General features: G+C 68.8%; 58 protein-coding genes and 1 tRNA gene (1 of these 59 only partly in view). 17 read left to right on the top strand and 42 right to left on the bottom strand.

Annotated features, from left to right (window positions below; translation table 11 throughout):
- A partial coding sequence (locus tag ABN028_RS29865) for a DNA polymerase (RefSeq protein ID WP_349698910.1) occupies positions 1–1,059 on the top strand: 1,059 nt, incomplete at its 5' end.
- A 63-nt stretch (positions 1,060–1,122) separates the two neighbouring features.
- Positions 1,123–1,383, top strand: coding sequence for a DUF6458 family protein (locus tag ABN028_RS29870; protein WP_349325973.1), 261 nt, complete (start codon positions 1,123–1,125; stop codon positions 1,381–1,383).
- A 96-nt stretch (positions 1,384–1,479) separates the two neighbouring features.
- Here ABN028_RS29870 and ABN028_RS29875 read toward each other — a convergent pair whose 3' ends face one another.
- Together ABN028_RS29875 and ABN028_RS29880 are read right to left on the bottom strand one after the other, a co-directional pair.
- On the bottom strand, positions 1,480–2,307 hold the full coding sequence (locus tag ABN028_RS29875) for a SigB/SigF/SigG family RNA polymerase sigma factor (protein ID WP_349698911.1): 828 nt from the start codon (positions 2,305–2,307) through the stop codon (positions 1,480–1,482).
- Positions 2,308–2,437: 130 nt separating this feature from the next.
- Positions 2,438–2,905, bottom strand: coding sequence for a Dps family protein (locus ABN028_RS29880; protein WP_349698912.1), 468 nt, complete (start codon positions 2,903–2,905; stop codon positions 2,438–2,440).
- Between the two features lie 241 nt (positions 2,906–3,146).
- On the opposite strand from ABN028_RS29880, the gene ABN028_RS29885 reads away from it, so the two are divergent.
- Positions 3,147–3,971 (top strand): MBL fold metallo-hydrolase, encoded by an 825-nt coding sequence (locus ABN028_RS29885; RefSeq protein ID WP_349698913.1) that lies wholly within the window; start codon positions 3,147–3,149, stop codon positions 3,969–3,971.
- Between the two features lie 8 nt (positions 3,972–3,979).
- On the opposite strand, the gene ABN028_RS29890 is transcribed toward ABN028_RS29885, so the two are convergent.
- Positions 3,980–4,786 carry an AAA family ATPase gene (locus tag ABN028_RS29890; protein WP_349698914.1) on the bottom strand — a complete coding sequence of 269 codons (807 nt, stop codon included), beginning with the start codon at positions 4,784–4,786 and terminating at the stop codon, positions 3,980–3,982.
- Between the two features lie 264 nt (positions 4,787–5,050).
- Between ABN028_RS29890 and ABN028_RS29895 the strand changes: the two genes are divergently transcribed.
- The 3 genes from ABN028_RS29895 (at position 5,051) to ABN028_RS29905 (ending at position 6,889) form a co-directional block, all read left to right on the top strand.
- On the top strand, positions 5,051–6,067 hold the full coding sequence (locus tag ABN028_RS29895; RefSeq protein ID WP_349698915.1) for an IS481 family transposase: 1,017 nt from the start codon (positions 5,051–5,053) through the stop codon (positions 6,065–6,067).
- 95 nt (positions 6,068–6,162) lie between these two features.
- Complete coding sequence (locus ABN028_RS29900; RefSeq protein WP_349698916.1) at positions 6,163–6,777, top strand: DinB family protein; 615 nt, start codon at positions 6,163–6,165, stop codon at positions 6,775–6,777.
- Entirely contained in the window at positions 6,755–6,889 is a 135-nt protein-coding gene (locus ABN028_RS29905) for a hypothetical protein (RefSeq protein WP_349698917.1), read from the top strand. The genes ABN028_RS29900 and ABN028_RS29905 overlap by 23 nt, the downstream gene beginning before the upstream one ends.
- Positions 6,890–7,228: 339 nt before the next feature.
- Here ABN028_RS29905 and ABN028_RS29910 read toward each other — a convergent pair whose 3' ends face one another.
- From ABN028_RS29910 to ABN028_RS29920, 3 genes are all read right to left on the bottom strand, one after another.
- Positions 7,229–7,654: a hypothetical protein gene (locus tag ABN028_RS29910; protein ID WP_349698918.1), complete on the bottom strand. Its 426-nt coding sequence runs from the start codon at positions 7,652–7,654 to the stop codon at positions 7,229–7,231.
- An 86-nt stretch (positions 7,655–7,740) separates the two neighbouring features.
- Positions 7,741–8,079, bottom strand: coding sequence for a hypothetical protein (locus ABN028_RS29915; protein WP_349698919.1), 339 nt, complete (start codon positions 8,077–8,079; stop codon positions 7,741–7,743).
- Complete coding sequence (locus ABN028_RS29920; RefSeq protein WP_349698920.1) at positions 8,058–8,303, bottom strand: hypothetical protein; 246 nt, start codon at positions 8,301–8,303, stop codon at positions 8,058–8,060. The genes ABN028_RS29915 and ABN028_RS29920 overlap by 22 nt, the downstream gene beginning before the upstream one ends.
- Positions 8,304–8,464: 161 nt before the next feature.
- Here ABN028_RS29920 and ABN028_RS29925 point away from each other — a divergent pair, with 161 nt between their 5' ends.
- From ABN028_RS29925 to ABN028_RS29935, 3 genes are all read left to right on the top strand, one after another.
- Positions 8,465–8,851, top strand: coding sequence for a DUF4279 domain-containing protein (locus ABN028_RS29925; RefSeq protein WP_349698921.1), 387 nt, complete (start codon positions 8,465–8,467; stop codon positions 8,849–8,851).
- 128 nt (positions 8,852–8,979) lie between these two features.
- Positions 8,980–9,297, top strand: coding sequence for a hypothetical protein (locus tag ABN028_RS29930; protein ID WP_349698922.1), 318 nt, complete (start codon positions 8,980–8,982; stop codon positions 9,295–9,297).
- Positions 9,294–9,686 carry an SMI1/KNR4 family protein gene (locus tag ABN028_RS29935; RefSeq protein ID WP_349698923.1) on the top strand — a complete coding sequence of 131 codons (393 nt, stop codon included), beginning with the start codon at positions 9,294–9,296 and terminating at the stop codon, positions 9,684–9,686. Before ABN028_RS29930 ends, ABN028_RS29935 begins: the two co-directional genes overlap by 4 nt.
- 36 nt (positions 9,687–9,722) lie before the next feature.
- Here ABN028_RS29935 and ABN028_RS29940 read toward each other — a convergent pair whose 3' ends face one another.
- Together ABN028_RS29940 and ABN028_RS29945 are read right to left on the bottom strand one after the other, a co-directional pair.
- Complete coding sequence (locus ABN028_RS29940; RefSeq protein WP_349698924.1) at positions 9,723–10,079, bottom strand: hypothetical protein; 357 nt, start codon at positions 10,077–10,079, stop codon at positions 9,723–9,725.
- Between the two features lie 128 nt (positions 10,080–10,207).
- On the bottom strand, positions 10,208–10,747 hold the full coding sequence (locus tag ABN028_RS29945) for a hypothetical protein (protein ID WP_349698925.1): 540 nt from the start codon (positions 10,745–10,747) through the stop codon (positions 10,208–10,210).
- 270 nt (positions 10,748–11,017) lie between these two features.
- Between ABN028_RS29945 and ABN028_RS29950 the strand changes: the two genes are divergently transcribed.
- Positions 11,018–11,311, top strand: a complete 294-nt coding sequence (locus ABN028_RS29950; RefSeq protein WP_349698926.1) for an NUDIX hydrolase — start codon at positions 11,018–11,020, stop codon at positions 11,309–11,311.
- 59 nt (positions 11,312–11,370) lie between these two features.
- Here ABN028_RS29950 and ABN028_RS29955 read toward each other — a convergent pair whose 3' ends face one another.
- The 11 genes from ABN028_RS29955 to ABN028_RS30005 all read right to left on the bottom strand — a co-directional run bounded on the left by ABN028_RS29955 (position 11,371) and on the right by ABN028_RS30005 (position 24,504).
- A complete protein-coding gene (locus ABN028_RS29955; protein ID WP_349698927.1) occupies positions 11,371–11,886 on the bottom strand; it encodes a YxiG-like protein in 516 nt (171 codons plus the stop codon).
- A gap of 613 nt (positions 11,887–12,499) precedes the next feature.
- Positions 12,500–12,573 (bottom strand) — tRNA-Pro (locus ABN028_RS29960).
- 78 nt (positions 12,574–12,651) lie between these two features.
- A complete protein-coding gene (gene der / locus ABN028_RS29965) occupies positions 12,652–13,980 on the bottom strand; it encodes a ribosome biogenesis GTPase Der (RefSeq protein WP_349691788.1) in 1,329 nt (442 codons plus the stop codon).
- A gap of 113 nt (positions 13,981–14,093) precedes the next feature.
- The gene (locus tag ABN028_RS29970) at positions 14,094–14,906 is read right to left on the bottom strand and encodes a lysophospholipid acyltransferase family protein (protein ID WP_349332105.1); all 813 of its coding nucleotides are present in this window, start codon (positions 14,904–14,906) and stop codon (positions 14,094–14,096) included.
- The gene (gene cmk / locus ABN028_RS29975) at positions 14,891–15,586 is read right to left on the bottom strand and encodes a (d)CMP kinase (protein WP_349332104.1); all 696 of its coding nucleotides are present in this window, start codon (positions 15,584–15,586) and stop codon (positions 14,891–14,893) included. The genes ABN028_RS29970 and cmk overlap by 16 nt, the downstream gene beginning before the upstream one ends.
- A 42-nt stretch (positions 15,587–15,628) precedes the next feature.
- On the bottom strand, positions 15,629–16,792 hold the full coding sequence (locus ABN028_RS29980) for a prephenate dehydrogenase (RefSeq protein WP_349698928.1): 1,164 nt from the start codon (positions 16,790–16,792) through the stop codon (positions 15,629–15,631).
- Positions 16,789–17,199 carry a chorismate mutase gene (gene aroH / locus ABN028_RS29985; protein WP_349332102.1) on the bottom strand — a complete coding sequence of 137 codons (411 nt, stop codon included), beginning with the start codon at positions 17,197–17,199 and terminating at the stop codon, positions 16,789–16,791. The genes ABN028_RS29980 and aroH overlap by 4 nt, the downstream gene beginning before the upstream one ends.
- Positions 17,200–17,356: 157 nt before the next feature.
- Complete coding sequence (locus ABN028_RS29990; RefSeq protein ID WP_349332101.1) at positions 17,357–18,361, bottom strand: acyltransferase domain-containing protein; 1,005 nt, start codon at positions 18,359–18,361, stop codon at positions 17,357–17,359.
- A 282-nt stretch (positions 18,362–18,643) separates the two neighbouring features.
- Positions 18,644–20,740, bottom strand: a complete 2,097-nt coding sequence (locus ABN028_RS29995) for a discoidin domain-containing protein (protein ID WP_349698929.1) — start codon at positions 20,738–20,740, stop codon at positions 18,644–18,646.
- A gap of 261 nt (positions 20,741–21,001) precedes the next feature.
- A complete protein-coding gene (locus tag ABN028_RS30000; RefSeq protein ID WP_349698930.1) occupies positions 21,002–22,096 on the bottom strand; it encodes an acetate/propionate family kinase in 1,095 nt (364 codons plus the stop codon).
- Between the two features lie 17 nt (positions 22,097–22,113).
- Positions 22,114–24,504, bottom strand: a complete 2,391-nt coding sequence (locus tag ABN028_RS30005; RefSeq protein WP_349332098.1) for a phosphoketolase family protein — start codon at positions 24,502–24,504, stop codon at positions 22,114–22,116.
- Positions 24,505–24,682: 178 nt separating this feature from the next.
- Here ABN028_RS30005 and ABN028_RS30010 point away from each other — a divergent pair, with 178 nt between their 5' ends.
- A complete protein-coding gene (locus ABN028_RS30010; RefSeq protein ID WP_349332097.1) occupies positions 24,683–25,567 on the top strand; it encodes a glycoside hydrolase family 16 protein in 885 nt (294 codons plus the stop codon).
- A 151-nt stretch (positions 25,568–25,718) separates the two neighbouring features.
- On the opposite strand, the gene ABN028_RS30015 is transcribed toward ABN028_RS30010, so the two are convergent.
- Positions 25,719–26,636: an SDR family oxidoreductase gene (locus ABN028_RS30015; RefSeq protein WP_349698931.1), complete on the bottom strand. Its 918-nt coding sequence runs from the start codon at positions 26,634–26,636 to the stop codon at positions 25,719–25,721.
- A 49-nt stretch (positions 26,637–26,685) separates the two neighbouring features.
- On the opposite strand from ABN028_RS30015, the gene ABN028_RS30020 reads away from it, so the two are divergent.
- The gene (locus ABN028_RS30020; RefSeq protein ID WP_349332095.1) at positions 26,686–27,249 is read left to right on the top strand and encodes a TetR/AcrR family transcriptional regulator; all 564 of its coding nucleotides are present in this window, start codon (positions 26,686–26,688) and stop codon (positions 27,247–27,249) included.
- A 94-nt stretch (positions 27,250–27,343) separates the two neighbouring features.
- On the opposite strand, the gene ABN028_RS30025 is transcribed toward ABN028_RS30020, so the two are convergent.
- From ABN028_RS30025 to ABN028_RS30035, 3 genes are all read right to left on the bottom strand, one after another.
- Positions 27,344–28,096: a creatininase family protein gene (locus ABN028_RS30025; RefSeq protein WP_349332094.1), complete on the bottom strand. Its 753-nt coding sequence runs from the start codon at positions 28,094–28,096 to the stop codon at positions 27,344–27,346.
- 32 nt (positions 28,097–28,128) lie between these two features.
- Positions 28,129–29,931, bottom strand: a complete 1,803-nt coding sequence (locus tag ABN028_RS30030) for a serine/threonine-protein kinase (protein WP_349698932.1) — start codon at positions 29,929–29,931, stop codon at positions 28,129–28,131.
- Positions 29,932–30,299: 368 nt separating this feature from the next.
- Positions 30,300–31,613: an MFS transporter gene (locus tag ABN028_RS30035; protein WP_349698933.1), complete on the bottom strand. Its 1,314-nt coding sequence runs from the start codon at positions 31,611–31,613 to the stop codon at positions 30,300–30,302.
- Between the two features lie 61 nt (positions 31,614–31,674).
- Here ABN028_RS30035 and ABN028_RS30040 point away from each other — a divergent pair, with 61 nt between their 5' ends.
- On the top strand, positions 31,675–32,205 hold the full coding sequence (locus tag ABN028_RS30040; RefSeq protein ID WP_349332091.1) for a helix-turn-helix domain-containing protein: 531 nt from the start codon (positions 31,675–31,677) through the stop codon (positions 32,203–32,205).
- Between the two features lie 6 nt (positions 32,206–32,211).
- Here ABN028_RS30040 and ABN028_RS30045 read toward each other — a convergent pair whose 3' ends face one another.
- From ABN028_RS30045 to ald, 6 genes are all read right to left on the bottom strand, one after another.
- Positions 32,212–32,979: a pseudouridine synthase gene (locus ABN028_RS30045; protein WP_349332090.1), complete on the bottom strand. Its 768-nt coding sequence runs from the start codon at positions 32,977–32,979 to the stop codon at positions 32,212–32,214.
- Positions 32,972–33,937 carry an SMC-Scp complex subunit ScpB gene (gene scpB, locus ABN028_RS30050; RefSeq protein ID WP_349698934.1) on the bottom strand — a complete coding sequence of 322 codons (966 nt, stop codon included), beginning with the start codon at positions 33,935–33,937 and terminating at the stop codon, positions 32,972–32,974. Before scpB ends, ABN028_RS30045 begins: the two co-directional genes overlap by 8 nt.
- 2 nt (positions 33,938–33,939) lie before the next feature.
- The gene (locus ABN028_RS30055; RefSeq protein ID WP_349698935.1) at positions 33,940–35,043 is read right to left on the bottom strand and encodes a segregation and condensation protein A; all 1,104 of its coding nucleotides are present in this window, start codon (positions 35,041–35,043) and stop codon (positions 33,940–33,942) included.
- A complete protein-coding gene (locus ABN028_RS30060) occupies positions 35,040–35,927 on the bottom strand; it encodes a ParA family protein (RefSeq protein ID WP_502879226.1) in 888 nt (295 codons plus the stop codon). Before ABN028_RS30060 ends, ABN028_RS30055 begins: the two co-directional genes overlap by 4 nt.
- Positions 35,928–36,161: 234 nt before the next feature.
- Complete coding sequence (gene xerD / locus ABN028_RS30065) at positions 36,162–37,103, bottom strand: site-specific tyrosine recombinase XerD (RefSeq protein ID WP_349332086.1); 942 nt, start codon at positions 37,101–37,103, stop codon at positions 36,162–36,164.
- A gap of 74 nt (positions 37,104–37,177) precedes the next feature.
- The gene (ald, locus tag ABN028_RS30070) at positions 37,178–38,293 is read right to left on the bottom strand and encodes an alanine dehydrogenase (RefSeq protein WP_349698937.1); all 1,116 of its coding nucleotides are present in this window, start codon (positions 38,291–38,293) and stop codon (positions 37,178–37,180) included.
- A 270-nt stretch (positions 38,294–38,563) separates the two neighbouring features.
- Here ald and ABN028_RS30075 point away from each other — a divergent pair, with 270 nt between their 5' ends.
- Together ABN028_RS30075 and ABN028_RS30080 are read left to right on the top strand one after the other, a co-directional pair.
- Complete coding sequence (locus ABN028_RS30075; protein ID WP_349332084.1) at positions 38,564–39,619, top strand: aminotransferase class V-fold PLP-dependent enzyme; 1,056 nt, start codon at positions 38,564–38,566, stop codon at positions 39,617–39,619.
- Between the two features lie 185 nt (positions 39,620–39,804).
- Complete coding sequence (locus ABN028_RS30080; protein WP_349332083.1) at positions 39,805–41,334, top strand: helix-turn-helix domain-containing protein; 1,530 nt, start codon at positions 39,805–39,807, stop codon at positions 41,332–41,334.
- A 37-nt stretch (positions 41,335–41,371) separates the two neighbouring features.
- Here ABN028_RS30080 and ABN028_RS30085 read toward each other — a convergent pair whose 3' ends face one another.
- The 4 genes from ABN028_RS30085 to ABN028_RS30100 all read right to left on the bottom strand — a co-directional run bounded on the left by ABN028_RS30085 (position 41,372) and on the right by ABN028_RS30100 (position 46,328).
- On the bottom strand, positions 41,372–41,908 hold the full coding sequence (locus ABN028_RS30085; RefSeq protein WP_349332082.1) for a GNAT family N-acetyltransferase: 537 nt from the start codon (positions 41,906–41,908) through the stop codon (positions 41,372–41,374).
- 73 nt (positions 41,909–41,981) lie between these two features.
- On the bottom strand, positions 41,982–43,358 hold the full coding sequence (locus ABN028_RS30090) for an MFS transporter (protein WP_349698938.1): 1,377 nt from the start codon (positions 43,356–43,358) through the stop codon (positions 41,982–41,984).
- A 59-nt stretch (positions 43,359–43,417) separates the two neighbouring features.
- Positions 43,418–44,164 (bottom strand): 3-hydroxybutyrate dehydrogenase, encoded by a 747-nt coding sequence (locus ABN028_RS30095; RefSeq protein WP_349698939.1) that lies wholly within the window; start codon positions 44,162–44,164, stop codon positions 43,418–43,420.
- Positions 44,165–44,315: 151 nt separating this feature from the next.
- On the bottom strand, positions 44,316–46,328 hold the full coding sequence (locus ABN028_RS30100; protein WP_349698940.1) for a helix-turn-helix domain-containing protein: 2,013 nt from the start codon (positions 46,326–46,328) through the stop codon (positions 44,316–44,318).
- Positions 46,329–46,522: 194 nt separating this feature from the next.
- Here ABN028_RS30100 and ABN028_RS30105 point away from each other — a divergent pair, with 194 nt between their 5' ends.
- On the top strand, positions 46,523–46,840 hold the full coding sequence (locus tag ABN028_RS30105; protein WP_349332078.1) for a DUF2087 domain-containing protein: 318 nt from the start codon (positions 46,523–46,525) through the stop codon (positions 46,838–46,840).
- A gap of 32 nt (positions 46,841–46,872) precedes the next feature.
- Here ABN028_RS30105 and ABN028_RS30110 read toward each other — a convergent pair whose 3' ends face one another.
- From ABN028_RS30110 to ABN028_RS30145, 8 genes are all read right to left on the bottom strand, one after another.
- Positions 46,873–47,559, bottom strand: a complete 687-nt coding sequence (locus tag ABN028_RS30110; protein WP_349698941.1) for an NUDIX domain-containing protein — start codon at positions 47,557–47,559, stop codon at positions 46,873–46,875.
- On the bottom strand, positions 47,556–49,418 hold the full coding sequence (gene pyrG / locus ABN028_RS30115) for a CTP synthase (protein WP_349698942.1): 1,863 nt from the start codon (positions 49,416–49,418) through the stop codon (positions 47,556–47,558). Before pyrG ends, ABN028_RS30110 begins: the two co-directional genes overlap by 4 nt.
- Before the next feature lie 163 nt (positions 49,419–49,581).
- Positions 49,582–50,151, bottom strand: coding sequence for a phospholipase (locus ABN028_RS30120; protein WP_349332075.1), 570 nt, complete (start codon positions 50,149–50,151; stop codon positions 49,582–49,584).
- 178 nt (positions 50,152–50,329) lie between these two features.
- Complete coding sequence (locus tag ABN028_RS30125) at positions 50,330–51,325, bottom strand: copper transporter (protein WP_349332074.1); 996 nt, start codon at positions 51,323–51,325, stop codon at positions 50,330–50,332.
- On the bottom strand, positions 51,322–52,494 hold the full coding sequence (gene steA / locus ABN028_RS30130) for a putative cytokinetic ring protein SteA (RefSeq protein WP_349332073.1): 1,173 nt from the start codon (positions 52,492–52,494) through the stop codon (positions 51,322–51,324). The genes ABN028_RS30125 and steA overlap by 4 nt, the downstream gene beginning before the upstream one ends.
- 216 nt (positions 52,495–52,710) lie before the next feature.
- A complete protein-coding gene (recN, locus tag ABN028_RS30135) occupies positions 52,711–54,504 on the bottom strand; it encodes a DNA repair protein RecN (RefSeq protein ID WP_349698943.1) in 1,794 nt (597 codons plus the stop codon).
- Positions 54,505–54,514: 10 nt separating this feature from the next.
- Positions 54,515–55,528 (bottom strand): NAD kinase, encoded by a 1,014-nt coding sequence (locus ABN028_RS30140; RefSeq protein ID WP_349332071.1) that lies wholly within the window; start codon positions 55,526–55,528, stop codon positions 54,515–54,517.
- 48 nt (positions 55,529–55,576) lie between these two features.
- Positions 55,577–55,744, bottom strand: a complete 168-nt coding sequence (locus tag ABN028_RS30145; protein WP_349332070.1) for a hypothetical protein — start codon at positions 55,742–55,744, stop codon at positions 55,577–55,579.
- A 54-nt stretch (positions 55,745–55,798) separates the two neighbouring features.
- Here ABN028_RS30145 and ABN028_RS30150 point away from each other — a divergent pair, with 54 nt between their 5' ends.
- Entirely contained in the window at positions 55,799–56,062 is a 264-nt protein-coding gene (locus ABN028_RS30150; RefSeq protein ID WP_349698944.1) for a hypothetical protein, read from the top strand.
- A 68-nt stretch (positions 56,063–56,130) separates the two neighbouring features.
- On the opposite strand, the gene ABN028_RS30155 is transcribed toward ABN028_RS30150, so the two are convergent.
- A protein-coding gene (locus ABN028_RS30155; RefSeq protein WP_349332068.1) for an HAD-IIA family hydrolase crosses the window boundary here: on the bottom strand, positions 56,131–56,760 show its 3' portion. Its footprint extends 429 nt past the window's final position; 630 of the gene's 1,059 nt are visible here — the last part of the coding sequence; the start codon falls outside the window, past its right edge — the gene reads right to left on this strand; the stop codon is at positions 56,131–56,133.

Raw genomic sequence — 56,760 nt, forward strand, 5'->3', positions numbered from 1 at the left:
CGCCGGGACGCGGCCGTCCTCGCGCACTTCCCGGCCGGCGTGAGCTGCGACCTGCGCAACCCCGCGCAGGTGCGTGACCTGCTCTCGCGGGTCGGCTTCGCCTATCCCGACACGCGGTCCTGGCGGTTGGAACCGTTCCGGTCGACCCATCGTGGCGTGGCGGCACTGCTCGACTGGCGCAAGGCCGAACGCATCGCCACGACCTACGGCTACGGCTGGCTCGACCGGCACGTCGGGTCCGACGGCCGGCTGCGCGGCGAGTGGGGCGCCGCTGACGCCGCCGCAGGCCGGATGACCGCGTCGGCGGGCCTGCACAACCTTCCGGCGGGGCTGCGGGTCGCGGTCGTGGCCGAGCCGCGCCACACGCTGGTCCGTGCCGACCTCGGCCAGGTCGAGCCACGGGTGCTCGCCGCGGTGTCGGGCGACGCCGGGCTGACGGCCGCGGCGCGCGCCGACGACATGTACGCACCGGTCGCCGCCGCGCTCCACTGTGACCGGCCGACGGCCAAGGTCGCGGTGCTCGCCGCGATGTACGGCCAGACCTCCGGCGCGGCAGGGGAGGCGCTCAAGCGGATGGAACGCGCCTATCCGGACGCGATCGGTTATCTCCGCGCCGCCGAGCAGGCCGGCAACAACCGCCAGGACGTACGCACGTTCGGCGGCCGGCTCATCCGGTTGGGTTGGCCGGAGGCCACCGAGGAACGCGTCGAGGGCGCTGATGCCGCCTTGGTCCATGACGTGGGGCCGGGCCAGGGTAGCCACGCCGTCACCGGGCACGGCCGGTTCGCTCGCAATGCCGTGGTCCAGGGCGCGGCAGCCGAACTGTTCAAGGCGTGGGCTGCCGCCGTCCGGATCGGGCTGCAGGCTTTCGGCGGCCAGATCGTCCTGTGCCTGCATGACGAGTTGCTCGTCCATGTGCCCGCCGAGCACGCTGAGGCGGCGGCCGGGCTGTTGGCCCGGGCACTGGACTCCACCGCCGGTGTGTGGGCGGCCGGCAGCGGTGTGCGGTTCGTCGCCGACATCACCTGCGTATCCCGCTGGTCCGACGCCAAAGGCTGAGCGCAACGTGTGATCGCCCGCCACCCGGGTAGCTGATCATCAAGGAGGTGGCACATCGTGAGCATGGGCGCAAGCATCTTCCTCATTGCGTTCGGCGCCATCCTGGCCTTCGCGGTGGATGCAGAACCAGACTGGCTCCGCATCAACATCGTGGGCTGGGTGTTGATCGTCACCGGCGTCACCATGTTGGTGCTGACGTTCACCATCTGGTCCAAGCGCCGGCGTGGCACGACCGTGACCCAGCATCAGGTGTTCGAGGACGGCAAGCAGACCAGCTCGGAGCGCAAGGTCTACCAGGACACCACCGCTCCACCACCGGAGTGATCCGGGCGCGAGAAGACCTGCGGAAGCGGGGGTGCCCGCGCTGGCAGTGGCACCCCCGCCTCGACCGTGCTCAGCTGACCTTTCCGGTGACGTGTCTCAGCTGGCCTTCCGGCGCTGTCGCGGGGATGGCCACCTGATCGGACCGTGATTCTCGTCGAGCACTGCCGATCGGATGTTGGCGAGGGTCATCGCGAGCAGTCGCGACACGTGCATCTGCGACATGCCCATCTCCTCGGCGATCTGTGCCTGCGTACGGTCGCCGAAGAACCACAGCGTGAGGATCTTCGCCTCCCGCGGCGGCACCTCGGCGAGGACGTCGCGCACGGCTTCCCGTTGCTCTACCCGGTCGAGCGCGGTGTCCTCGGAGCCGAGCAGGTCGCGGAGCGGCAGGCTGTCGCTGTCGGTTCCGTCAGCGGAGGCGGGGACGTCGAGTGAGAGGGCCGAGTAGGCCGACGCGCTCTCCTGCGCCTGGACGATCTGGTCCTCGCCGACGTCGAGGTGTGCGGCGAGTTCGCGGACGGTGGGCGTCCGCTGCAGCTTGCCGGTCAGCCGGTCGTTGGCCTGCAGCACGGCGTGGTAGAGGTCGTGCAAAGGGCGTGGGATGTGCACCGACCAGCAGTAGTCGCGGAAGTGTCGCCGCAGCTCGCCGAGGATCGTGGGGACGGCGTACGCGGTGAACGGCGATCCGCGGTCGGGGTCGAACCGGTTGGCGGCCTGGACGAGTCCCACCATCGCGACCTGGACGAGTTCGTCGACAGGTTCGCCGCGCCCGGAGTAGCGGTTGGCCAGCCTCCTCGCCAGGTAGAGGTGGTCGAGGACGAGCTGCGCCCGCCAATCGTGTGCCGCTGCCTGGCCGGTTTCGGACTGACCGTGTGCTGACGTGATGTCGTGTACGGAGTGGTCAACGTCGACTGGCGTTGTCATGAGCGAGTCCTCCGTTCGCGCGGGCTCTGGGCTTGAACGTGTTACTTCGCTGTCTTTTGCCCTGCCCAAGTCGCGGCTCGCCCAAACATCGACCTCGCCAACCAGGAAATCCTGCCGGCGGACGCGGTGCTCAGTTGATCTGTGCGGCGAACATCCAGCGGTGCTTCTCGAGGGCGCGCAGGAGCTCGATGAGGATGTCCTGGCTTACCTGGTCGATCTCGTCGAGTGGTTCCAGGGCGGCCCGCGCACGGCTGATCGCCGCGTCGATCTGGTCGACGATCGCGCTCACCACCTTGTCGTCGCTCAGGAACCCTTCGTCGAACTCAGGGAGTTCGGTGGTCTGTGACACCGTGGCTGGACGGCCGTCGACCGCGACGTCGAGGGCGACCAGCCGTTCGGCCACGTCGTCGGACAGCCTGCGCACGTCGTCGACGAGGGTGTCGAGCTGTTCGTGCACCTGGGTGAAGTGGCGGCCCTGCACGTGCCAGTGCGCCTGCTTCGCGTTCAGCGACAGGGCGATCAGGTCGACGAGAACGGGCTGGAGAAGTCCGCCCACGTCCCTGCCCGCTACCGGGATGACACGGTTGTCGGCATTCACGAAGAACCTCCTCAGGCTGCGTGGACGCGATGCGTGTGTCCGTGCATCGATGTCCCCTACCCCACCCTGACCGCTGAAACACGAAGACACCGCGTTGATGGCGCCCGACTCCGGTCGCAGGTCGTAGGGCGATGGGAGCAGTGCTGATCCGACCTGCGACCGAGGACCGCGTTCCGGCGTTGCCCTAGCGTCGGCGGTCGGACGTGGCAGGAAACCGGTGCCAGGTAAAGGGAGGGCGTTCGTGACGGTCTGGATCTGCGCCACCTGTGCGGTCGAACACTCCGACACCGTTCAGCCGCCGGCGACGTGTGCGATCTGTGCGGACGAACGTCAGTACGTGCTGCCCGTGGGGCAGCAGTGGACGTCGTTGGACGAACTGGGCGCGGCGGGCCACCGGGTCCGGGTCGAGGCAGTCGAGCCGGACCTGTTCGGTGTCACCGTGCAGCCGCAGGTCGGGATCGGTCAGCAGGCGTTGCTGCTGCGTACTCCTGAGGGCAACCTGCTGTGGGATCCGACCGGTTTCGTGGACGCCGCCGGGGCGGATCGGCTTCGCGAGCTCGGCGGTGTCGCCGCCATCGCGGCCAGTCATCCGCACATGTTCGGTGTCCAGGTCGAATGGAGCCGTGCCCTCGGCGGCGTGCCGGTTCTCGTCGCGGCGGCTGACAGGCAGTGGCTGCAGCGGACCGACCCGGTTGTGGAGTACTGGTCTGGTACGTACGACCTGTTTCCCGGCGTCACGCTGGTGCAGTGTGGTGGGCACTTCGCGGGGAGCGCGGCGGCGCACTGGGCGGGACGTGCCGACGGGCGTGGAGTGCTACTGGCCGGTGACACCATCGCGCCGACGCCGGACCAGCGGTGGGCCTCGTTCATGCGGAGTTATCCGAACAACATCCCGCTGTCGGCCGCCGCCGTGGAACGGGTCGTCGGCGCGGTGGAGCCGTACGACTTCGATCGGCTCTACGGCAACTTCGGCGGCATGGTGGCGCGGGACGCGAAGGCCGCGGTACGCAGGTCGGCCGATCGCTACATCGGTTGGATCAGCGGTGCGTTCGACGCGGACACGTGAGTGGCGGTCTACGGGTCGATGACGTGGCGCAGGTAGCTGTGGGGGTTGCTGAGATAGGCCTTCCAGTGGTCGACGAGCGCGAGCCGGTCCCAGCTGGTGCGGCGGATTCCGTGGTCGCCGACCTCGATGATGTCCGCGTCGGGCGTCGCGGCCAGGACGGGTGAGTGGGTGGCGCAGACGACCTGCGCGCCGGTCTTGCCGAGCTGGTGCATCAGCGCGACCAGGCGTAGGCAGGACGTGAACGACAGGGCGGCCTCGGGCTCGTCCATGACGTAGAAGCCCGGCTGGGCGAACATCGCATCGAAGACGGTCAGGAAGCCCTCGCCGTGGGACATCGCCATCACATCCTCGTCCCAGTAGCCAGGGATACCGAGTCCGGTGACGGTCTCCAGGAGCCCGAACGCGGCCTCCGCCCGCAGAAAGAAGCCCTTCTTCCTGCGCCGCGGACCTGTCATCATCTTCGATCCGGCGGGTGTGAGGTCGAGCTGGAGGACCTCGCCGAGCGGCGTCTTCTCGCGATCGTTGGCGTACTTGCGGCCGGCACGCCCACCCCGTGCGTCCAGCCCGAACGCCTCGGCGAGCGCCTCCGCCAGGGTGGACTTTCCGGACCCGTTCTCACCGACGAGAAACGTGACGGGCTTTTCGAACACGAGCCCGTGCTCGGCGAGTTCCGCGACGCACGGCACCGTGAACGGCCAGCCGTCGGCGGTGGTGCCGGCGGTGTCGGCGCGGTCAGCATGCAGGTGGTCTGGCACGAATGCGCGGCGGACGAGCACGATCATGTCCTTGAAGATCAGCGGGAGAAGATCACGCATATCGACTTGGGCGCTGCCAGCCTACTGGCGCAGTTTTTGGGCTTTGCGTGCCTTCCTGGCTGCAGATGGGCACGCCGGCGTACGTCCATGCCGTCGCACCTCCATGCCGGCGTACCTACACCGGTGTCAGTTCGCGTCGGGCGTTGCGCTGTTGCGGTTCATGAGGTTGGTGACGCGGTGGTGGGGGTTGTGAGGAGCTGAGGCGGGTCTCCGTCGGCAGGATGTGAAGCGCTGACCACACGTCCTGTTCCGAAGGAGACCCGCGTGTCCCACCGTAATGCTCCGTTGACTCCTGCTGGCCGTCTGCGTCTGGTTCAGCGGTGTCAGGCCCGTCCGATCGCTCATGTGGCTGCCGAGGCTGGTGTGTCTCGGCAGTGCCTGTCCAAGTGGGTCGGCCGGTACCGCCGGTGTGGCCAGGTGGGTCTGCTCGACCGGTCGTCAGCGCCACACACCTCGCCCGCACAGCTGGCGCCGGAGGTGGTGGAACTGATCGAGTCCTGGCGCCGCAAGCGCAAGTGGTCCGCCCGCACGATTGCGACCGAGCTGGCTGCGATCGGGCACCGGGTCTCGGCCGCGACGGTGGGGCGCTGGTTCGTCCGGCTGGGCATCAACCGCCGCCGCGACCTCGACCCCGACGGGGAGGTGAACCGCAGACCAGCCACGATCACCGCCCGCTATCCCGGCCACATGATCCACCTGGACGTCAAGAAAGTCGGTCGGATCCCCGACGGCGGTGGCTGGCGCGCCCACGGCCGCGGCAGCACCGCCGACCGGGCCGCCCAACGCGCCAAGAACCGCCGCAACGGCGCCGCCAAAGCCGGCTACGTCTACCTACACTCCGTCATCGACGGCTACTCCCGACTGGCCTACACCGAACACCTGCCCGATGAGACCGCCGCCACCAGCATCGGCTTCTTCCACCGGGCGCGAGCGTTCTTCGCCGCCCACGGCATCACTCGGATCACCCGCGTGGTCACCGACAACGGACCCAACTACCGCGCCGCCGCCTTCGCCCGCACCGTCGCCGCGTTCGCCTCCCGCCACCAACGGATCCGGCCCTACACCCCACGCCACAACGGCAAAGTCGAGCGCTACCAACGGATCCTGGCCGAAGAACTCCTCTACGCCAGAGTCTGGACCAGCGAAACCCAACGCGCCGAAGCCATCCAAGTCTGGAACATCCACTACAACTACCATCGCCCACACACCGCCGTCGGAGACCAACCCCCAGCCTCACAACTCCACCACGGCGTCACCAACCTCCTGATCGGGAACACCTAGCAAGAGCGCCATGGACCTGAGGGGGCACGGTTCGTGATGTCGCTCGGCTCTGGGGGTCTTGTAGCACGCCGCAAGGGCATGCCACGCTCGGCGCCATGACGGACAAGCGCGCCGACCTGTTCCTCACTTGGATGGGACTCATCGACAGTTACACGCTCGACCGAGCGCGGAAGGACCTCATCCAAGACGAGCTCGACTTCGAGCCGCACCCGGGTGCGTGGGGCATCCGCCCGCGGGGCGAGCAACGAACGAAGCACGCCGGCGGCGATGACAGCGGCCAGTGGATCGTCGAGTGTGACTGGGACCTTGCGACCGACGAGTACGAGGGCAGGCCGGTCGTGATGCCAATGACAACCATCAACTGGCTGCTCAACCACTTCGGCGCCGCGCCCGGCCTGTTCGCCGAGCTCGAGATCGTCGGCGGCCGCACCACCCCGACACGCGAGATCTACGACTGCATGTGGGGCCACACGATCATCCCCACCGTCGACGAGGGCCTAGCGCGATTCAACGACGGCTGGGCCGCGCTCAAGGAAGCGCTCAAGAACACGACCGACGAGATGCTCGAGCAGGACTACCCGGGACATCCCTGGCGGCGCGGCGACCACGCCCTCGCGGCGATGCTCAACGAGGTGAGCCACCACGGCACGCAGATCTGCATGGTGCGCGACATCTACGCCAACCGTTATGGCAGGACCCGTCAACGCTGAAGCGGCCGCGGACGTCAAACGGATCTACGGCGAGTACGCGCAGCTCACGCCGGTGAAGCTTGTCGATCCCGCCTCCTTGCTCGCGACCGTGGCGGACGATCCGGCTTCGTAGCTCGTCGCCGCCGGCCGTCAGACGGCACAGGACCGTTACAGCCCCAGGGTGGCACTCCCCAGAACCGAATCGTCTGGCCCTCGACCGGTCCGCCCAACCCCGAGACGGTGCTTCTCGCGACCGCTGTCCTCGTCTTCGTACTCGCCTTCTGGACCGCCGTCATCTCGGGCATCGCCACTGCCGTGAGCTGACACAACGGAACCTCACCACCCCATCGGTGTGCCCGAGAATCGACAAACCAGGGACCGTCAAGGCGGTTCCGTCCGCTCCCATGGACGTACCGACCAGTCCGAGCGACGGGCGTCGGGAACTCGCCTTGCGGCATGAGCAAGCGCGTCGCTAGGGGCATGGCCGCTCGGGGTCGAGGATGCTGACGTGTCCGTCGTCGTCGCGGGTGAACTGGACGCTGCCGCGCCATCGCGGGAGTTTGCGTTGAAGATTCCGCAGGATCTCGATCGTCCTTGCGTCACTGAAACCGGATGTGAACCGCCAATCCAGCCCGGATCCAACAACATCGCTAACGAACACGATCTCGACCGCAAGTAGTGCTCGTCTCCAGTCCTCAGAAGGCAACGCTCCAGTGCTCTCGATCTTCTGCCAAAGCGCCCAAGTCTCGCCTGAGAGTTGTTCGGCATCTGAGAAGCCCATGGCAACTGCGAGAGCGTCAGTTGGAGCGGCTGGTCCGCCCCAGTCGAGCAGCCCGGCGCGTAGGACCGCCTTCTCGTCGTCGATCAAGTCGACGTGAATAGGCTCGCTCGCGGTCACACGCAGATCTTTCCATGCCACCGGGCTGGCGCCCTCACCTCGGCATGGTCGTGCCTCACGCTCAGCGTGCATGAGCGGTCGGGTCGTTACGCAGAGTCTTGGAGTTGGTGGGCGACATCGAGCAGACCATCGAGGGCATCGTCATCGCGGGTTCGGTGCGAGTCGGCCTGGGCTGGTTCAAGCCTTCGCAGGGCTGCGTCGACAATGCCGGAGGCGCCGTATCGGCAAGCAAGATCTCGATCGCGGTAGCCGCGGATGACCTCTGTTGTCGAGTCGTTGGCGTAGGTCAGGACGGCCGCCGTGAGGGCGGGAGCAGTGAGGGTCCCGTAGCAAACCTCGAAAGCCCTGTGGACAGGGGTCGCGAAAGCCACGTGGGCGCGCGCGATGGCGTACCACGTGCCCATCACCTGTATGCGCCACTGCATGCGCACCATCGCACTGATGTCCCCGTACTCAGATCCGCCGCCCGTTCACGGATGTCAGGTATCTGGGGCAGCACCTCGGCACGAGTGGCAGCGCCGACGCCCATCCACTTGAGGTAGAAGGGCAAGATGTACGTGTCGAGCCACCGTCGTCCACCGCGCTCGTCGATGAACCGCTGCTCGGCTTCCAGTTGGGCGCGCATTCGGGCCAACTGCTCGTCATCCACGCCCCCATCTTGGACCACACGTCGGTGCCTCGGCGCTGTTTGCCCACGACCGCTCATCGGCACGACCGCGCACCTCGCGGCAATAGCGTGCGCCCACGCTCCCTGCGGCATGGTCGTGAATCGCGTGCAGCGTGACCTCAAGGCTGGCTACTCTCGCTGTCATGGCGGAACTCGCTCGCGCGTTGGCCGCGCTCCGGATTGCGGGCGAAGCCCTTGTCCCGACAGCGATCACGACGGCTTTGGGATGTGAGCCCTCACGAAGCTGGGCCAAGGGCGACGCGTGGATCTCCCACGGTGTGACGAGAACGCGGCGCTTCGGTCTGTGGAGTCTGGACGCCGAAGAGACGATCCTCGGGCGCCTGACCTCGGACGAGGCGGTGTGGCGCGACCTGGGCGCTCGGTACACCGTCGACCTGTTCTGCGGATGGTTTATGGAGCGCGGAAACGAAGGCGTGACGCTCGGGCCGGAGACGATGTTGGCGCTGGGGAGACGGGGCATCCCCCTCGATGTTGACCTGTACGGGGGAGACGAGTCCGCCGACGGGTGAGGGGTCCACCGCCCACCAGGACATCGGCATGGCCGCGCGGCTCGCTGCAGTGCGGGTTGGGCTGCCTTCCGCGTAGCATCCGTGTTGCGCTCGGCCTCTGACTAGGCCGGCGGAGGGCAGGTGGGTGGTTGGTGAGGTTCGACTACAACGTGCTGAGGGTCGATGTAGACCGCGGCATCGATACCTTGGCTGTCCACAGCGCGTACGTTGCTGGCGGACATGATGGCGTCTATCTCCGCGTTGCGCGGAGCGCCAAGTTGCGCGATCTGGACTTCCTTCGCGACCTTTCAGGTCTGCGCTATGTCGAGGTCTTCGGGCCGGTCGTCGACGATACCGCGGCCTTGCTGATACCTGGCGTCCGCGAAGTGTGCCTTCTGACGCGGTGCAAGAAGCCGCTGCCAGACCTGACCGGCTCGACGACCTCGAGGATTGGCCTCGACTCGTGACCGACTCCGGGCCGAGCGAGGAACGCCTTCGTCGGAGTCCACCTGCAACGACGGACGACGAGCTCGTCAAGTTCGAAAGCGCACTGGGGACGCTCCTGCCTGATGAACTGGTTCGGCTCTACAAGGCGGCCAACGGGTATTACAGCGTCCACGGACAGTGGTGGGTGATCTCGCCACTTGATCAGATGGCTGATGCCGAGAGTTGGCTGAGACCCTTCGACGGCTACCTCGACGACTGGATCGCATTCGGCGACGACGGAACGGGCGACCCGTACTGCTTCCATCGCGTTGACCAATCGATCACCCTGCTGAGCATGATCGATCGAAGCCACGAGCGCGTGGCCATTGGGCTTCCGGACTTCTCGACGATCGTCCTCTCGCGCGTATAGCCATGGACCCGCGAGCGAAGAGCGGCAAGTGAGTGCCTACTGACCGCTCAGTCCATGCTGACCATGATGGCGTCGCCACAGGTTCCAAATCTCTGAGGACACCGCGGCGTACCGCTCGATGGGGCCGGCAGTCTGTGCGTCGAACCACTGAACGAAGGTCTCGTGCGTCAGCGCGTTCACGTCCTCGGGGCCGTGCGTGTTCGGTAGGCCGATCACGATGGTTTCCGCTTCCGCGTCGTACTCATCTGTGTTCGTCTCGAAATTGATCCCGACAGGATCGGCCCGAAAGAGGATCTGCGACACAGAATCGACGAGATCTCGCTGCGTCACTGTCTGCTCGAACCGTGATTGACGTGCCCTTCGAACCTCGGCCTGGATGTGCTCCCACTGCACATCCTCAGGCGCCCGCTTCTTGCGGCGGAACCTTCATGAAGCAATCCTCTCAGGAAGGAGCGGCGAGGAGGTCGGAGCAGCAAACCTCGCATCGGCATGACCGCCCGGATCGCGGCATAGAGTGCTGCTCAGTGCCCGTGAGGCGGCTGCACCAGTGGAAGAGTCGACCGGAGCGGTGCGGCGAGCACCCGCGCAACCGAGTCTGGGATCCGAGGTCCGGGCATCGCCTCAAGTTCGGCCTCGAGGGACCGATCTACTCGACCGGAGCAGTCACAGTCCAGGTACTCCTCAAGCCCGTAGCACTTGTTGGCCAGGCTGGACTCGAAGGTCGGCGGCGCGAGCCGCGCCAGAGGCCTGATCATCGGTCCGGTGACGACAGCAGGGCGGGCTCGAAGATCCGCGGCCATCAGCCCAGCGAGGGAGTGCACGGCACCCTCCGTGTCTGGAGCGGGCACCCCATATCTCTCGTACAGAGCCTCGGTCAGCGGATCGACGGTCCACGCGCTCACTTGCTGGTCGAACCCCGCCAGCTCCGCGACCTCTGGGTCCTCCACGTCTTCGAGAAGAAGTGCTACGGCAAGATCCGGCCAGTCGCCCGAGCCAAGGCAGCCCATGCATTCCGCGGCCCGGGCAATATGCAACGTCTCGTTGAGCGCCACCGGGTCCACGATCGATCAGCGTAGTTGCCGACGAGCGCCACCGCACGAGGAATTCGCCGCACGCACATCGGCATGACCGCGCAGATCAGCATGCCGGCCACCCCTCGGCAAGGCACAGTGTCGGCTACGACCAGTGGCAAAATACGCCTGTGTCGAACTCCGCGGAGGGCTCTCCTAAGGATCGCATCGTCGCGGCGTTGCTGCGCGACGGCAACTGGGTACTGCTATGTCACCGATCTCCCCGGCGTCGTTGGTATCCCGACGTCTGGGACCTGCCCGGTGGCACGTGGAACCTGGGGAACTGCCTGGCGCGGCACTTGCCGAGAGCTTCGAGAGGAACTGGGCATCGACATAGCGGCACCATCGGGTCCGCCCGAGGAAAAAGTTCGTGCCGACACGTTCGACATGCAGATCTGGCTGATCGAAGCGTGGATGGGGTCTCCGGTCAACGTTGCGCCAAACGAACACGATGCCATCGCGTGGTTCACCGAAGATGTGCTTGGAGAACTGTCCCTAGCTCATGACAGTTACCGTGCCATATTCAGCAAGGTTCTTGCACAGCATCGAGCCTGACCACGACTGAACACGCGCTTCTCGGCACATCCGGGCTCACAATTGGCGGCAGATGCGCGCTACGGCAGCGGAATCTTGCCGTCCGGGCCCGACTGCGCGACGACGAATGGGGCGGCTCCTGGCTCGACGACACTGACTCTCAGGTCGGCGAATATCAGCGTTATGTTGTGTCCGTTGGTCTCGATCAACACCTCGCGGAAGGGCAGTCCTAGCAGCGCTGACCAATCGCGAGTCTCATCAGACTCGGGCATCAACTGCATGCCTGGGTAGAGGCACTGCCACTTCACGCCCCATACGTAGCCCTCGGGCTCCCCGGACCGTAGCCATTCGTCGTACTCGGTGAACTCATCGCCAAGCGAGCGGGGCCACACATCTCGCCGAACTGCGGTTGTTACCGACGCTTTCACGCAATGGGTAAATCGATAGCGAAGGTGCGCCGGTCCGATGCCAGTACGGGGGTCGGCTGCCGCGTATACGTAGACGTCGTAGTCACGCATGTAGTCCGCGTAGCCGTGAAAAACGAGGCCTTGGTCGAAGACATCTTCTAGCGCCTCGCGCAGTTCCTTCGCGTCCACCCCGACAGCCTGCACCACGCAGTGGCACACGTCACGTGGATTCGGCCGAGCCGCACGGAACTCGGCAGATCCGTGTGTTGGTCGCTCGTCGGGCGGTCTGTAGGGTCCCGGACCTGTCGCGCATCAGCTGGTGGAGTGCCCCTGACTGCGGAGTGCAGAGGCCGCCGCTGGCCTGGTCGGCGTACTCGGCCAGCACGGAGCTGGAACACGGCGAGAATACGGAGACCGGTCGGTATGGATCGACCGGGCGGGGGGTGGCGTCGGTGGCGTGTCTTTGACCCTGCGGGCGTTCGATTTGCTGGGCCGGCTCAGCGCTGCCTTGGCTGTCCATGAGGCGTTCAATCGTGTCACGTGCGACGTCGATCCGGACAACCCGTCCTGGCCCGGGACAGCGCTGAGAGTCGCCCCGGCGCCGCCCGCAAGGGCGGTAGCCGGGCGGTACGCCACGGCAGCAGCGCCTTGATCCATAAGACAGCCCAGTTCTGCAATGTCCGGCGGTCAAGTAACGCTAGGTTGCAACGGACTTGGATCCTGGGACCAATCAGTTGGTCCCCATGGTCCCAAAACGGCCGACCTGTCGGCGCGGCACCGCGCTGACCTGCGGGAACGCTTGTCGGGCTGGCGGGATTTGAACCCACGACCCCTTGACCCCCAGTCAAGTGCGCTACCAAACTGCGCCACAGCCCGTCGCCCGAAACCTCCCGGTCGGGCGGATGGAACATTACCGCAGAGCCGCTCGAACTGCGCCGCCGGCCGGCGCACCCGCTACTTCCCCTTGCGCTGGCGCTTCTCGCGGATCCGCAGGGTGATCATGATCGGCGAGCCGGCGAACCCGAACTCCTCCCGGAGCCGGCGTTCGATGAACCGCCGGTACGAAGGCTCCAGGTAGCCCGTCGTGAAGAGCAGGAACTTCGGCGGCGACGTCTGCGGCTGGGTGCCGAAGAGGATCCGTGGCTGCTTGCCGCCTCGCAGCGGGTGCGGATTGGCCGCCACCAGCCGACCGAGGAAGGCGTTCAGGGTGCCGGTCGGGACCCTGGTCGACCAGCCTTCGAGCGAGGTCTCCATCGCCCGGACCAGCCGGTCGACGTGCCAGCCTGTGAGCGCGCTGACGTTGACCCGAGGGGCCCAGCGCACCCGCACCTGCCGGTCCAGCTCCTTCTCCAGCCGCAGCCGCCGGTCCTCGTCGACAAGATCCCATTTGTTGAACGCAAGTACCAGGCCGCGACCCGACTCGACGACGGTCGAGATGATCCGCAGGTCCTGTTCCGACAGCGGCTCGGCCGCGTCGAGCAGGACGATCGCGACCTCCGCGCGTTCGATCGCCGCGGTCGTACGCAGGCTGGCATAGAACTCGTGTCCGGCCGCGTCGCGGACCCGGCGCCGGATGCCCGCGGTGTCGATGAACCGCCAGGTCTTGGCGCCGAGTTCGACCAACTCATCGACCGGGTCGACGGTCGTGCCGGCCACCTCGTCGACGACGACGCGCTCCTCGCCGGCGAGGCGGTTGAGCAGGCTGGACTTGCCGACGTTCGGCTTGCCGACGAGAGCGATCCGCCGCGGGCCGCCGACTCCTGGACCGCGGTCGGCTGGCGCCTCGGGCATCGCCTCCAGCACCGCGTCGAGCAGGTCGCCGGTCCCCCGACCGTGGATCGCCGAGACCGGCCGTGGCTCACCGAGTCCGAGTGACCACAGGGCGGCCGCCTCGGTTTCGCCGCGCAGGTCGTCGGCCTTGTTGGCCGTGAGGATCACCGGCTTGCCGGCCCTCCGGAGGATGCGTACGACGGCCTCGTCGACGTCCGTCGCGCCGACAGTGACGTCGACGACGAACAGGACGACATCGGCGGCGGTGACGGCGATCTCGGCCTGGGCGGCCACCCGGGCCATGAAGCCCTTGGCATCGGGGTCCCATCCGCCGGTATCGACCAGGGTGAACCGCCGGCCGCGCCAGTCGGCGTCGTAGGTCACCCGGTCGCGGGTGACACCGGGAACGTCCTCGACGACGGCTGCTCTCCGGCCCAGGATGCGGTTGACGAGCGTGGACTTGCCGACATTGGGACGTCCGACGACCGCGACGACCGGTGCGTCCGCGGCCACCGGGCCGTCGAGGTCGTCTGCGGGCCCCCCTTCGTCGACGAAGGCATAGCCGTCATCACCTTCGTCGGCAAAGGCGTCGGCGAGCTCGGCAGCCTGCCGGGATTCCCTGTCAGTCACGAAACTTCCTCTACGTCGATGCGTCCCGGGGTGGGCGCGGCAGCCTCGCGGGGTCCCGCCTCCTGCTCGGCGCCGGGCGCCGCCTGGCCGCTGACCTCGACCGCCTCGCGAAGGTGGGCGATCAGGGCCTGGCGCAGTCGGGAAGCTTGTTGGCGTACGACCTCGCGACGGCGTGGCCACGGCACCGCCTCGAGGACGACCGGCCGGCCGAAGACCACGTCGATCCGCGTCCTCATCGAGGGTACGGCCCCCGTCGACTTCCCGAGCGCGCGCGTCCCCAGGCAGGCCACCGGGACGACCGGCGCCCCCGTGCACAGGGCGAGATACGCGACGCCGGGTTTGATCACGGTGAAGTCGCCGGGTCCGCGCTTGCCCTCGGGGTAGATGGCGAGGACGTCGCCCCGGTCCAGCACCGCCAACGCGGCCTTGAGGGCACCGGCGTCGGCCGTCCCACGGTCGAGCGGGATCTGGCCGAGGCGCCGCAACGTCCTACCCAGCAGGCCGTGGAACATCTCCTTCTTGACCAACCCATGGACCGGCCGCGCCATCGCCGCCGCGAGGACCGGCCCGTCGAGGATCGCGAGGTGGTTCGACGCCAGGATCACCGGGCCGTCGCCCGGCACGTGGTGCCGGTCATGGACGCGGATCCTCCAGGCCAGCTTCAGCACTCCAGAGGCGGGCCGCCGCGAGAGGCGCATCGGCCACTTCGGCGGGCCCGGCGTGCCTCGCCAGTACGCCGAGGGGGACGAAAACTGTGGCGGGAACGGAGTGGGCGGCGGGTCGGCCGCTCCGCTCATCGGGGACCGCACGCCCCCACCCGTTCGCCGGCGAGGGCCGCGATTCGGTCGATGACCTGCTCGAGGTCGAGCTCAGTCGTGTCGAGAACCACGGCGTCGGACGCACGGCCGGACTGGTCGGAGTCCAACCGGTCGCGGCGGGCGATCTCCCGGCGGGTGAGGCCGACCTCCACCCTGCTGCCGGCCAGGCCTTCGGCCGCGCGGCGATGGGCACGGACATCCTCTCGCGCCGTCAGGTAGACCTTGACATCGGCGTCTGGAGCCACGGTGGTGCCGATGTCGCGGCCCTCGACGACGATGCCGCCGTCACCGATCAGCTCACGTTGCAGGTCGATGAGTCGCGTCCGGACCGCTGGCACGGCGGCGACGGCGCTCACCGCGTTGGTCACCTCGCGCGACCTCACCGGACGGGAGACGTCCACCCCGTCGATCGCGATCCTCGGCGCCTTCGGGTCGGTCGTCACCTCGAGGTGGGGCTCCCCACAGCGCGCGGCGATCTTCTCGGCGTCGTCGAGGGGTGCGCCTGCTCGCAGCATCCACCAGGTGAGGGCGCGGTACATCGCACCGGTGTCGAGATAACGCAGGCCGAGGCGTCGCGCCACCCCTCGTGCGGCACTGGACTTTCCTGAACCCGACGGTCCGTCGATCGCCACCACGATGCCGGCCAGATCTGCCTCGTCGGCTCGCTCCACCTTGTCGTCTCCTCCCACGATCCGCCCGGTCCGCCGCGCAGGCTAACCGTGGACGTCCCATCCGTGCTGCGCCAGGGCCTGCAAGAGTGCGGGTACGGCATCAGGGTGCACCGCGAGCTGGACCAACCCGGCGGGGGTGCCGGGGCTGTGGTCGATGCGTACGTCCTCGATGTTGACTCCGGCCGCACCGACATCGGCGAACAGCCGCGCCAGCTCACCGGGCTGGTCACGCAGCTGCACCGGTACCGACGCGAAGGTCTCGGGACGCATGCCGTGTTTGCCGGGGAGTCGTCGTACGCCGGTGGCACCGCGTTCGAGGACGTTCCTCAGGTCGGGAGCCCCGGGCGCCGCCAGCTCGGTCTCCGCAGGCGGGACGGACTTCTCCAGGGTCACAGCAAACTGGTGCATGCGTTCGGCCGTCTCGTGGAGCAGCTTGGCCACCGGCTCGGCGTTGGCGGCGAGGATCTGGCTCCACAGGTCGGGGTCACCGGCCGCGATCCGGGTCACGTCGCGCAGGCCCTGCCCGGCCAGCACCAGGTGGTCCTCGGCCGCGGTGGTGAGCAGGCCGGCCACCACCGAGGAGGCGACCTGGGGAAGGTGGGAGATCAGCGCCACCGCTTCGTCGTGCTCGGCCGGCGCCATCGGCACCGCGAACGCGCCGCAGGTCGCCGCGAGGCCCTCGACCGCCTCGACCGCCTCGGGCCGGCTTCCCGGATGCGGCGTCACCGCCCACGCCCGCCCGTCGAACAGGTCAGCTCGCGCGGCCAGCGGTCCCGACTGCTCGCTGCCGGCCATCGGGTGCCCGCCGACGTACCGGTCGAGGAACTCAGGCGCCCTCGCAGCGACGGCGACGACCGTGGCGGCCTTCACGCTGCCAAGGTCGGTGACCGTCGCCCGCGGGAACCGCTCCAGCGCGTCGGCGATGACGGTCCCGAGGGCAGCGGGTGGTACGCCGACCACGACCAGATCGGGCTCCGCACCATCCGTCCCGGCCGCACCATCCGTCTCGCCCGGGCCATCCGCGCCGCCGACGTCCGCTCGACTGGCCGGTACGCCCGCGCCGAGAGACACGGCGACCCGCACATGTCCCGGATCGCGGTCCTCGAGAAGGACCTCGAGACCCGCCCGACTCAGCGCGAGCCCCACCGAGGTGCCCATCAATCCGGCACCGATGACGAGGATGCGACCCGTCGGACGTCGGTTCATGGCTGCCCCGGAGGGGGCGTCGGCGAGTCGTCCGGCACGGCGTAGACATGGGAGAGGTCCCGGCGCAGCGCGGCCGCGCCGTGGAGGTAGACGTGAGTGATCTCGTCCCGGCTGAGCGGGGTCTCGACATGGGCCATGAGCCGGATCACCCGCGGCATCCCGCCACCGATCTCGAGCTCACGCGCGCAGAGCAGGGGGACGTCGGTCATACCCATCAGGCGCGCGGCGTAGGCCGGAAACTCCGAGTGCACGTCGGACGTCGCCGTGAAGACGATGCTGATCAGGTCGTCGTTGTCGAGGTCATTGGTGCGCAGGACCTCCTTGACGAGTTCGGCCACGCGATCGAGCAGGTGCTCGCGCTCGTCGATCTCGAGCTGGGTCGCACCCCGGACTGCCCGGACCGGCACGGTGAATCCTTCCGTCCGCTGTGAGTCGCCGCGTCATCTGAAGGGGTACGCCTACCAGAAGGAGGCGTACGACGAACAGCGCCGGTAACGCGGCATTTGTCCCTGTGGCGACGCCTGTCGTCGGGGTCACCCTATCCGCGCCTGGTATCACCCGGCGTCAGAGGGCGACCCAGCCGGCCCGGATCTCCCAGTGCCTACCGGCCTCCAGGTGCGTCACGATCGCGCGTTCCAGCGTCGTACGCCTGGGAAGCTCGTCGATCGTGGGGTTGATCTTCCTGAACACGAACTGGAACACGTCGTTGTCGCCGACCCGTCCCCCGGGAACAAGCTGGAAGCGGCGCTGGAACCGGACGATGTTGGAGTCGGCGGGGAGGTACTCCGCGAGCTGCGGATCGAGCAGCCACGACGAGCAGATGGCGTAGCGGTAGCCCTCCTCAGGGAAGTACCGGTCGTAGAACTCCCGCGCCCGCCGGAACGACTCCTCGCACGCCTCGTGCGTCATCGGACCCGACTCCGGGATGTGGACACCCAGTGCGGTGTCGCCCCTGCGGAACGGAGCGTCCGTCGCGGCGATCGCCTCATCGTCGAAGCTGACGGTCCCGCGGTTGAACTGCAGCCGGCCCATGTCGTAGATCAGGCCACGAAAGTGCAGAGAGAACCAGAACTGCACGTCGAGACCGCCGACGCCGTGGATTCGCCGGTAGATGGCGATCTGGCGGCCCAGGTCGGCGAAGGTCGCCCAGCTCACGTCGGCCGGGATGCCGCGCTCCTCGTGGTAGCGCAGGACGGTGGGCACGGCGGCGAGGAGGACGTGGACATAGAAGAACCGACCCTTGGCGCCGAGGCTCGCCGGAAGGTGCGGCCACCGCAGCCAGTCCCAGTTCAGGTCGCCCATGCTGGTCTCGAGCAACTGGTGGCAACGCTGTAGGAGCCACCAGAGCTCGGGGTCCCCGGCGGCGGACGGGCGGGTCGCGATGATCTCCGCGGCGTCGTCCGGGAGGACGCCGACACGTTGGAGGAGGGGGTCGATCTCGGCGAGGTCAGGGAGTGGGACCTCCTTCACGGGCGGTGACAGCCGGGCGAGTTCGGCCACCCAGTCCGCGTGCTCCTGACCAGATCCGAGCAGCGTGACGACTGCTGCGGCATCGACGTCGGTACCCAACGACCGCCACCTCCGTAGAACCTCGACCTGTCTTCGCGGGGACCGGCACCGAGGGCGTCGAGGACCCACGCGAGCGACCCGCCCGACCACCGAACCAGATCCACCCGGGAGAACGCCAGCCGCGCCCCCACCGAACCTGGTGTGCCGACCACGGCTGGCCAGCGGGGACGATGCTGCCATGCCCCGGTCCTCGCGGCTTCTACGACAGCAGCTGATGCCCTTCTCCCACGCGTGCGGGCGTCCGCGCCCCGTCTGTCGCAGGCGCTCCCAGGAGCCCGCGGGTCAGGCCTCCGGTTCGTAGGCGACGTTGACCTCCGCGGCCGACGCGAGACCCTTGTAGCCCTCGACGGCCTCCAGGCGTATGAAGCGGGCAGTGACCGGCTGCCACTCGGCGTACTTCCGGTGGTACGAGTAGCTCCACTCCCCCTGCGCGACCTCGGTGAAGGCGGCGCCGTCGGTACTGACGGCGATGCGGAATCCCATGATGGTGCCGTTGCAGCTCACATCCTGGCGGGGTGTGTAGACGAGTGCACGGGTCACGTAGTCGCCGCCGAGGTCGAGGGTGATCGCTTGTGGCAGCGGGTTCTCCGGTCCCGTCGCGCTGTGCCACAGGGTCGCGTCGTCGCTGTCGATCGCGTTCTGCGGACCGGATCCTTCGAGCGAACTCGTCGCCGTCGCCGTCATCTGTCCCTGCGGGACGACATGCGCGAACTCCGGCACGTCGTCGTCGTTGATCGGGTCGAGTCGGTTCGCCATCCGGATGAGGTCGAAGTACTGGTCGGCGCGCACGACCTCGTACTCCGGCCCGAGTTCCGCGATGACACCGGCCACGTCGGTCGGTGTCATCGCCATCGCGAGCACGCCCATCGACAGGAACAGCGGCGAGTTGCCGTCCCAGCCGCGGGACGCCTCGGCGATGGAGGCCTTCAGCTCCGCGACGTTGTTGTTGAGCATGACGACCGACTGCGGCAGGTCGTCGGTCAGCATCTTCGTGAGAGTGCAGCGTTCCCAGCCGAACATCACACCCGCCGGATCGATGTCCTCGGAGTAGGCCGTCACCTCGTGCTCCGTCATCCAGACGCTCGGTCCGTTGACGCGGTTGAGGACGTAGACGGTCTCGAGCCCTGCCGCCTCGAGGTACTTCCCCGAGTGCCGGGTGTAGGTACGGAAGTCGGCGTCCGGCCACGGCGTCGGGTTGATGTAGCCAGCCCCGGAGGGTCCCGCCATGAAGTGGTCGTTCGGTGTCGCGGTCGACTGGTAGTAGCGCAGCATCGCGGGGGCGGCGTCGAGCAGCAGCGGGCTGATCCCCCAGTTGAGCGGGACGCTCCCCCGCGCCGGGTCACCCCAGATCCTGCGCAGGACCCGCTGGTTGTACTGCAGGTTGTCGCCTTCGGACATCGTGAACGTGACATAGATCTTGTTGCGCAGCCTTGGGGCTTTGGCCTTCGGTTGCGCGATCGGCTCCGCCCGCGTACCCGACCAGACGCTCATGTTGGCGAACCAGTCCGCCGGCACTACGTAGACGGCGTTCTCCGAACACAGCTGGGTGGAGCTGAACTCTCCCGGCGGGAACCAGCCGAGGTACGGCGAGTTCGTCGGCATGTCGGCGAGAAAACGTGCGTAGAGCGCGCGTTCGGCAGGGATCGCGGAGTCGAGCCAGATCACGAGGGAGCGGTTGGCGACGGGATAGTCCCGCAGGTACGCCGATCCGGTGCGCTGGCCCTCGGGCTTGAGCCCGACGAGCATCCGGTGGGTGGCCTCGGGCCAGAGGTTGTCGTAGGTCCACTGGTAGACGTCCAGGCGGCCGGTGAACCGTCCCCGTAGATCCTCGAGAACGGGGTAGTCGTAGCCGTCTGCAGCGAGCTTCGCGGCGAGTTCGGGGCTGACGGCCAGCGCGTCCCGCAGACCCGCGAGACCCGTTGCCGCGTTGATGGTGTCGAGCACGTCGGGGTCGTAGATCACGATCCCCGTCGGTACGTCCGCGAACTCCTCGAGCAGCCGCCACCTCGAATCGAGCATGGTGTACGTGATTCCGAGGCCGTCGGTGAGCCAGGTCTGCTTGCCCTGGTCCCCCGGCTGGAGCAGGTAGATGCGAGGCAAGGTGCGGTTGACGATGCCCTGGAGGCAGGCGAAGAGCACCTGTTCGTCGCGCGGAACCTCCTCCAGATCGGCCACCAGGAGGTGTCGAGCCCGGGGAAAGTGCGGCAACGCCTGGCCCTCGGGCCAGCTGATGCCACCTGCGTCGGTGGCGGTCGACGCCGATACTTTGTCAGAGGTCTTACCAATCGACTCAAATAAAAGTGCGGCTTCCGGCTTCGTCGCAGAGGACGCGACACCGGCCGCGACCGCGCCGGTGAGAAACACGCGTCGGCTGACCATGGGATCTCCCTCGGGGCTTACGCAGTGGGGCCTGATGGCGGGACGCCCGAACCCTAGATCACGCCGGCGGTGAGTCAACCGGCTTGACGGCCATGTGCACCAACCCTGTCCGGAGCTGGATGGCGTTGTCCCCATCACCCGGACAACCAGCGGGTTAGCCGAGAAGTGCGGGGAATGATCACGCACACGTGATCATTCCCCACGATGGCGCGGCATATTCGCCGTGCATCGTGGGGAATTGGCCCGCATCGCCGGCGGGAGTTAGTTGAGGAGTTGGGCGACATCTCGGGCGATCTGCAGGTCCTCGCGCGCCGCGACGACCAGACAGTGCACCGGTGACCCTGGCGCGCTGATGTCCGCATCCCCTTCGGCGGCAGCGTTGTGGACCGCATCGACGCCGAGCCCGAGGAAGCCGAGCCCATCGGCCGCCCCCGCCCGGATCGCCGGAGCGTGCTCCCCCACGCCGCCGGTGAACGCCACGACGTCCAGGCCCGACAGGCTCGCCGCCATGGCGGCGATCCCCGCCCGCAACCGATGCAGATAGACCTCGATCGCCAGACGCGCGGCGGCATCGCCGTCACCCGCCCGTGCGAGTACCTCGCGCATGTCCGGCGTGCCGGCGAGCCCCGCCAGCCCGGATCGGTACTCCAGCCCGTCGTCGAGCGCATCGACATCGACCTCGCCCTGCCGCAGGAGCCACACCAGCAGTCCGGGGTCGACGTCGCCGGACCGGCTCGCCATCACCAACCCCTCCAGCGGAGTGAAACCCATCGTCGTGTCGACGCTCTCCCCGCCCCGGACCGCACAGAGCGACGCGCCCGCACCCAGGTGACAGACGACGGTCCGCAGGTCCTCGACCGGGCGCCCGACCAGATCCGCCACCCGGCGCGAGGCGTACGCATGGGACAGGCCGTGGAACCCGTACCGCCGTACGTCGAAGCCTGAGCACTCCCGCCACGCGGCCGGGAGTGCGTAGGTCGTGGCGGCGGGTGGGAGGGTGGAGTGGAAGGCCGTGTCGAAGCAGGCGACGGACGGGACGTCGGGGAGCAGGCGCGCGATCAGGTCGATACCGGCAAGGGCGGCCGGCTGGTGCAGCGGAGCCAGCGGTACCAGGGCTTGGAGTTGGGTGCGTACGCCGACGTCGATGCGTACGGGCCCGGTGAACAGTCCACCACCGTGCACGACCCGGTGGCCGACCGCGTCGGGGGTGTCCCACCCGTCGAGGACCGACTCCAACTCGCTCGACTGCGAGTCATCGCCCGACACGTCGACCTGATGACTCGCACGTACCCGGTCGCCGTCGAGGAGGGCGAGCTTCAGCGTCGCCGACCCGGCGTTGACGACGAGCACCCGCATCGGAGCTCCAGCGCCTCTCACACCCGCGCCGACGGCCAGCGCCAGTCGCGGATGGCGGGGGCGTCCTCGCCGTACTCACGGGTGTAGATCCGCGCCCTGAGCCGGGCGTCCATCATCTGCTGCCGCAACTCCGCGGCCCGGATCGCCAACCCTGGTACGCGATCGATCACGTCGATGACCAGGTGGTACCGGTCGAGATCGTTCAGCATCACCATGTCGAACGGCGTGGTCGTCGTCCCCTCCTCCTTGTAGCCGCGGACGTGGATGTTGTCGTGGTTCGTCCGACGGTAGGTGAGGCGGTGGATCAGCAGCGGGTAGCCGTGGAACGCGAAGATCACCGGCCGATCTGTCGTGAACAGCGCATCGAACTCCCGGTCGGGGAGTCCGTGTGGATGCTCGCTCGCCGGCTGCAGGCGCATCAGGTCGACGACGTTGACGACGCGGACGGCGAGCGAGGGAAGGTGTTGGCGCAGCAGATCGACGGCGGCGAGCGTTTCCAGGGTGGGTACGTCGCCGGCGCAGGCGAGCACGACGTCGGGGATGCCGCCGCGGTCGTTGCTCGCCCAGTCCCAGATCCCGATCCCCCGGGTGCAGTGCTCCACGGCTTCGTTCATCGACAGCCAGTCGGGTGCGGGATTCTTGCCGGCGACGACGACGTTGATGTAGTTCCGGCTGCGGAGACAGTGGTCGACCGTCGAGAGGAGGGTGTTGGTGTCCGGGGGCAGGTAGACGCGCACGATCTCGGCCTTCTTGTTGACCACGTGGTCGAGGAAGCCCGGGTCCTGGTGGGAGAAGCCGTTGTGGTCCTGCCTCCAGACGTGTGACGACAGCAGGTAGTTGAGCGAGGCGATCGGCCGCCGCCACGGGATCTGCCGGGTGACCTTCAACCATTTCGCGTGCTGGTTGACCATCGAGTCGACGATGTGGATGAACGCCTCGTAGCAGTTGAAGAGCCCGTGTCGGCCGGTCAGCAGATAGCCCTCCAGCCAGCCCTGGCACAGGTGCTCGGACAGCACCTCCATCACCCGGCCGTCGGGGGCCAGGTGGTCATCGCCGGGGACGACCGCGGCCTCCCAGGTGCGGTCGCTCGCCTCGAACACCGCCGACAGCCGGTTCGACGCCGTCTCGTCCGGACCGAACAGCCGGAACGTCGTCGGGTTGTCCCGCAGCACGTCACGCAGCCAGGTGCCGAGCACCTTGGTGGGCGCGTTGTCGACGGCGCCGGGTGAGGGCACGTCCACGCCGTACGCACGAAAGTCCGGCAGCCTGAGGCCCTGCAGCAGAAGGCCGCCGTTGGTATGGGGGTTGGCGCTCATCCGCCGCTCCCCTGTCGGCGGGAGTGCGGCCAGCTCGGCGCGCAGGCCGCCGGCCGCGTCGAACAGCTCCTCCGGCCGGTACCGCCGCATCCACGCCTCGAGCTCGGCGAGGTGCTCGGGGTTCGTGCGTACGTCGGACACGGGTACCTGGTGGGAGCGGAACGTCCCCTCGACCTGGACGCCATCGACCTCGCGGGGACCGGTCCAGCCCTTGGGCGTCCGCAGCACGATCATCGGCCACCGTGGCAGCTCGCGAGGCGCCGCACGCCCGGTCCGGGCGTCGCGCTGGATCGCGACGATCTCCTCATACGCCCGGTCGAGCGTCGCGGCGAGCTGCTGGTGCACCTGCGCGGGGTCGTCACCCGCGACGACGTACGGCTGGTAGCCATGGCCCTCCAGCCGGTGCAGCAGGTCGGCCTCGGGGATCCGCGCGAGCACCGTCGGGTTCGCGATCTTGTAGCCGTTGAGGTGCAGGACCGGCAGGACGGCACCGTCGCGGGCCGGGTCGAGAAACTTGTTGCTGTCCCAACTCGCCGCCAGCGGCCCGGTCTCGGCCTCGCCGTCACCGATCACGCCGCAGACGAGCAGATCGGGATTGTCGAACGCCGCGCCGTACGCATGGACCAGGGAGTACCCCAGCTCGCCACCTTCGTGGATGGAGCCGGGCGTCTCCGGCGCGACATGGCTGGGTATCCCGCCCGGAAACGAGAACTGCCGGAAGAGTCGCCGCAGCCCCTCCAGATCGCGTGACACGTGCGGGTAGACCTCGGAGTAGGTCCCCTCGAGGTAGGCGTTCGCGACCAGTCCGGGTCCGCCGTGCCCTGGTCCTGTGACGTACATCGCCGACACGTCGTGGGACCGGATCAGCCGGTTCAGGTGGACGTAGACCAGGTTGAGCCCCGGTGTCGTACCCCAATGGCCGAGCAGCCGAGGTTTGACGTGCTCCGGACGTAGCGGTTCACGCAGCAACGGGTTGTCGAGCAGGTAGATCTGACCGACCGACAGGTAGTTCGCCGCACGCCAGTAGGCGTCGAGGAGTTCCCGCTCGGACGGCGGAAGGACGTTTGGCGATTCGGCGGTGCGAGCGCTCAACACGGACCTCCCGGTCGGGGTCACCCTCGATTCAGGTTCAGGTTCCCCGCTGTCGTGCCCACGAAACGGTCCCGAACCGGCGGTTCGCCGTACTTGGTCGGGCAACCTCGGACGGCCGCGTTGACGCGCCACCCGGGCACGGGTTTCACTCAGGGTGGCCCATCAGGAGGTCGCCGTCATGAGTCGCCTTACCCGGTTGGGACCTGCGGTCGTCGCGGGCCTCTGCATGCTCGTCGCGACGCTTCACCTGCCGGCCGCCTCAGCCGTCCCACCACCCCCACCCGAAACCGCGACCGACGCCGCGACCGACGTCGCGTCGTCGCGCACCTGCACAGGCTCGCCGTCCCCTGGGCGGGACTGGAAGCTGACGTGGCACGACGAGTTCGCCACGTCGCGGCTCGACCGCTCCAAGTGGAACACCGTCATGGACTTTCCGGGCCGGGCCGGCGGGCACTACCACAACAGTTCGTACGGAAGTTACGCCCTCGACGAGAACATCGTCCTGCGCAACGGTCGCCTCCACCTGATCGCGAACGACGAACCGGTCGTGGGCGACGACCCGCCCGGCACGTACGCCTACTCCGAGGGATTCATGTCCTCCCATGACTTGTTCTACCAGGCGTACGGCCACTGGGAGATCTGCGCGAAGTATCCAGCCGGCCGCGGCCTGTGGCCGGCGTTCTGGCTGGTGCCGCAGGACCGCAGCTGGCCGCCGGAGTTCGACATCGCGGAGTGGTTCGGCGGCAACGAAGGGCTGCACCAGGGCATCGCCACCGGCCAGTGGCCCGACGTCGACTGGCACAGTCAGTGGACCTACAGCCCGGCACCGACGACCGGTTGGCACACGTACGCCCTGCAGTGGGAGCCCGGGCGCGCGGTGTTCTTCGTCGACGGCGCTCCGACCGCCGTGTTCGAGGGTTCGTTCGTTCCCGACAAGCCGATGTACGTCATCCTCAACAGCGGGGTCTGGGTCAACGACGACCGCGGCGGGCCACCGGACGCGGGCACCGTCTTCCCGAACGCCTTCGAGGTCGACTACGTACGCGTCTACCAGCGCCGCTGACGCCTGGGCCGGCTCCGCACAGCAGTGAGAGGCCCAGCCGATTCCGGGGCCCGCTTCAGCACATGGACTACCCACGCCTGGTAGCAGTCCTTGATGTCCGTACGCCGGACACGTCACGTCGTCGCCGACCCGTGGACGTGCACGGGTCTCGTCAGCGGTAGCCCGTGACGTCGGCCGGCCTGCCTGCATCCTGTACCTCATCCAGGTAGCGCCAGGCGTCGGGGCAACTGCCGTCGGTGTCGGTGAATCCGTAGACCTTCGCAAGGCCGCCGGATGAGACCGACTGTCCGCTCCATCGGGCACGCTCGGGGTCCGAGGCGACTGCGGCGACGGCGCGCCCGACGAAACGCGGGGTCTCGGAGATCGCGAAATGCGGCACCTGTTCCAGAGCATCGCGCCAGGTCGCCTCGGTGACCCCGAAGTGGTCGAGCATGTTCTCCGAACGCAGCCAGCCGGGCGTGACAGCGAGCGCGGTAGCGTCGTGTGGGGCAAGGTCCTTCGCATGCGCCCACGCCATCCGCTGCACAGAGACCTTGGCGAGGTCGTAGAACGGGGAATTGCGGTAGTTCCGCGCGTTGTAGTCGGCGGTCCCGTCGGTCACCTCGACGAGAAGTCCGCCTGGGCGCTCGATGAGCAGCGGCAAGGTGAAGTGTGCCGTGATGAGGTGCGTGTCGACACCGAGCCTCAGCAGCCTCAGGCCGTTCTCGAGGTCGTGCTCCCAGACCGGGGTGTTCCACTCGAAGAGATGTTCCCCGCCCCAGATGTCGTTGACCACGATGTCGAGCCGGCCGTGCTCGGAGCGGATGCGCGTGACCAGGTGCTGCACCTGCTCGGGTACGAGGTGGTCGACGCGTACGGCGATGCCGGTCCCGCCGGCACTGGAGACGAGATCGGCGGTCTCCTCGATGGTCTCCGGTCGCGCGTACTCCGACTGGTGCTCTCGCGTCGTCCGGCCGGTCACGTAGACGGTCGCCCCGGCGGCTCCCAGCTCGACGGCGATCCCGCGGCCGGCTCCGCGCGTACCGCCCGCGACGAGCGCAACCTTGCCCCCCAGTGTCTGCGTGGTCATGTTCACACCCTCCGAGTTAATAAACGGACGTTCATTTATACTTGGAATTGTGCCACGACCCAAGACCCTCACCGACACGCAGATCCTCGATTCTGCGCTCGCGGTGACCAGGCGTACCGGTGTCGAGCGACTGACGTTCACGGCCGTGGCCAGCTCGTGCGGATTGTCCGCCGCGACCCTGGTCCAACGGTTCGGCACAGTGGTGAACCTGCGCCGTCGGACGCTTCACCATGCGTGGGACCAGCTCGAGGCCAGGACTGTCGCGCTGGGCAAGGAGATCGAGAACACACCAGCAGGCGCGGTGGACCTTCTCGTCGGACTGTCGGCCCGCTACGACACCGACATCGAGGAGTTCGCTGAGGGACTCCTCCTGTTGCGCGAGGACCTGCGAGATCCCGAGCTGCGGCAGCGCGGAGCCAGGTGGAGGCAGCTCCTGGTGGAGGTCCTCAGTGCCTGCTTCACCGAGGCTCCCGACGCGGCGGCAGATGCCGCGGACCTGCTCCTCACACATTGGCAGGGCGCCGTCCTGTGGTGGGCGTTCGCACCTGAGCAGGACCTGCGCGCGTACCTCCACGACCGGCTGACACGTCTCACGGAGTCCTGGAGTCCATGAACGCGACAGCCCCGGGCTGAGCCGGGCAGATGCCGTGCCAGATCTTCACCCGCGACGTTCGGGGCCTCGCCCCGCCGACGGTGGCGGCCGACGCTCAGAGCGCCTTCGTTAGATCGACCAACCGGTCGGCCAGCACGGACACGAGGTGGTCGAGCCATACCTCACCACGGTCGGCGGTGGCGTGGGCCGGCTGGTCGGTGTAGCCGTCCTGCTCGTGCCAGGATGCCTGCCGATGGATCTCCAGGCCGGTGACCTGGGGAATCTCCGGGACCGCCGACCGCTCAGTCCGGTCGACCACCAACTCCGGCGCGACGGCGAGGACGAGGGACGTCTCGAAGCCACCCGCGTGCCCAGGTAGCGGTGTGTCACCACCGCCCACTCCGGCGAGGTCGGCACCGACGGCGGCGTCCCAGTAGTCGGTGTAGGCCACGGCAACCGGGTTACGCACGGATGCCGCCGCCGCCGCTGCCGAGCAGATCCCCCGGTTGCCGCCGTGTCCGTTGAGGAGGACGAGCCGCCGCCCACCACATTCGGCGACGGAGCGGGCGAGGTCGAGCAAGATCGCGAGCAACGTCTCGGGACGCAGCGACAGCGTGCCCCCGAATGGTAGGTGGTGGTCCGATGCGCCGAAGGCAAGTGTGGGTGCCAGAACGAGCTTCCGCGGCGCGGACTCCGCAGCGAGTGACACCGCGCGTTCGGCGGCGGTCGTGGCCAACAACGCATCGGTCCCGGTGGCGAGATGGCGCCCATGTTGCTCGATTGCGCCCACCGGCAGGACGACCAGCGCCTCGGGGAGCAGCTCGGAGAGCCGCTCACGGGTCAGCTCCGCCCATCGCAGCACGCTCATGGTTCCCACACCCCTCACAGACTCACGCTCGCTCAGTAGCCGGAACCGTCGCCGTCAGAGCCATCGCCCTCGTCAGAGTCGCCGTCGTTCCCGTCGCCGCCGTCCCCCCTCCGATCGCCGTCTCCACCGCTGTCGCCCGAGAAATCCTGGTTGAACAACGTGGTGAGCGGACCGTCGAACGGAAGGTCGCCGTCCTGGAACCCCTTGGTCAGATCCTTGTTCAGGCGGGACAACTCCTGCTCCACCCCTCTGTCGTCACCCTCGGCGTATGCCTGGAGGGCGTCGTCGATGCTGTCGCGCAGGTCGTCCGCGACGTCCTCCTCGATCAGGTCCTCGGCTTCCAGCGTCGCAAGGGTCGAGTCGAGCTGCTGGAGCCACTGCGGCGATCCGTACTCCGGATTGGCGGGAACGTCCTCGGCGGTGCCCGGCGTCTCGGGCGACGGAGTGTTGGAGGGCACGGTCTGCTTCGGCGTGGTCTTCGGAGCCGGCGCGTTCGCGGTCGGGTCCTCCTGAGTACGCAGGTACTGGACGGACCAGGCCAAGGCGGCCACCGCGAGCGCGACAGCCAGCACCAGGAGAGCGGTACGCAGTCTCCGCCGGCCCCGACGTGGACCACCACCGGAACCGCGTTCGGGAGGGCGCTGAGGGTCGTCGATCCGGAACTGTCGCGTCGATCCGGTGCCGGAACCGCTCGCTGCCGCGCTCGCGGCGTCCGATCCCCACGCGGACGTCGACGGTGCCGGCCTCACCGTGCCGCGTTGACCCACCGTCGGTCCGGCCGACGCCTCCGGTGGTGTGGACGGTTGGGACGTCGCTGCTGGATCGGGCATCAGCAGGGCGGGCGTCACCATCGTGGGTGCGGCGGCCGCAGCCTCCGCGTCGACCTGGGTACCTGCTCGCACAGCCTGCGCCGTGCCCGCCAGCGCGGTCCGCACGGTCGCGGCGTCGGCGGGCCGGTTTGCCGGATCCTTGGCGAGCAGGCTGAGGATGAGTGCCTCGAGGTCGGCAGGTACGTCGGGACGGAGCCGGGTAACCGGTTCGGGCTCGGTGTAGAGGTGGGAGTACATCACCTCGGTCGGTCCGCCGACGAACGGCGTGCGACCGGCGAGCAGCTGGTAGAGGACGCAACCCAGGGCGTAGAGGTCGGTGCGGGCGTCGGCGTCGGTCCCACGCGCCTGTTCCGGTGCGATGTAGGCAGCGGTCCCCACGATGGTGCCGGTCCGGGTCAGCCTGGTCGATGCCTCGTTGAGCACGCGGGCGATCCCGAAGTCGACGACCTTGAGCGTGCCCTCCCGGGTGCGTACCAGGTTGCTCGGTTTGACGTCGCGGTGCACGACTCCCGCCGCATGGGCGGCCATCAGGCCGGCGGCGGCCTGCGCGCCGAGGTCGCGGACGTCGGCAATCGGAAGGGGCCCGTTGTCGGCCAGCTCCTCGGCGAGGGTCTTGCCTTCGAGCAGCTCCATGACGAGGTAGGAGGAGCCGAGCCAGTCGCCGACGTCGAAGATGGCGACGACGTTGGGGTGGCTGAGCTGGGCGGCCGAGCGCGCCTCCCGGACGAAGCGCTTCTTGTCCGCCGCGTCGGTGAGTCCGGCGCGGAGCAGCTTCACGGCGACCGGCCGGCCGAGGGTCGTGTCGAAGGCGCGCCACACCTCCCCCATGCCCCCGCGGCTGAGCAGTTCGTCGAGTCGGTAGCGACCGACCGACGTGCCCACCATCGCCGACTCCAGGTTCACAACATCCTCCGTCGCACCCTTGATGACCGGCTGCTCACAGGCGCCGCCACCGGAACCTACCGCCCTGTGGCGCTCCAGCCGGCCTGCTGCGTCGGCCCGCATCACCGAGCTCTCCTGCACCGCGACGGCGTGCGCGGCGATGCAGGCAGCAGCGTACGCAGCACACCCCCCAGGCCGCCAACAGCCGACCGCCGCTGCCGCGGGAGGCGGTCATGCGCATCGCGATCGCCGTCACGTCCCCGATACGACGTCGGGCGGTTCCCGGAACGTGCGTGCGCTGGCCGAAATCGGCCAGGACGCCTCGTGTGAGCCTTGGGCCGGGATTGCAGCGGGCGTGCCGGGCGCCGGATCGCGTGGTGGAGCGGCGACCGGTAGTCATGAACGAATGACCACATGCGTTCATCTGGTCAAACTCTCACGAGGAGGCTGCGTCGAGGCGGGCGACCAGCTCGACGCGGGCGAGACCCTCGTCACGACCGCTCGGATCGCCGCCGTTCGATCCGCTCGACGACCTGTACTTCGAGCGGGTCCTCGAGGTGGTTTTCAGGCCCGGAGGGTAGCTCCCGCATCGTCCGCAGCGGCGAGAGCAGCACCGGCAGGAAGGCGAGGCTGCCGCCCACCGCACCGATCACCAGTGTCGTCCGCGCACCCACCGCGCTGCCGAGTACGCCACCGAGGATCCCGCCGATCGGTTGTGTACCCCAGACGAGGAAGCGCATGGTGGCGTTCATCCGGCCGAGGAGATGATCCGGGGTGACGGCCTGGCGGAAGCTCACCTGGGTGACGTTGTAGACCACGACACCCACCGCGAAGACGGCGCCACCCGCCGCCGCGAGCCAGATCCGCCATCCCGGCTCGGCGAGCGGAAGGAGAAGTGCGAACGGCGCCGTACAGCACACCGACAGCCAGATCGCCGGACCCTGGCCGACCCACGCCGCGAACCGTCGCGCGACGAGGGCACCCACCACCCCTCCGATCCCAGCGACACTCAGGACCAGACCGATCACGCCGGCCCCGAGGCCCAGGTCCCGGCGTAGGAAGAAGATCACCATCGCACCCGTCGCGGCACTGCACAGGTTGGCCGTACTCGTGCATGCCGCGATCGACCGGAGCAGCCGGTGTCCCAGCACGAACCGCAGACCTTCACCGATGTCGCGCACCAGATGGGTGTCGGGCCGGCGTGGTCGCTCTTCACGTTTGGTGATGCGTACGACGAACACCGCCGACAACGCCAGGGCGACCGCATCGGCGAGCAACGCCACCGGCGCCGTGACCACCTGGATCAGGGATCCCGCCGCACCCGGGCCGCCCACATGGGAGAGAGCCCGGACGGACTCGAGCCGCGAGTTCCCCTCTACCAGGTTGGCCCGACCGACGAGGTGCGGCAGATAGCTCTGGTACGCCACGTCGAAGAAGACAGTGAGGATCCCGTGCAGGAGCGCGACGGCGTAGAGCTGCCAGAGCGTGAGCATGCCCGCCCACCACGCCGCGGGAACCGTCGCCAGCAGGAGCGCGCGGCCCACGTCGCCGGCGATGAGGACGCGCCGCCGCCGCATCCGGTCGACCCATGCGCCGGCGGGTAGTCCGACGAGCAGGAACGCCGCGGTCGTGAGCGCGGTCAGGATGCCGACCTCGAACTCGTTCACCTCCAACGTCTCCACCGCCACGAGCGGGAGCGCCAGGAAGCTGACCTGGTACCCGAACTGGCTCACCGTCGTCGCGGCGAACAACCGGCGGAAGTCGCGGTCGAGCAACAGGCCGAGCCGGGAGCGATCTCGTGACATGGACGTGATCGTGGCGGACTGATTGGGATTCGTCAATCAGTTACGTCCTATCCTGACCGCCATGACCGTCCGGCGACGTCCCGCGACCGAAGCGGAAGCCCGCGCGCTGGCCTCGGCGATCCGGCTGCGGATCCTGCGCCTCTGCCTCGACCGGGCACTCACCAACAAGCAGATCGCCGAACGACTGGGAGCCAACCCGGCGACCACGCTGCATCACGTGCGCACCCTCGTCGCGACCGGCTTCCTCGACGCGCAGGAGGCCCGGCGCGGCACCCGAGGCGCCCGCGAGGTGCCCTACCTCGCCACCGGCAAGTCGTGGACGCTCGACGTCAGCGAGCTGCCAGGACCCGCACGAGGCCTGCAGGCCATGATCGACGCCTTCCTGAGCGAGGTCGAGGGAGCCCTGGCCGAACGCCCGGACCAGATCAGGGCGAGCCGACTCGGCCTGCGCCTGACCGCGAAGGAACGCGACGAGTTCGACACCCGCCTCAACGCCCTGCTCGAGGAGTTCAAGGCGCGCCAACCCGGACGCAACGCTCGGGCGTACTCCCTCTTCTACGCCCTGCATCCCGACCTCACGCGGGACTCCTGACTCGCGCTACAGCTCCACCAGGTCGAGGAGGACGGCGAGTTCCTGCGAGGTGAGGGGCCGCATGCTTCCCGCACGCAGGTCGCCGAGCTTGACCGGTCCGATCGACGTACGCACCAAGCGCCGGACGGGATGCCCCACCTCGGCGAGCATCCGCCGCACGATGTGCTTACGCCCCTCGTGGAGCACCAGCTCGACCATCGCCCGGCCCTCGACGCGCTGGACGATCCGGAACGCGTCCGCGCGTGCGACACCGTCCTCGAGCTCGACGCCCTCGCGCAGCTGGCGACCCACCCTGGCCGCCACAGGTCCAGGTACCTCCGCGAGATAGGTCTTCTCCACCCCGTGCGACGGGTGAGCCAGCCGGTGCGCAAACTCCCCATCGTTGACCAGCAGCAACAGGCCCTCGGTGTCGGTGTCGAGCCGGCCGACGTGGAAGAGCCGCTCCTTCTGGTCTCGAACCAGGTCACCCAGGCAGCGGCGACCTTCCGGATCGCTCATCGTGCTCACCACACCGCGCGGCTTGTTGAGTGCGAGATAGACCTTGCCGACATCGACGACGACCCGCTCGCCATCCACTCGCAGGACGTCGTGCTCGGGGTCGACCCGGGTGCCGAGCGTGGTCACCACGGCATCGTTGACCTTCACCCGGCCCGCGGTGATGAGGTCTTCGGCCGCGCGGCGGCTGGCGACACCCGCCTGCGCGAGGACCTTCTGCAGGCGTACACCCTCGCGCTCGGTAGCGCCCTCGCGCTCGGTCGCGGTCGGCTCAGTCATCCTCGGTCCGGTGGGGAAGCTCGGTCGCCTGGTGGGGAAGGTCGGTCGCCTGGTGGGGAAGGTCGGTCGCCTGGTGGGGAAGGTCGGTCGCCTGGTGGGGAAGCTCGGTCGCCTCGGCGACGTCGGGCGCCTCCGGCTGCTCGGACAGGGGAAGTTCCGGCTCGGGCTGCGCCGATTCGCCGGTGGGCGGAGAGGTCGGCGACTCTCCCATCGCGGAAGACGCCTGCTCGGGGTCCATCTCGTCGACGTCGGGAAGATACGGGGCCAGACTCGGGAGCTCGTCGAGCGAACCGAGCCCGAGTCGCTCGAGGAAGTACGACGTGGTGCGGTACAGCGTCGCCCCGCTCTCTCCGTCGGCACCGGCCCCCTCGATCAGACCACGGGTCAGCAGGGTACGGACGACGCCGTCACAGTTGACGCCACGGATCGCCGACACGCGACTCCGGCTCACCGGCTGCCGGTAGGCGATCACCGCCAAGGTCTCCAGCGCAGCCTGGGTGAGTCGCGCCTGCTGGCCGTCGAGGACGAAGCGCTCGACGACATCGGCGTACTCCTCGCGGGTGTAGAGACGCCACCCACCCGCCACCTCGCGGAGGTCGAACCCGCGTCCCTCCTTGGTGTAGGAGTCGGAGAGGGCACGCAGCGCCTCCTCGATCTCGGGGCGAGGGCGGGAGAGCACCTGCGCCAGCGTGACCGCCGGCAGCGGCTCATCGACGATCAGCAGGATCGCCTCGATCGGTCCGTACAGGTCACCAGGGACACTGACATCCAGCGTCTGGTCGGTGGGTCCACCATGCTCCTGGTCCACGGGCTCCTGGTCCAGCGGCTCCCTGCCGACTGACTGCTCGCCCACAGGGTGTGGTTCGGTCGGCGACGGTTCGTGCTCGACCGAGTGGGGGTCATCTCGTCCCGGATCGCGAGCTTCCTCTGACACGTCCCCCTCGTACTCGCTCGTCACCGTCACTCCCCTGACTCCCGCTCATCCTGCTCCTGACCAGCATGCTCCCCGGTCGGCTGCCGCTCTGTAGGGCCCTCCCCGGCAGCTCCCTCCCCGGCAGCTCCCTCCCCGGCAGCTCCCTCCCCGGCAGCTCCCTCCGCGACCGGCTCCCGCGCAGGTTCCGCTTCGACCGCCTCGTCGCCAGGCGCTTCCTCGGCTGACTCGGCCGGAGCTTGTCCCGTGTCCTGGACGGGCCGGAGCCCGGCCTGGTCGCCTTCGTCGAACTCGTCCCCGACCGCGATGTCACCCTCATCGCTCCCCGACCACCGTACGGTCAGCTCGGCCAGCGCCTCCGCCTGCTCGAACGCCACCGCACCTTCGCGGAAGAGCTCCAGCAGAGCCAGGAACCGCGCGATGGTCGTGACGAGGTTGGGCGAGTCCGCCGTCAACGCCCGGAACGTCGTCGACCGCGTCCGGCGTAACCGCTCGATCATCACCGTGGCCTGTTCCCGCACACTGACCCGCGGCGCATGGATGTGCGCGAGCGAGAGCACCGGTTCGGCCCGAGGACGTAGCGCGTTGGCGGCGAGTCTCGCGAACTCCTCGACGCCGAGCCCGATGAGCACTTCGGGCAGCAGCTGACCGAAGCGGTCCTCCAACCCCACCGCCCGTGGGAACCTCCGCGCCTCCGCTGCCATCCGGGTAGCCATGATGCCCGCGACCTGTTTGTACGCCCGGTACTGCAGCAGCCGGGCGAAGAGCAGGTCCCGCGCCTCGAGCAACGCGAGGTCCTCCTCGTCCTCGACCTCACCCTGTGGCAGCAGGCGTGCGGCCTTGAGGTCGAGCAGTGTCGACGCGACGAGCAGGAACTCCGTCGTCTGGTCGAGGTCCCACTGCGGACCCATCGCCCGGATGTAGCCGATGAACTCGTCGGTCACGACGGAGAGCGCAATCTCGGTGACGTCGAGCTTGTGCTTGGAGATCAGGCCGAGCAGCAGGTCGAAGGGACCTTCGAAGTTGTCCAGGCGCACGGTGAAGCTCTGCGCGCGTTGCTCGGCACGGACGAACTCGGGATCCCCCGCCGCGCCTCCGGTATCGGAGTCGGTCACCTCAGTCGTCGCCGTCACAGCCGGGTGAGGAGTTCCCGCGCAAGCTGGCGGTAGGCCTCCGCGGCCATGCTGCTCGGAGCGTAGGTGGTGATCGGCTCGCCGAGCTTGTTGGTCTCGGGGAAGCGCACAGTGCGGGAGATGATGGTGTGGAAGACCGTCTCGCCGAACCGTTCGACGACCTCCTCGAGGATCTCGCGCGCATGGAGCGTACGCATGTCGAACATCGTCGCGAGGATGCCCTCGATCTTCAGTTTCGGGTTGATCCGCTGCTGGACGGTACGAATGGTCTTGTCGACGAGGAATCCCAGCCCACGCAGGGCGAAGTACTCACACTCCAGCGGGATGATGACGCCGTCGGAGGCGGTGAGCGCGTTGACCGTCAACAACCCCAGTGACGGTTGGCAGTCGATGAGGATGAAGTCGTACTCCGGGCGCATCGGGTCGAGCTCACGCATCAGCGTGGTCTCCCGCGCGACCTCGGTGACGAGCTGGATCTCCGCCCCGGACAGGGAGATGTCCGACGGCAGCAGGTCCATGCCGTCGATGCTCGTCTTCAGGCGTACGTCCGGCGCACTGATCTCGTGGTCGATGACCAGGTCGTAGGTCGACGCGTCGAGACCGAGCGGGTCGACACCGAGACCGATCGTGAGCGACGCCTGAGGGTCGAAGTCGACGAGCAGCACCCGACGGCCCAACTCCGCGAGGGACGCACCGAGGTTGATGGCTGTGGTGGTCTTGCCGACGCCGCCCTTCTGGTTGACGATCGCGATCACCTTGGCCGGGCCGTGTGACTCCAGCGGCGGCGGCTTGGGGAACTTGATCCGAGGGCGGGGCGCTTCTTCCGGGCCGTCGCTCTGCACGTCTCGAGAGAGTTGGGCAGACTCGGCTCCGGGACCGTTCATCGAGTCGTTCACGGCTCGCGTAACCTCCTGCCCCATCTGGCCAGCACCGCCGGTGTGGCCACTCGCGGTCCGGTGACTCTAGCGGGTGCCCGCTCGGGGCACTCCGCGTCTTCATGCCCGAGGGCGCGGTGGTGAGCCAGGCAGGCGAGCCGTCCGCCCCGATGGTCCGAGCCGTGCGGCACACACGCCGTGCTCTCTAAGACGGTAGCCCTTGATCGTGCCGGAGGGCGGGCTTTAGGCCTGCGCACGGGGGTGTGTCGCGGCATAGACCTCGCGCAGCTTGTCCACCGTGACGAGCGTATAGACCTGGGTCGTCGTCACCGACGCGTGCCCGAGGAGTTCTTGCACGACGCGCACGTCCGCCCCACCGTCGAGCAGATGCGTGGCGAACGAATGGCGAAGCGTGTGCGGCGAGACTTCCGCGGTCACCTTGGCGCGTTCAGCCGCGTGGCGGAGCACGGTCCAGGCACTCTGGCGGGACAGCCGTCCGCCGCGGGCGTTGAGGAAGAGCGCCGGGGTCCCGCGTCCCGCGGTCGCGAGGGCCGGGCGTGCGCGCACCTGGTAGGCGGACACCGCCTCACTGGCGTACGAACCGACCGGCACCACGCGCTCCTTACCTCCCTTGCCACGCAACAGGACCTCACCGACGGCCAGGTCGAGGTCGTCGACGTCGAGCCCGACGGCCTCGGAGATGCGCGCGCCTGTGCCGTAGAGCAGTTCGAGCAGGGCCCGGTCGCGCAGCGCGAGCGGAGTGTCACCGATGCCCGCGGCGTCGAGGAGGCGTCCGACGTCGGAGACCGGCAGCGCCTTTGGCAGCCGTCGTGGTGGCGCGGGGGGACGTACGTCGCGGGCAGGGTCCGACGGTGTCCAGCCCTCCCGGTGGGCGAACCTGTGGTAGCCCCGGACCGCGACCACGGTCCGGGCCGCGGAGCTGGCCCCGAGCGGCGGATGTTCGGCGTCCCCCTCGCGAAGGCGGACCAGGAACGCGGTCACGTCGGCTTCACCGATCTGGTCGGCCCGGTCGAGGCCGCGGACCGCCAGGAACTCGGCGTATCTGCGGAGGTCGCGACGGTAGGACGACAGGGTGTTCTCCGCGAGCCCGCGTTCGACCGCGAGGTGGTCGAGGTAGCCATTCAGCGACCTGCCCAGCACGCTCGACTCCGCCGCCTGCGCCACCCTCTGATTGTGGCGCAGGCGGCGGCCGTCCTGCCGGGCCCTGCTCGGGTGTGTGTCGCTCAGGTGTGTGTCGTTCAGGCCATCACCTCGTCAAGCGCGGCGTGCGGCAGCCTGTGTGCCTCGGCGACGGCGGCGTTGACCAGATGGCCCTCGTGGGTGTTGACGCCGAGCCCGAGTGCGTGGTCGGCGCGGCAGGCGTCGCGCCACCCGCGGTCGGCGAGTTCGAGAACATACGGCAGCGTGACGTTGGTGAGCGCGTAGGTCGACGTGTGCGGCACCGCCCCCGGCATGTTGGCGACGCAGTAGAACACCGAGTCGTGGACACGGTAGGTCGGCTCGTCGTGGGTCGTCGGCCGGGAGTCCTCGAAACAGCCGCCCTGGTCGATCGAGATGTCGACAAGGACGCTGCCGGGCTTCATCCGCGCCACCTGGTCGTTGGTCACCAGTGTCGGCGCCTTCGCACCGGGCACGAGGACGGCGCCGATCACGAGGTCGGCGTCGAGGACCGCGCGCTCCACTTCGTACGCATTGGAGGCGACGGTCTGCAGGTGGCCCCGGTAGATGCGGTCGGCCTGGCGGAGCCGTTCGACGTTCTTGTCCAGCAGCAGTACCTCCGCCTGCATGCCGAGGGCGATCGCGGCGGCGTTGAGGCCGGAGACACCGGCGCCGATGACCACCACCTTCGCGGCGTAGACACCGGAGACACCGCCCATGAGGATGCCCCTGCCGCCGCCCTGACGCATGAGGTGGTACGCACCGACCTGGGGGGCGAGCCGGCCCGCGACCTCGCTCATCGGCGCGAGCAGCGGGAGTGAACCGTCGGCCAGCTGGACCGTTTCGTAAGCGATGCCCGTCACGCCCGAGTCGAGGAGCGCATCGGTGCAGGCCCGCGACGCGGCCAGGTGAAGGTAGGTGAAGAGGACCTGCCCCTTCGACAGCCGGTCGTACTCCTCGGCGACGGGCTCCTTGACCTTCAGCAGGAGCTCACCCTCGGCCCACACGTCGTCGGCGTTGGGCACGATCCGCGCACCGGCGCGGACGAACTCCGCGTCGGGAATCGCCGAGCCTTCGCCAGCGGAACGCTCGACCACCACGTCGTGGCCGTGCCGGGTCAGTTCGTGCGCCCCCGCCGGGGTGAGGGCGACGCGGTACTCATGACACTTGACTTCCTTGGGAACCCCGATTTTCACGGTTGCTCAGCGCCTTCCTGACTGTGTGGTGAAGGGCCCGCGGTAGCGGGGAGGCCTCACCACTGCTGGGGACGGCGTCGTTGCCGACCCACCCTTCCATCGTCGCTCGGTCGTGCGACCTCAGGTCTGGGCGGGGCGAGTGTAATCCGGATATCGCGACCTTTTGGGCGACATGCGCGCACCGCGCCAGGCCATCCTGGAAGATTCCCCGGCCTCAGTGCATCGGCGGACCTTCATGATCGCCAGACGTGTCTGGCAGGGTTGCTGCCGATGGACGTGACCGAGGCACAGACCCTGTGGGACGCCACTCCCGGGTGGCTGAACACCGCGAGCTACGGACTGCCCCCACGCCCGGCGTGGAACGCACTCCAGTCCGCACTGGACGAGTGGCGGCACGGCCGGACGAGTTGGGAGCACTGGGACGAGTCCACGCAGGCGTCCCGGGCGGCCTTCGCGCGCCTGACCGGGGCGGACGTGGGCGACATCGCCGTCGGCAGCACGGCGTCGGGGCTTCTCGCACCCGTCGCGGCGAGCCTGCCCGCCGACTCGCGGGTTGTCGTCCCCGAGATCGAGTTCACCTCCAACCTCTTTCCATGGCTGGTCCAGGCCGAGCGTGGCGTCGAGGTCGTCACGGTGCCCACCGCCCGCCTGGCCGACGCCGTGACCGCTGGCGCCGGCGGCGGTTCGGGGCGTACGACGGTCGTGGCGTTCAGCGCCGTGCAGTCGGCGACGGGCGAGGTCGCAGACCTCGAGGCCGTGGTGGAGGCAGCCCGCTCGGTCGGCGCGCTGGTGGTCGTCGACGCGAGTCAGGCTGCCGGCTGGCTGCCATGGCGCTGGTCGCGTGCCGATGTCGTCGTGGCCGCGGCGTACAAGTGGCTGATGGCGCCTCGGGGTGCGGCGTTCGGCTACTTCTCCCCCGCCGTACGTGACCGCTTCACCCCCCTGCAGGCAGGGTGGTACGCCGGCGCTGATCCGCATGACTCGTACTACGGCCCGCCGCTTCGACTGGCGGGCGACGCCCGGCGTTTCGACGTGTCGCCGGCCTGGTTCAGCTTTGTCGGCGCCGCTCCGGCGCTCGCACTCCTGCTCCAGATCGGGATCGAGCAGGTGAACGCCCACAATGTCGCGCTCGCCAACCGGTTCCGAGCCGGGCTCGGCCTGGCGCCGGCAGACTCCGCGATCGTGTCGGCGGACATTCCCGGTGCCGAGGACAAGCTCGCCAGGGCGGGGATCAGGGCAGCCGTTCGCGACGGCCGGGTCCGGGTGTCGTGCCACGTCTACTCCACCACCGCCGACGTGGACCATGCACTCGACGCCCTGACCTGAGCGCGCTCCACAACGAGTGGTCATGGCGACGGTCGGGTAGGACCAACGCATGAGCGCGCGCTTCGACCGAGCGGCCCAGCCGACATCATGAAATGCAATATCTGGAGAAGACGTTCGCGAGCTCCCTGGAGATTCTGGAGCTTAGACGTCTGTCGTACCTCAGATATGAGATATGGTCCTCGGCCATGAGCGAAGACTACCTGCGCCGGATCGGCAGCCTGATCCGCGACTCGCGCCAGCACCGAGGCTGGACCCAGGCCCGGCTGGCCGACACGCTCGGCACCAGCCAGAGCGCGATCAACCGGATCGAGCACGGCCACCAGAACCTCAGTCTCGACATGCTCGCCCGCATCGGTGAGGCTCTCGACTCGGAGATCGTCTCGCTCGGCACGTCGGGCCCGATGCACCTGCGGGTCGTCGGCGGGCGCGAACTGTCGGGCAGTATCGATGTCAAGACCAGCAAGAACGCCGGCATCGCGCTGCTCTGTGCGTCGCTGCTCAACAAGGGGCGGACCACCCTGCGCAAGGTCGCGCGCATCGAGGAGGTCAACCGGATCCTCGAGGTGCTGACCAGCATCGGAGTGCGCACCCGGTGGCTCAACCCGCAGAACGACCTCGAGATCGTGCCGCCCGCGAAGCTCGACCTCGACAGCATGGACGTCGAGGCCGCCCGCCGTACCCGGACGGTGCTCAACTTCCTCGGCCCGCTCATGCACCTGGAGGACCGGTTCAAGATCCCGCACGCGGGCGGGTGTGACCTCGGCACGCGTACCGTCGAACCGCACATGGTCGCGCTGCGTCAACTCGGCCTCGAGGTCAAGGCGACGGGCGGTTACTACCACGCCGAGGTGGACCGCTCGGTCGCACCCACCCGCCCGATCGTCCTGACCGAGCGGGGCGACATGGCGACCGAGAACGCTCTGATGGCAGCCAGCCGTCGCGATGGGGTCACCGTCATCCGCAACGCGAGCCCGAACTACATGGTGCAGGACCTGTGCTTCTTCCTGACGGAGTTGGGCGTACGCATCGACGGGATCGGGAGTACGACCCTCACCGTCCACGGCGTACCCGTCATCGACCGCGACGTCGACTACGCCCCCTCGGAGGATCCGATCGAGGCGATGAGCCTCATCGCGGCCGCCATCGTCACGTCGTCGACCATCACGATCCGTAGGGCGCCGATCGAGTTCCTCGAGATCGAGTTGGCGCTGCTGGAGGAGATGGGGCTGGCGTGTCGGCGAAACGAGGAGTACCCAGCCGTCAACGGTCACACCCGGCTGGTCGACCTGACCGTCTCGCCGGCGCGGCTGCACGCGCCGATCGACAAGATCCACCCGATGCCGTTCCCGGGGCTGAACATCGACAACCTGCCGTTCTTCGCGGTCATCGCGGCGTCGGCCCACGGGACGACACTGATCCATGACTGGGTCTACGAGAACCGGGCCATCCACCTGACCGAGCTGAACAAGCTCGGCGGCAAGGTCCGGCTGGCGGACCCGCACCGCATCTACGTCGACGGTCCGACCCACTGGTCAGGGGCAGAGGTGATCTGTCCGCCGGCGTTGCGACCCGCGGTCTGCATCCTGCTCGCGATGCTGGCGGCGAAGGGGACGTCGGTGCTGCGCAACATCTACGTCATCAACCGCGGTTACGAAGATCTGGCCGAACGCCTGAACCAACTCGGCGCCCAGATCGAGACGTTCCGCGACATCTAGTCGCTCGAGCCTTGGGGGAATGACCACGCATCCGTGATCATTCCACGTCGCGAGCGAGACGCCATTCGTCGTCGAGGATGCTGAACGCCAGGGAGTCCCGCCAGCCGTCACGGATGAGCTGGGTGTGCCGGAGGTGCCCCTCATAGGTCATCCCCAGCTTGCGGAGCACGGCCGCAGAGCCGAGGTTGCGCGGATCGCAGGTGCCGACGATGCGGTGAAGGTCCAGTTCCTCGAAGCCGATGCGCAACAGCTCACGCCCGGCCGCCGTGCCCACCCCGCGACCCCACAGCCGTGGGTGCACGATGTAGGAGATCTCGCCCTGTCGGTGCGTACGGTCGAGGATCTTGAGCTCACCGTTGCCGACCACCACCCCGTCCACCTCGACCGCGTGGAGGTACCGCACCTGTGGACTCTGCTCCCACGCCTGGACAGCGGCCTTGACGAAGGCCTCTGTCTCCTCCTCCGTGCTCGGTCCCCACGTCTGGTAGCGGCACGCCTCCGGCAGACTCGCCCACGCGTGAACGGCCGGCCAATCGTCGTAGGAGAGCGGTCGCAGGCGAACATCCGTCGTCATCGCACCAGGATGCCCGCCCACGCCCACGTCGTACGAACGGATATCGCGCGGCGCCCCTCCGTGCCCGGAGGGCTCAGCGGCCGTCCGCGGGTGCGGAGTCCGCCGCCGCCGGGGCCTCGGTGACGCCGGCGAGCACGCGGTCCTCGGCGAGACCGGTCCCCCGCGTCTCCCTGGTGAGCAGCACGGCGACCACCGTCAGGGCGCCCGCCCCCAGCAGGTACACCGAGACCGGAATGCTGGAGCCGAACCTCGCGAGCAACGCCAACGCGATGATGGGCGCAAGTGAACCCGCCACCACCGAGGCCAGCTGGTAACCGATCGACGCACCGCTGTAGCGGACGCTGGTGCCGAAGAGCTCGGAGAAGAACGCCGCCTGCGGTCCGTACATCGCGGCGTGCAGGACGAGACCGACCGTGATCGCGAGGGTGATCGCGGCCTGCGACCTGGTGTCGATCAGCGGAAAGAAGGCGAAACCCCACACTCCGACACCGGCGGCTCCGGCCAGGTAGAGCGGCTTGCGTCCAACCCTGTCCGACAACGCTCCGAAGAGCGGGATGACGATGAAGTGCACCGCCGACGCGACCAGGACGGCGTTGAGGGCCACCTGCCGGTCGAGGCCCACGCTCTCGGTGACATAGGCCAGGACGAACGCCGTGAAGATGTAGTAGCAGACGTTCTCGGCGAACCGCGCCCCCATCGCCTGGAGCACCTCGCGCGGGTACTTCCGTACGACGTCGAGCGCCGGTGCCCGCCGCTGCACCTTGCGCGCCTCGAACTCCGCCTGCGCCTGCGTGAACAGTGGCGATTCGGTGAGGCGCAGCCGGATCCACAACCCGACGACGACGAGGATCGCGCTCAGCAGGAACGGCACCCGCCAACCCCACGTCGTGAACGCCTCGTCGGAGGTGGTCGAGGCGAGGATGAACAGCACCAGAACCGAGAGCAGGTTTCCCGCCGGAACCCCGGCCTGCGGCCAGCTCGACCAGAAGCCGCGGCGCTCCGCCGATCCGTGCTCGGCGACCATGAGCACCGCACCGCCCCACTCGCCGCCGACCGCGAACCCCTGGACCAACCGGCACAACAACAGCAGGAGCGGCGCCGCGACGCCGATCGTGGCGTACGTCGGCAACAGGCCGATGGCGAAGGTCGCCCCACCCATCAGGAGCAGGCTCACGACCAGCATCTTCTTCCGGCCCAGCTTGTCGCCGAAGTGACCGAAGACGATCCCACCGATCGGCCGGGCCACGAAGCCGAGCGCGTAGGTGACGAACGCCAGCATCGTGCCGACGGTCGGGTCCTGCTCGGGGAAGAACAGCGTGTTGAAGACCAGGGCGGCGGCCGAACCGTAGAGGAAGAAGTCGTACCACTCGATGGTCGTGCCGACGAGGCTCGCCATGACGACCTTGGCGAAGCTGCTGCGGGGCGCGGTGGTGCTCGCCTGGGTGGACATCGACGGTTCCTTTCCTGGACAGCAGTCGGGTCAGGATGAGGTGATGCGGAAATGCAGGTTCAGCTGGCCGTCCAGCCACCGTCGAGGTGAAAGGACGATCCCGTGATCGATGCCGTGTCAGGGCCGCACAGGTAGGCGACCGTGCCAGCTACTTCGGCGGGCTCGATGAGTCGCTTGACCGGTGTACGGGCCAGCAGGACGCCGTCGACCACCTCTGCCTCGGTGATGCCGTGCGTCTCGGCCTGTGCCGCCAGCTGCCCTTCGACGAGCGGCGTACGCACATACCCGGGACACACCGTGTTGGAGGTGACGCCGCGTCCGGCGCCTTCGAGGGCGAGGACCTTCGACAGGCCTTCGAGCCCGTGTTTTGCCGCGACGTAGGCCGACTTGTACGCCGAGGCCCGGTGACCATGGACCGACGAGATGTGGACGAGCCGCCCCCAGCCTCGTGCATACATGCCGGGAAGGAGGTTCTGTGCCAGCCGGAACGGCGCCTCGAGCAGCACCCGCAGGAGCAGCGCGAACCGCTCGGGCGGAAACTTTTCGACCGGCGCGATGTGCTGCAGGCCGGCACTGTTGACGAGGATGTCCGCCTCCAGCGTCAGGTCGTCGAAGGCTGCTGGTTCGGCGAGGTCCAGGGCGAGGGCGGTTCCGCCGAGCTCCCCAGCCACGGCTTCCGCTCCGTCCGCGTCCCGGTCGATGACGACGATCCGGGCGCCCGCGGCGGCGAGCCGGACCGCGCAGGCCCGGCCGATCCCGCTGGCGGCACCGGTCACGGCTGCGGTCCGGCCGGACAGATCGATCACGGGGCTCCTTCGTCGGCCCATGCCCAAGGTGCTCTGCTCATTCATGACCTCACTCTCGTTCGGTGATGAATGAGCAGAAGGTAGGCGCGGCGACCCTGCGGAGGCGATGTGTCCGGGCCACACATCATGGCCCCACCCATGTGGTGGCCCGCTATCTCCCGAAGGTGACCGAGCGCAACCGCCACAGCCTGAGGGCGAGCTGGACGTCGAGAGCGCGTTCGGGCGTACGCCAGTCCCGGCCGATCAGTGCCGCGACCCGCTCCAGCCGCTGGGTGACGGTATTGGTGTGGACGTGCAGGGCCTCGGCAGCTCTCGCCGGGCTGCCACCCGCGGCGAACCACGCCTCCAGGGTCCCGGCGAGCTCGGTTCCGCGGTCGGCGTCGTAGTCGAGCAGTGGCTTGATCGTCGCCGTCAGGAAGTCCTCGATCTCCGCCGGCCCGCCGCCGAACAGCAGCCGTGCGAAGCCCAGCCCCGCCACATCCGTCGCGTCCCCTCGCCGGCCCAGCGCGAGGAGGGCGGCGAGACACCGGTGAGCATCCCGGTGAGAGCGGGCAATCCCCTCCGGGCCCTTGCATGGGCCAGCCGCGCCCACGGTCACCGTCGTCTCGAGAACGTCGGACAGCCGGTCCCGGACGATTCGAGCCATGCCGGCCGGTTGCTCGCCGGGCAGCGCGAGGACCACTGCCCCGTCGTACACCCCGCCGAGGCCGCCCTTGCCCGCCGCGAGCCGGGACGCCGCCGCGACCACCCGATGGCGTTCGACCGCGTCGGCAGCCACCACCAGCACGACGTGTGGCGCCTCGAGATCCGTGTGGTGCCTCCGCGCCCGCTCGCGGAGGGTCGCCGGGTCGCGGTGTGGGTCGGAGAGGACGTCATCCAGAAGCTCGCCACGGACCCGGTCCTCGGCCTCCGCCATAGAACGCTGGAACAGCAGGAGGAGGGCCGTGACGAGGGCGCCGCGTTCCAGGATCCGGCGGTCGGCCTCGCCGAGATCGAGCGTGCGCCCGACGACGAGCGTGCCGAGGTGGTCGTTGCCCGCGACGGCGACCGCCAGCCAGGCCCGCTCACCCGTCGTCGCCGGGAGACGCATCTCGACGCTGCGACCGCTCCGCAAGGCTTCGGTCACCGAGGCGGCGAACGTGTCCGGAGCGTGGGCAGTAGAGGTTCCGCTCAAACCGTTCGACTGCCGGGCGGCGGAAGGGCGGCTCGGCCCGTCCGGAGGCGCGGCCCTGCCGGACACGGCCGTGAGGCCGGAAGCAGCCGCTCCGTCCCCGGCGCAGGCGATCAGATGGCCGCCAGGCTCACGGACCACGACGATGCTCCCGAGAACGTCGGCCAGCACCGAGGCCACCGCCTCCACTCCGCCCCCGTGCAGCACCACGTCGGCCAGCCGGTCGTGGGCGCTGGCGGCGAGCTCGACCGCCTCCGAATGCGCGCGTACGGTCGCGTTGGCGGCGTCCAGATCGGCGATGGCCTGCTGGGTCTCCTCGAAGAGCCGGGCGTTCTCGAGTGCGATTGCCGCGTGCGCGGCGAACGATCCGAGCAGGACGACCTCCCCGGGTGGAAACGGCCGGGCGCTCCGGTTGGCGGCGAGGAGCGCACCGACGACCTTCCCGCCGAGCAGCAGGGGTACGCCGAGAATCGCGTGGATCCCCTCCTCGGCCACCGCGCTGTCGATGTAGTCGCGATGGAGGAACCGCTGGTCGGCGAAGTAGTCGTCGGTGAAGTACGGCGCCCCGGTCTGGGCGACCAACCCGAGCAGGCCCGTGCCGAGGTCCAGACGCAGTTGCTGGAACCGCGCGGACACCGACCCGTCGGTCATCCGGATGAAGGAGTCGCCGCGGTCGTGGTCGTTGAGACTGAGGTAGGTGAGGTCGGCCCCGAGCAGTTGCCTGGCGCGCCGCACGATGGCGGTGAGCACGGCGTCGACGTCCCTGATCGAGGTGAGGTCGTTGGCGGTCTCGTACAACGCGGAGAGCTCCGCCTCGCGCTGGCGCTGGCGAGCCATCTGCGCGCGCACCCGCAGCGCGATTCCGAGCTCCTGCCGGAGTCGCTGCATCTCCTCCGGACCGGCGCCATCGGTCTGGGCGCACCGCAACTGCTCCTCGAACGTCTCGGGTGGAGCCTGCTCGTAGAGCAGCTCAACGAACGACCGGACCGCCATGGCCGGAGGCTAGTCGACCTGCGCCGGCCGCAGTAGGGCCCGGACGGTCACCGCGCGGGGCCACTCCGTGACGGGTACGTGGTCGGGCGGGGACCGGAAAAGGTCGAGCATGAACGCACTGAACGCTGCCAAACTGGGACGTGACAGCTGTTTCGCGGGGGCAGCGTCGCCGTAGGTGAAGGGAGCGCACAGCGGTGGATGTCGATGCCATCGAGCGCACGCTGGTGCCGCCAGCTGACGCCGACCAGCCCACCCAGAAGCTGTTCCGGGCGTTCGTGCACGACGGCCGGATCCACGCGATGCCGGCGAAGTACGCCCGTCGCCGGCAGCTCCTCGACCACGTGGCCCAACTGTTCGAACCCGGCGTCAGGTATCCCGAGTCGCGCGTCAACCTGATCCTGCACCAGGTCTACGACGACTACGCCGAGCTGCGCAGGGCTCTCGTCGACGAAGGGTTCCTGGCCCGGGAGTACGGCATCTACTGGCGCATCGGCGGCACCGTCGACGTGTGAGGCGTCCCTGAGGAGTCGGCGAGCGACATGCCTCAGAGTGACGGATGGATGGCTGCCGCGAGCTGGTCACGCGCCGGCCATGGGACCTCGGCCGGTCGCAGCGCGTCGTAGCCGGCTCCCTGCCGCGCCGCCCAAGCGGCGAGCGCTCCCATCACGAGGGTCGGGCTTTGCAGGTCGCCTGCCATGATGCCGGCGACGATCTCCGCCAACGGAGCCCAGGACACCGGCATGTCGGCTTCTTCATGGACGCCGTTGAACCGGTCCCCCGCCGGCACATCGTCCAGGCCGCGCGCGAGGTACATCCGCAGCGCCTCGGTCGTCATGCCGGGCGAGGTGAACACGTCGACCAGCACCCGCCAGTCCCGGGCCCGGACATGCCCCTCCTCATACAGCTCCCGCTGTGCTGCCGCAAGGTAGTCCTCACCGCGGACGTCGAGCAGGCCGGCCGGAGGTTCGTAGAGGCGGTGCCCGACCGGGTGGCGGTACTGCCGGACGAGCAGCACCCGCTCCTCGTCGTCCAGCGCGATGATGCCGACCGCCCCCGGATGGACCACGACGTCGCGGGTGAAGTGTTGGCTGGTGTCCACGGGTCCGGCGCCCACGACGTCGTCCCGGCGTACATCGACCACCCGATGCGTACGCAGGGAGTACGTCGACGAGGCGACCTGCCACTGCTCGGGCACGTCCCGCACTCCGCCCGGAACCGCCTCTTCACTCACCGGCGGGCACCGGCCTGGATCCACCCGGCGCTCGCGGCGACCCGGGCGCGTTCGCGCGCGTCGCGCTCAGCGTCCACGCCTGCGCCCTCCACGCCTGCCTCGTCCACGCCTGGGCCATCCACGCCTGGGCCATCCACGCCTGGGCCATCCACGTCGGCGACCCGGTTCCCCAGCCTGCCGTCCCGGGCGTAGGCGACCTGCACGTCGCCGACCGGGAGCTGCATCTCGCGCTGCCGGACCAGCGCCGCCTCGATCAGACCGGCGAACAAGGGATGCGGGCGGGTGGGGCGGGACCGCAGCTCCGGGTGGGCCTGGGTCGCCACGAAGTACGGATGCAGGTCCGAACGCAACTCGACGAACTCCACCAGCCGGCCGTCCGGAGATGTTCCCGAGATGACCATGCCCGCGTCCTCGAGCTGCCCGCGGTAGGCGTTGTTGACCTCGTATCGGTGGCGGTGGCGCTCCTCGACGTACGGCTCGGAATAGGCCCGCCGGGTCAGCGTCCCTTCGGTGAGCTTGGCCGGATAGAGCCCGAGGCGCATGGTGCCGCCGAGATCGCCGGCGCCGGCCACGATCTCGCGCTGCTCCTCCATGGTCGCGACCACCGGATGGGAGCAGCTCGCGTCGAACTCGGTGGAGTTGGCGTCGTCGAGGCCGGCCACGTTGCGGGCGAACTCCACCACCATGCACTGCAGGCCCAGGCAGAGGCCGAGGACCGGCAGGTGGTGCTCCCTGGCGTAGGTGATGGCGCCGATCTTGCCCTCCACGCCCCGCACACCGAACCCACCAGGAATGCACACCGCATCCACGTCCGCAAGATGCTTCGCCGCGCCCTCCTGCGAGGTGCACTCGTCGGAGGGCACCCAACGGATCTCGACCCGGGTGTCGTGGTGGAAACCGCCGGCGCGCAGCGCCTCCGTGACCGAGAGGTACGCATCAGGCAGGTCGATGTACTTGCCGACCAGGGCCACCGTCACCTCGTCCGCCGGATGGTGGACCCGGCGCAGCAGCTGGTCCCAGCGGGTCCAGTCCACGTCCCGGAACGGCAGGTTGAGCCGCCGGATCATGTAGGCATCCAAGCCTTCGGCGTGCAGCACCTTGGGCAGGTCGTAGATGCTCGGTACATCCGGATTCTCGATGACCGCTTCCTCGTCGACGTCGCACATCAGCGAGATCTTGCGCTTCACGCTCGACGGGAGCTCACGATTGCAGCGGCAGACGATCGCGTCTGGCTGGATGCCGATGCTCCGCAGTGCGGCGACAGAGTGTTGGGTCGGCTTGGTCTTCAACTCGCCCGACGGACCGAGGTAGGGAACGAGAGAGACGTGCAGGAAGAAGACGTTGTCGCGGCCGACGTCATGACGTACCTGGCGAGCCGCTTCGAGGAAGGGCAACGACTCGATGTCACCGACCGTGCCACCGATCTCGGTGATCACCACGTCGACGTCAGGGCCCGCCATCGCGCGGATCCGGGCCTTGATCTCGTTGGTGATGTGCGGGATCACCTGCACGGTGTCGCCGAGGTAGTCGCCGCGACGTTCCTTCGCGATGACGCTCGAGTAGACCTGTCCGGTCGTGACATTGGCGCTGCGACCGAGGTCGACGTCGAGGAAACGTTCGTAGTGGCCGATGTCGAGATCGGTCTCGGCACCGTCACCGGTGACGAAGACCTCCCCGTGCTGGAACGGGTTCATCGTTCCGGGGTCGACGTTGAGGTAGGGGTCGAGCTTCTGCATCGTCACCCGCAGACCGCGAGCCTTGAGCAGGTTGCCCAGGCTCGAAGCGGTGAGGCCCTTGCCGAGGGAGGAGGCGACGCCTCCGGTGACGAACACGTGCCTGGTCGGCGATGAGGCTGCCAAAGCAAACTCCCCGTGGTCTGATCGAGCCGGAGACCCGGGCGGAATCCGACTAGCTCCACGGGCTTTCAGCCTATCAACGACCGTCCAGGAGGCGACACACCACGCCGGGCGGCTACCACATCGAGCCCACAGTAAGACCGTATGGGCCCGCTCGCCGCCGTGCTTACCCCGCGGCCGCCGCCATCGCCCGGCCCTTGGCGAGCATCGCCCGCGCCCGGTCGAGGTCACTCTGCTTCACCGCGTCGAGGGAACCGAACTCCCGTACCGCCTGGTAGTAGGTCCATGCCAGGCTGTAACAGGCAGGCTGTGCCCACCATGACTCGCCCGCGCAGACCGCAGACATATCGGCATAGAACGCCTCGTCCACCCGGTCCTTGTTCTCGGCGAAGATCCCCTCGAGCCGGAAGTTGCGGTAGCCGAAGTCATGGCGAGCACACGACGACTCGAAGCCGAAACCGAACGGGTTGTCCGGGCTGAACGTGCACAGGTCGGTCGACCAGTCGAAGGCGTACTCGACCCAGGCGCCCTGATCGGCGTTCGCCACCGACCAGCTCAGGCGGCTGTCCGCCGTCGGTTGGGTCCAGCTGGCGAGCACCCCGAGGCGCACCTCCTGCGGCACCGCCCCGGCAGGGACGGCGAACGCGACGAGCAGGACGAGGGCAGACACCATGCCGAGACCCAGCCGCGCGAGGGCACGGGACCGGCGGATCGGGGCGAAACGGCGAACATCCATGCGGGCCTCCCGGACGGTTCCTATCCCGAAGCACGACGAAGCAATGGAGCTGGTCAGCCGCCGAACACCGACATTGTGGGTGTTTGCGGCGAACGCCGGAAGTCGGGCGAGCTCTCCGGAAGGCCGACAACGACCGTCCTACCGGCCACGAGCTGGGGTAACGGCGCTCCTGGCCAGCTCAGGCACCAGGGCCCTCGGGCGCCTTCGGGAGCGCGCCGTCGGTCGTTCCGACCGCTCCGTAGTGGCCGGCACCGCCCCGCCGTTGCTCGACCAGCGCCCACACGATCGCGACCTGGCCGCTCGGCAGATCGGCCACATCGACCGACGACACATCAGCACTGGCGCGGCTGTCCTCGCGAAGGCTGGCAAGCACGCCCTGCTCGCCTTCGGCGGCCGACGTCTCACCGGCCATCACCACTCCCTGACCGGCATCGTCGAGCGAGCGGGCCAGCGCGACCCAAGCCGCATTCGCCGGCGTATCGGCCGATGCCGCCTCGTTCACCGCGGCGTCGCGCACCCTCGGGCCGGCCCCGGCGGTCGCTGGCGGGGCGACGACGACGGCGAAGCTCGCCCGCGCCAGGCTCGCCGGGGCATCGACGAGCCCACCCTCCCCGAACGCACCTACGACCGTCGCAGTGGCGGCATCTCCGCGGCCGGGGGCTCCGTCGTCGTCGGTGACCAGGGCCCGTGCGAGCACACTGCCTGCCTGTTCGTACGCCGAACCGGCGGCGGTCGCCGGCGCCACCCGACCGGTGGCAAGGCGGCCCGCGAGGTCCTCGAGGAACTGTTGCTCGCTCGGATCCGCCCACTTCGGCCGCACCTGCACAGTGCCGGTCACCCCGCCACCGGCCGCGGCCACGATGCCCTCGACGTCTTTCACCACCGCGGTGTCCGCGCCCGGCAACGCGACGAGCACGACGTCCTGCCCGGTGAGCTGCCCGCGCACCAGGTTCGGGGCCAGGTCCTTGGCGAAGGTGTCGCGGTACCTGTCGACATGTTGGAGCTGGCTGATCCTCCCGCGGAGGTCGTCCTTCTCGCGGCCCACCTGCCGCAGGTCCGAACGCAACTCCTGGTCAAGGTCCCCCCGAAACGGTCCCGCACCCAGGGCGATTCCGACCGCGAGGGCGAGAAACACCCCGGTCATCGACACCAGGAAATAGCGGAAGTCGATCACCCGCGCATCCGTTCCCAGCCTGCGGTCGACCATGCCCAGCCGGACGCGAGCCAGTCCTGGGCCACGGGTGTCGCCGCCAACGCCACCAGCAGGGCGAGCAAACCGGCGATCACGAGAAGGACGATGTGCCAGGTCTGGATGCGGCTCTGACACAGCTCGCCGGCGGCCTTGGCGTCGACGAGTTTCGCGCCGGCCCGAAGTCTGGTGAGCAAAGTGCTGGGCGCACCCGAACGACCGCGATCGAGCAGGTCGAGCAGTGACGCACTCGTGCCAGCGACGACGATGAGGCGGGCGCCCTTGGCGTCGGCCAGCAACACCGCGAGGTCCTCGCTCGCTCCAGGGGCGTCGAATGCGCGCGAGTCCAGGCCGATGCGTTCCAGCCGGTCGGTACCAGCGGTGCTTCCGTCACGGTCGCCCTGCACCACGAGCTCAGCCCCGCACCGCAGAGCACCGTCGGGTACCAACTCCATGTCACCGACGATGATGTCGGGCGTGTGCCCTGCCGCCAGCAGCGAGTCCGCGCCACCGTCCACGCCGATGAGGACCGGCCGGTACTCGCGGATGTACGCCCGCAGGCTGGCGAGGTCCTCGCTGATCTCAGCACCCCGGACGGCGATGAGGACATGCCTGCCCGCCAGCCGGGTGTCGATGTCGGGGACCCCGACGCTCTCGAGCAGCAGGTCGTGGTTTCGCCGAAGGTGTTCGATCGTGTCCGCGGTGAACGCCTCGAGCTGGGCGACCAGACCAGCCCGTGCGGCGGCGGTCGCCTTCTCGATCGAGTTGGCGGTCTGCTCGACGCCGAACGCGACCTGCAGGTCGCCGTGGAACAGTGCCGGACCGTCCAGGCGCACCATGTCCCCGTCGGAGACCCGGCCGAACACGCCCATGCCGGCGCCGTCGACGAGTGGAATCCCGGCCGCGACGAGGACACCGGGGCCGAGGTTGGGATAGCGACCGCTGATCGACGGGGCAGCGTTGACCACCGCGGCTACACCAGCGGCGACCATGGCCTCAGCGGCCACCCGGTCGAGGTCGACATGACGGAGCACGGCGACGTCGCCGGGCCTGAGCCGTTTCAGGAGCTGGTCGACGCGACTGTCGAGCCTGGCTGGGCCACTGACACCAGGGAGTCGAGCAGGTCGAGTGCGACGCAAAGTGGGGAGTCTCATGGCGTCGAGATGCTGCCACTCGATCGCTCTATGTGTCAGCATTACTACGCAAAGTCTCATCTTCTGTGGACTCCCTCGCGTACCGGTTGGCCACCCAGCCGTATAGGTTGGCCAACCAGGAGTCGGCAGCTCGGTGCCGAACTACATCACCGCAGCCACCACCGGCAGGTCCACCCGCAGTTCCACCTCGCTCAGGGACACACCGGGACACCCGCCTCAGTTCGAGGCGGCCGCCGCCCGATCGGCCGCCGCCGTGGCGAGAAGTTCTTCGGCATGGGCGCGGGCGCTTGCGGAGTCGTCCAGGCCTGCCAACATCCTGGCCAGCTCCTCGACCCGACCCGATGCGTCGAGGTCGGTGAGTCCGCTGCGGGTGACCGATCCGTCGCTGGCTTTGCGTACGACATAGTGCCGGTCCGCGAATGCTGCCACCTGCGGAAGGTGCGTCACCACGATGACCTGGGAGGTGCGGGCCAGCATCGCCAGGCGGCGGCCGATCTCCACTGCGGCCCGACCGCCGACGCCGGCGTCCACCTCGTCGAAGACGAAGGTCGGTACGCCTCCCACGCCGGCGAACACCACCTCGACGGCCAGCATCACCCGCGAGAGCTCGCCGCCCGACGCGCCACGCTGGACAGGACGGGCTGGCGCACCAGGGTGAGGGCTCAGCCGGAGCTCCACGTCGTCGACACCGTGCGGGCCGTAGGCGACGTGTCGTCCTTCAACCGCCAGACCCGGTCGCCCCGAACCGGGCCGGTCTGATTCGCTGGCGTCGGCTTCGGCGATCTCGGTCTGGGTGACCTCGGCGGTGACCACGGCGTGTGGCATCGCCAAGGCGCTGAGCTCAGCCGTCACGGCAGTGCCGAGGCGCTCGCCGGCTGCCATGCGCGCCGCGCTGATCCTCCCGGCCAGGTCGGCCAACTCTCCGCGCAGCTGGTCCCGCTCCTGCCGCAGCGCGTCGATCCGGTCGTCGGACCCGTCGAGCTCGGCGAGTCGTTCGGCGGCGGTGCGGGCCCAGTCGAGGACGTCATCGACCGTGTCGCCGTACTTGCGGGTCAGCGCGATCAGCGCCGCCCGTCGTTCGCTGACTGCCTGGAGGCGGGCCGGGTCGGTGTCGATGCTCGTGGCGTACGAAGCGAGATCGGCCCCGGCGTCGACCACGAGGGCGACCGCCTCGGCGAGTCGGGTCGACACGGCAGCGAGGTCGGGATCGTGCACGCCGGCGCCGTCGAGCACCTTGCGGGCTCGTGCGATCTGCGATGACGCGTCGACCGGTTCGGCGGCCGGATCGTCACCACCGACCAGCGCGGTGTGGGCCTCCTCGGCCGCGCCGCGGAGCGCGTCGGCGTGCGCGAGCCGACTCTCCTCGGCGGCCAACGCCTCGTCCTCGCCCGGCTGCGGATCGGCGGCCTCGACCTCCTCGAGCCCGAAGCGCAGGCGGTCGGCCTCCTGCGCCCGATCGCGCGCCCGTTTCACGAGGTCGTCGAGCTCGGCCGACACGGCTGCCAAGCGTTGGTAGCGCTCGCGATAGACCGCAAGCGGCTTCTCGACCTCAGAACCGGCGTAACGGTCGAGAATCTCCCGCTGCCGGGCCGGCCGCAGCAGGCGCATCTGGTCGGACTGACCATGTAATGCCACGAGATCCTCGGCGAGTTCGGCCAGCAGTCCGGCTGGGACCCCGGCACCGCCGGCATAAGCACGGGAGCGACCGTCACGGGAGACGGTGCGCATGATGATGAGAGTGTCGTCGTCGAGCTCGGCGCCGGCGTCGGTCGCACGTTGCGCCACCGCGGACCCGCCGGGACATCGGACTCGTCCCTCGACGACGGCGCGTTTTCCACCGGGGCGAACCAGGCCGGCGTCCGCCCGCCCGCCGAGCAGCAGTGACAAGCCACTGACAACCATCGTCTTGCCGGCGCCGGTCTCGCCGGTGACGACGGTGAACCCGGCGTCGAGTTCGAGCTCGGCGTCTTCGATGACGCCGAGTCCCTGTATCCGGATCTCCTCCAGCATCGTCGGCACTCTACGCCGTGGGACCGACGTCATGGCTGTCCTGCTTCGCGGTGCGGGTCCTCGCCACTTCCTCGTCGGGGTGGGTTCGCCAGCTCCGTCCTCGCCATCCGTGCACCGGTAGGTCGAACTTCGCGACCAACCGGTCGGTGAACGGGCCGTGATGGAGCCTGGCCAGTCGAACGGAGTGCTCACCCCGGCGTACCTCGATCCGCGCACCAGGGCGGATCTCCTCCGTACGCCTGCCGTCACACCACAGCACCGCCGGCCCGGTGTTGCGTGGGAGCAACTCCACCGCGATCACTGAGCGCGGCGACACCACGAGCGGCCTCGCGAACAGGGCATGCGCACTCAGGGGGACCACCAGCAGCGCTTCCACCTCAGGCCACACGATCGGCCCACCCGCCGAGAATGCATAGGCGGTGGAACCGGTCGGCGTCGCCGCGACGATGCCGTCGCCGCCCCAGCGCGACAGCGGACGCCCGTCGACCTCGACGACGAGTTCGAGCATTCGTTCCCGCGCCGACTTCTCCACACTGGCGTCGTTGAGCGCCCAGTCCTGGGCGATGACGATGCCGTCCTGGGTCACCGTCACGTCCAGGGTCATCCGTTCTTCCACGGCGTACCTTCGATGGACCACGTGGTCGATGGTGACGTCGAGGTCGTCACGTTCGGACTCGGCCAGGAACCCCACGTGGCCGAGATTGACGCCCAACACAGGGGTACGGGAGGCCCGGGCGACCTCGGCCCCGCGCAGGATCGTTCCGTCGCCGCCGAGCACCATCACGATCTCGCAACCCTCGGCGGCATCGGCCGAGACGTCGGTGACCTCCGCGTCCGGAATCCCGAGGTCGGCGGCATCCGGCGCCAGGACCCGCACCTCGATCCCCGCCCGGCGCAGGCGGCCGGCGGCATCCCGTGCGACCTCGATCGCCTCCGGGCGACCGGTGTGAGCGACGAGCAGCACGCGGCGGGGGTTGCCTCCGCTCACGGTCGTGGTCCCTTCGTGCGTAGGACGGTGCCGCATCCGACTGTCTCGTCGACGGTGATGTCGTGCGGGTCGCCGGCGAGTGGGTCAGGAGGTTCCGGCCGGATCCTCATGACCTTCTCCGGCCGCCACGAGGGTCTCGTGCAGCCTGCGGTGCGCGTCTTCGTAGATGTGGACGTGCTCGCTCGGTGGCAGGCCGTCGAGTTCACTGAGCCGGTCGAGGACGGCGTCGACGTCGTCCCTGCCGGTCGGCATGTAGCCAGGAAAGGTCTCGTCGTCACCGTGCGCCGCGGCTTGAGGTTCAGCGCCATGTTCTGGTTCAGCGCCGTGTTCAGCCGCGCGCTCCTCGCTCTCCGCCGGATGGTCGACCACCGACTCCACGACCGCGCGACCACTCTCCACGCTGAACGAATCGTCGCTCGGGTCAGCGAGTGCGCCAAACTGCTCGACTTCCGCATCGGTCTCTGGTCCTACCTGGCCGAACTCCTGGTGTTCCACCTGGCCCGCTTCTCCCCTTCGATCCGCGTACGAGTGTTGACCTGCGTGCCCACCCTGGGGCTCCCGTCTCTCTGACGGCTGATGGGTGGCGCCCCTCACAGGCGACCATGAATCGACGGCGAGCCCACGCCACGGACACTAACTCATCGCTTCGCGTCCTTTTCCAGACCTTCGAGGACCTCGGCCGCGTCAACCCGCGCCGGATCGCCCCTGGCCCACATGGCCGCCAGGACCGCGCGCGCGGCGTCGAGGGGATCGCCGTCGCCGGTGAGCCGCGGTTGGAGGGTGTCAGCACCTTGACTCTCGAGTTCGACCCGCCAGCCCCCGCAGGTCGTCCCATCAGGTCCGACTACGGGAGACGGGTGTGGGACGAACATGCCATCGAGATCCCGGGAGAGGTAGGTCGGCCGCCGATGCGGTGGTGCCGTCGCCAAGTCCACCAAGCTGGTCACGCCGGTGAGCACCAGCAGGCTGGGCAGCCCGGCTTTATGCGCCCCTTCGATGTCGGTGTCGAGCCGGTCACCGATGACGAGCGGCCGGTCAGCGCCGGAACTCACGACCGCCTCGAGGAACAGCGGCGGCTCCGGCTTGCCGGCGACGAGGGGACTCCTGCCGGTCGCTATCCGGATCACCTCGACCAATGCCCCGTTGCCGGGGGCGAGACCATCGTCGGTCGGGAGCGTGCGGTCGACATTCGAGGCGATCCAGGGCAGATCGGAGGCGAGGGCGTACGCCCCTTCCGCGAGCTGGCGCCATCCGACATCTGGGTGGAA

It is taken from the genome of Actinopolymorpha sp. B17G11 (assembly GCF_040196095.1).
Taxonomy (GTDB): Bacteria; Actinomycetota; Actinomycetes; order Propionibacteriales; family Actinopolymorphaceae; genus Thermasporomyces.

Bases quoted from the DNA above. Each gene is read 5' to 3' on its own strand.
- ABN028_RS29870 (WP_349325973.1), top strand. From the start codon at position 1,123: ATGGGCGCAAGCATCTTCCTCATTGCGTTCGGCGCCATCCTGGCCTTC.
- ABN028_RS29875 (WP_349698911.1), bottom strand. From the start codon at position 2,307: ATGACAACGCCAGTCGACGTTGACCACTCCGTACACGACATCACGTCA.
- ABN028_RS29890 (WP_349698914.1), bottom strand. From the start codon at position 4,786: ATGCGTGATCTTCTCCCGCTGATCTTCAAGGACATGATCGTGCTCGTC.
- ABN028_RS29900 (WP_349698916.1), top strand. From the start codon at position 6,163: ATGACGGACAAGCGCGCCGACCTGTTCCTCACTTGGATGGGACTCATC.
- ABN028_RS29905 (WP_349698917.1), top strand. From the start codon at position 6,755: ATGGCAGGACCCGTCAACGCTGAAGCGGCCGCGGACGTCAAACGGATC.
- ABN028_RS29915 (WP_349698919.1), bottom strand. From the start codon at position 8,079: ATGCAGTGGCGCATACAGGTGATGGGCACGTGGTACGCCATCGCGCGC.
- ABN028_RS29925 (WP_349698921.1), top strand. From the start codon at position 8,465: ATGGCGGAACTCGCTCGCGCGTTGGCCGCGCTCCGGATTGCGGGCGAA.
- ABN028_RS29980 (WP_349698928.1), bottom strand. From the start codon at position 16,792: ATGAACCGACGTCCGACGGGTCGCATCCTCGTCATCGGTGCCGGATTG.
- ABN028_RS29995 (WP_349698929.1), bottom strand. From the start codon at position 20,740: ATGGTCAGCCGACGCGTGTTTCTCACCGGCGCGGTCGCGGCCGGTGTC.
- ABN028_RS30000 (WP_349698930.1), bottom strand. From the start codon at position 22,096: ATGCGGGTGCTCGTCGTCAACGCCGGGTCGGCGACGCTGAAGCTCGCC.
- ABN028_RS30010 (WP_349332097.1), top strand. From the start codon at position 24,683: ATGAGTCGCCTTACCCGGTTGGGACCTGCGGTCGTCGCGGGCCTCTGC.
- ABN028_RS30015 (WP_349698931.1), bottom strand. From the start codon at position 26,636: ATGACCACGCAGACACTGGGGGGCAAGGTTGCGCTCGTCGCGGGCGGT.
- ABN028_RS30025 (WP_349332094.1), bottom strand. From the start codon at position 28,096: ATGAGCGTGCTGCGATGGGCGGAGCTGACCCGTGAGCGGCTCTCCGAG.
- ABN028_RS30030 (WP_349698932.1), bottom strand. From the start codon at position 29,931: ATGCGGGCCGACGCAGCAGGCCGGCTGGAGCGCCACAGGGCGGTAGGT.
- ABN028_RS30035 (WP_349698933.1), bottom strand. From the start codon at position 31,613: ATGTCACGAGATCGCTCCCGGCTCGGCCTGTTGCTCGACCGCGACTTC.
- ABN028_RS30040 (WP_349332091.1), top strand. From the start codon at position 31,675: ATGACCGTCCGGCGACGTCCCGCGACCGAAGCGGAAGCCCGCGCGCTG.
- ABN028_RS30045 (WP_349332090.1), bottom strand. From the start codon at position 32,979: ATGACTGAGCCGACCGCGACCGAGCGCGAGGGCGCTACCGAGCGCGAG.
- ABN028_RS30060 (WP_502879226.1), bottom strand. From the start codon at position 35,927: ATGAACGGTCCCGGAGCCGAGTCTGCCCAACTCTCTCGAGACGTGCAG.
- ABN028_RS30075 (WP_349332084.1), top strand. From the start codon at position 38,564: ATGGACGTGACCGAGGCACAGACCCTGTGGGACGCCACTCCCGGGTGG.
- ABN028_RS30080 (WP_349332083.1), top strand. From the start codon at position 39,805: ATGAGCGAAGACTACCTGCGCCGGATCGGCAGCCTGATCCGCGACTCG.
- ABN028_RS30085 (WP_349332082.1), bottom strand. From the start codon at position 41,908: ATGACGACGGATGTTCGCCTGCGACCGCTCTCCTACGACGATTGGCCG.
- ABN028_RS30090 (WP_349698938.1), bottom strand. From the start codon at position 43,358: ATGTCCACCCAGGCGAGCACCACCGCGCCCCGCAGCAGCTTCGCCAAG.
- ABN028_RS30100 (WP_349698940.1), bottom strand. From the start codon at position 46,328: ATGGCGGTCCGGTCGTTCGTTGAGCTGCTCTACGAGCAGGCTCCACCC.
- ABN028_RS30120 (WP_349332075.1), bottom strand. From the start codon at position 50,151: ATGGATGTTCGCCGTTTCGCCCCGATCCGCCGGTCCCGTGCCCTCGCG.
- steA (WP_349332073.1), bottom strand. From the start codon at position 52,494: ATGAGACTCCCCACTTTGCGTCGCACTCGACCTGCTCGACTCCCTGGT.
- recN (WP_349698943.1), bottom strand. From the start codon at position 54,504: ATGCTGGAGGAGATCCGGATACAGGGACTCGGCGTCATCGAAGACGCC.
- ABN028_RS30140 (WP_349332071.1), bottom strand. From the start codon at position 55,528: ATGCGGCACCGTCCTACGCACGAAGGGACCACGACCGTGAGCGGAGGC.
- ABN028_RS30145 (WP_349332070.1), bottom strand. From the start codon at position 55,744: ATGCCGACCGGCAGGGACGACGTCGACGCCGTCCTCGACCGGCTCAGT.
- ABN028_RS30150 (WP_349698944.1), top strand. From the start codon at position 55,799: ATGTTCTGGTTCAGCGCCGTGTTCAGCCGCGCGCTCCTCGCTCTCCGC.